Below are 57,671 nucleotides of genomic sequence, written 5' to 3'. Positions count from 1 at the left end.
GCCTGGCCCCGATCATCGTCGAGCAGCTCATGCCGCTGGTGCGGGGCGTCGCCGACGAGACCGGCGCGGCGATCGTCCTGGTCGAGCAGCACGTGCACCTGGCACTCGAGATCGCGGACGCCGCCGTGGTGCTGGTGCACGGTGACGTGTCGCTGGCCGGGAAGGCCGCGGCGCTGCGCGACCGGCCGGCGGAGCTGGAGGCCGCCTACCTGGGCGCCGTTTCCGCCGGCGGTTCCCCGGGCAACGACGCGGCGGGCGCGGCGGCGGCGGGCGCGGCGGCGGCGGACCCGCCGCCGGGTGTCAGTGGCGGACCCGAGGTGGGGGTGGTGCTGGCGGACCCGGGATCGGGGTGACAGTACTGTCTGATCAGATGGGGCGCCCCGGTGGCGAGCCGGGCGGGAGGCCCGCCGAGTGACCATCCCGGGCCGGCACCGGGACATCACCACCCGCCCTCTCCGACGTCCACCGCCTCGCCCGCGGGCACCTCGGCCCGCGGCCACCCGGCCGACGCACGACCACCGGGCCGCCGCATCCCCGGCGGGGACCCGCTACGACGCCGCTGCCAGGGCTTTCAGAGCGCGCACAGGCCCCGCAACAGCCCTCACCCACCCCCCGTCGCACCCCCGCGCCGCGGGTCCGCGGGTGTGTGCCGACAGCGACTGAAGACCTCGTTGTGTCTCCGCTCCCGCCGGGGTGGCGCCGCCTCCGCCGCCGGGGTTGTCAATGCTCCTCCCGAGGAGACACACCGAGGTCTTCAGGCGCCGTAGCGCCACTCCCGCGCCCGCGGCCGAAATGCTGGCCGCTACTGTCAGATCACCGAACGCACCCCACCCGCGCTGTGGCGGTGGTCGCCGCCCCGCACCCCGGGAACCGTCCTTCAGACCCTGCGGAGCAGGCCTTCCTGCGTTGTGGTGGCGCACAGCCGGCCGGAACGGTCGAGGATCTCGCCGTGGCAGAGCGCGCGGGCGCCGCCGGCCCATCGGCTGTGCTGGTCGTAGCGGAACCACTCGTCGACCCGCAGCGGAGCGTGGAACCACACCGTGTGGTTGACCGTGCCGAACCGCAGCCGGCCGTCGTGCAGGGTGTGGCCGTGCGGGGCGAGCGCCACCGAGAGAATCAGCATGTCACTCAGGTAGGTGGGCAGGCCGCCCGCTCGAGGGCGCCGTCGGGCACGGGCTGGCGGCTGCGGGCCCAGACGGCCTGGTGCGGCTCGCCCGTCCGGCCGAGGGCGGCGAGGGCCCGGGCGGGCAACATCGGGAACCGTAGCTCGGTGCCGAGGGCCCGGGACAGGTACTGAGCCCAGGCCAGGTTCTCCGCGTTGTCGGCGAAGGTCGTCGCGGGCGCGGGCAGGTCCTCCGGGCCCGGGCCGCCGAGCTCGGCGGCCTGGTGCTCCAGGCCCGGCTCGTCCCGGTGGAACGAGGCGGTCATCGTGAAGATCGTCCGACCGTGCTGGCGGGCGTCGACGCGGCGGGTGCTGAACGCCGCGCCGTCGCGGACCTGCTCGACCTCGAACTCGGTGCGGACAGTCGTGTCGCCGGGACGCAGGAAGTAGCAGTGCGCGGAGTGGACGCGCCGGTCCGCCGGCACCGTCAGGCCCGCGGCCAGGACCGCCTGGCCCGCGACCTCGCCGCCGAACGAACGGCCCGCGGGCCCGGTGTGCGCCCTGCCCAGGAAGCGATGTTCGTCGACGCGGTCGAGGGCGAGGGCATCCAGGACGGATCCGGTCTGCTGGGCGAAATCGAGCGGCATGACCCGATGCTAACAACAGGATAAATAATACATCTATTTCTTCGACCCCGAGGGTTGGGTCTGCCGCCCGGTCGGCGCGCGGAGTGGGGTCGCGGCCGCCCCTCGCTCGTCGCGGGCCCACCAATCACTTCAGTGCAATCAGTTAACCTATTGTGTGATNACCTGGCGGTCGCGTCCTCAGCTCGCGAGCCCGCTGGACGGGCCGGGGCCAGGCTTCGGACGGGCTGCCCGGGACGCCTGACGACGGCGCGATCGACGCAGTGGTCCCGCCGGTGCGGATACCGGCACAGCCGACCAGGAACGAGATGACCGGATGACCGAGGTAGCCGAACCACCCGAAGTGCTGACCGGGCGCCGCGACGGCGGCTCTGAGCCGGTCCCGTGCTCCAGACGCGCCNGGGAGGGTGTCAGCGCGTTCGGCGAGGAGTGCGCGCCGGTGCGGGCGGGCCGCTGAGATGGGCATCCGGGAACGGTTCCGCCAGCTCCTCACCGAGGCCCCCGCCGACGCGGCCGCCATCGAGTTCGAAGGGCGGTGGGCGACCTGGGGAACGATCCAGGCGATCGCCCGCGATCTCGACGAGATCCTGCTCGCCCGCGGCCTGGGGGCCGGTGCCCGTGTCGGCCTGATCATCGAGAACCGTCCCGAACACGTGGCGGTGATCGTCGGGCTGCTCGCCAGCGACCGCACCGTCGTCTCGTTCAGTTCGCTGCAGCCGCCGGCGCGGCTCGCCGCCGATCTCGCCCTCGGGAAGGTCGGCGTGCTGGTCGGCTCCCCGGCCCTGCTCGCCGGCGAGGGGGTGCGCGCGGCGGGCGGGCCCGCCCTGGTGCTGGAGCTGACCGCCGCCACGGTCACGGCGTCCGGGCCGGTGGCGAGGATCGAGCCGCGGCCCGGGGACGTCGTGCCCGGGGTCGTGATCGAGATGCTGACCTCCGGCACGACCGGCCCGCCCAAGCGGGTGCGCCTGCGCGAGCCGCAGGTCGACACCGCACTGGCCGTAAGTGCCCCGGAACCGCGCGCGGACCGNCTCTTCCGCGGCGGCGTGACGATAGTGGCGACCCCGATGGTGCACATCGGCGGTTTCTGGGGTGCGGTCTCCACGCTGTACACCGGCCGCAGGATCGTGCTCTTCCCCCGGTTCGAACTCGACAGCTGGCTCGACGCGGTCGAACGCCACCGCCCGGCCGCGGCCGGCGTCGTCCCCGCGGGGCTGCGCGCGATCCTGGCGGCCGAGGTGCCCGCGGACAGGCTCGCGAGCCTCAGAGTCATCCTGAGTGGGACGACGTTCTGCCCGCCGGAGCTGGTCGACGCGATGCTCCAGCGGTACGGCATCCGCGTGCTGCCGACCTACGGCGCCACCGAGTTCGCGGGCGCGATCGCGCTGTGGACGGCGCAGCTGCACGAGAAGTACTGGGCGACGAAGGCCGGTGCCGCCGGCCGGCCGGTGCCCGGCGTCGAGCTGCGGGTCACCGGCGCCGGCGGTGCCGTGCTGCCGGTCGGTGAGCAGGGCGTTCTGGAGGTGCGCAGCGCCCAGTCGCCGGTCGGCGCGCAGGCCTGGCAGTCGACCAGTGACCTGGCCTCGATCGACGCCGACGGCTTCCTGTGGATCCACGGCCGGGCCGACGACGCGATCGTCCGCGGCGGCTTCAAGGTGCAGCCGGAGACCGTCCGGGAGGCGCTGGAACGGCACCCCGCCGTGCGCGAGGCGGCGGTGGCCCCCCTGCCCGACGAGCGGCTCGGGTTCGTTCCGGTGGCGGCCGTCGAGATCGAGCCGGGCGCCGAGGTCGACGGGGCGGAGCTGCGCCGGTTCTGCCGCGATGTGCTCCTGCCCTACGAGGTGCCCGTGCACGTCATCGTCCTGGACGAACTGCCGCGCACCCCGTCCTACAAGGTCAGCCGGATCGAGCTGCTTGAGCTCGTCGAGGCCCGGCTGCGCCCGTCTGCCTGATCGCGCTGGCGGCCCGGCCGGAACAACCGGATCGAGCCGACGAGGCGATCCAGATATGTTATCAATTAACAGTCAAATTAGTTAACTGCTCAAATTAGTTAACTGCTTTGTGGGGTTGGCCGCCGGCGTGGGGTGGCGGCGCGAGCCCGTCTGGGAGGCAACGGATGCGGATCGACACGGCCGAGCGACTGGACCGCTTCCGGGCCGAGGTGCGGGCGTTCATCGCCGAGTACAACCCGGGGCCCAAGCGCCACACCGGTGTCCGCGCGCCGGAGCCCGAGCTCGTCGAGCCGATCCGCGGGTTCACCCGGGCGCTGTTCGACGCCGGCTACCTGGGGGCCGACTGGCCGGAGCGGTACGGCGGCCGGGCCGGTCACGACCCGCGGGAGGCGTTCGTCGTCGCCGAGGAGATCGCCCGGGCCGGCACCTGGGGCCCGATCGGCGCCGGCCCGCCGCTCGCGGCCCCAGCGCTGATCACCTTCGGCACTCCCGAGCAGCGGGCCCACTACCTGCCGCGGATCCGGTCGGCGGAACACATCTGGTGCCAGTTGTTCAGTGAACCGGGCGCCGGCAGCGACCTGGCCGGCCTGTCCACCAGGGCGGTGCGCGACGGCGATCACTGGCGGGTCAGCGGGCAGAAGGTGTGGACGACCAACGGCCACCACGCCGACGTCGGCTACCTGCTGGCCCGCACCGACCCCGACGCGCCGAAGCATGCCGGCATCAGCGCGTTCATCCTCGACATGTCGACGCCGGGCGTCGACGTGCGCCCGCTGCGCGAGATCACCGGAACCAGCGACTTCAACGAGGTCTTCCTCGACGACGTCCACATTCCGGCCGCCAACCTCATCGGCCGGCTCCATGACGGCTGGCGGGTCGCGAACTCCAGCCTGCTCCACGAGCGCAGCGGAGTCGCGGCCGGCTCGGTGGAACTCGTCCGCCACCTCGACGACCTGCTCGCCCTCGGGCCCACCGACCCGGCGACCACCGGCCGGATCGCCACCGCCGTGCTGGTCAGCGACGCGATGAGCAAGGCCGTCCAGTCGCACATCCTCGCCGGCACCGAGGACGCCGCCGACGCCGCGGCCGTGAAGATCTTCTTCAGTGAGACCAACCTGGCTCTGGCCGAAGCCGGCCTGGCGCTGCAGGGGCCCGGCGGGCTCGCCGCCGAAGGCGACCCCGAGGCCACCGCCGACGGCTGGTGGCAGGACGCCTTCCTCTACGCCCGTGCCTACACGATCGCCGGCGGCGCCACCGAGGTCCTCAAGAACGTCATCGCCGAACGCGCTCTGCGCATGCCCCGCGAGCCCCGCTGAACCGGCCGGCCCGGCGCCGCCGACACCGCTGACCCCGCTGACCCCGCTGACCCCGCTGACCGCTGACCCCGCTGACCGCTGACACCGCCGCCGTCCTCCACCGGAGGTGGGGCCAGAAATCGGACAGCTCGGACCGGATTCTTGACACGTGTCCCCAGTCACACTGTAATGATCTCAATCGGTTAACTCATTTAGCCGGAAGGCGCGCCATGTCTGACGTCGACCGCACCCCGCCCAAGGTCCACCTGAGGATCAACGGGGAGAAGCTCGAGACGGCCTCCGGAGGGACCTACGACCACATCAGTCCGGCGACCGGCGAGGTCGACGCCCGGATCCCGCTGGCCGACAAGCAGGAGGTCGAGCTCGCNGTCACCAGGGCACACGAGGCGTTCCAGGCGTGGAAACGGACGAACCCGGGCCTACGCCGCCAACTGCTGCTGAAGCTCGCCGACCTGATCGAGGTCAACGCCGCCGAGTTCGCCCGCCTGGGAGCGCTCGACAACGGCACGCCGCTCGCCGTCGGGGCGGCCTTCCCGGCACTGTCCACCGAGTGGACCCGCTACTACGCGGGCTGGGCCGACAAGATCACGGGTGACCTCACCGGCCGGCCGGACGACCTGGGCGAGCTCGGCTACACGCTTGCGCAGCCGTACGGCGTGGTCGGCATCATCATCACCTGGAACGGCCCACTCATCTCGCTGGCGATGAAGATCCCGCCCGCGGTCGCGGCCGGCAACACCGTGGTGGTGAAGCCCTCCGAGCTCACCCCGTTCTCCGGCGAACTGTTCATGGACCTCGTCGAGCAGGCCGGCTTCCCGCCGGGGGTCATCAACATCCTGCCGGGCACGGCCGAGGCGGGGGCGCAGCTGGTCAGCCACCCGCTGGTCAGGAAGGTCAGCTTCACCGGCGGGCCGTCGACGGCCACGAGCATCCTGCGGGCCTGTGCACCCGACATGAAACCGGCCGTGCTGGAGCTCGGCGGCAAGGGCCCGCACCTCGTCTTCGACGACGCCGACCTGGACGCCGCCTGCCTGCACGGCACGGCCTACTCGCTGATCGCGCTGTCCGGCCAGGGCTGCGCGTTCGCCACCCGGATGCTGGTCCAGGACGCCGTCTACGACGAGATGGTCGCGCGGGTGAAACTGGTCGCCGAGAACATCCCGATCGGCGACCCGTTCGACCAGGGCACCGCGTCGGGGCCGGTCGTCAACCAGGCCGCGGTCGACCGGATCCTCGGCATGGTCGAGCGGGCCCGGGAACAGGGGGCCACCGTCCTCACCGGCGGCCGGCGCATCGACCGGCCCGGCTACTTCATCGAGCCGACCGTGCTGGTCGACGTCGACCCGGAGAGCGAGATCGCCCAGACCGAGGTTTTCGGCCCGGTGCTGTGCGTCTTCAGATTCTCGACCGAGGACGAAGCCGTCGCGCTCGCGAACAACACCCGCTACGGGCTGTGCTCCTACATCCAGACCAAGGACCTCAACCGGGCGTTGCGGGTGGCGGCCGAGCTGGGCGACGGCCAGGTCATCGTCAACGGCGCGACCAATCTGGAGCCCTCCCGTCCCTTCGGCGGCTTCGGCCAGTCCGGTCTGGGCAAGGAGGGCGGCCGCGAGGGCATCTACGAATTCCTGCGCATCCGCGCGGTCGGCATCAAACTCTGACGGCTCACGGCTCACGGCTCACGGCTGACGGCTGACGGCTGACGGCTGACGGCTCGCGGCTGCACGTATTGAAACCCGTCCACCGACATCCGGGAGAGAACCGCCATGGCGGGAAAGCTTGAGGGCCGGGTCGCCTTCATCACCGGCGCCGCCCGCGGCCAGGGCCGCGCGCACGCTGTGCGGCTCGCGCGCGAGGGCGTCGACATCATCGGCGTCGACATCTGCGCCGATATCCCGACGATGAACTATCCCTGCGGCACCTGGGAGGAACTGCAGGAGACCGCCGCGCTCGTCGAGAAGGAGGGGCGCCGTGCCGTCGTCGGCCGGGCCGACGTCCGCGACCAGCCCGCGCTGCGGGCGGTCTTCGACCAGGGCCACGAGACGTTCGGCCGGCTCGACATCATCATCGCCAACGCGGGCATCCTGCGGCTCGGCGACAGCCGCGACCCGGTCGCCGAGTGGCAGGACACGATCGACATTCTGCTCACCGGAACCTTCAACACGGTGCAGGTCGCGCTGCCGGCGCTGCGGGCCGGCGGGCGGGGCGGCTCGATCGTCTTCACCAGCTCCAGCGCCGGCCTGAAGGGCACCGCGAGCGAGGAACCGAGTGCCCAGGCCTACACCACCGCGAAACGCGGCCTGGTCGGCTACATGCAGGTGCTGGCCAACCAGTACGCCGCGGAATGGATCCGGGTGAACACGATCCACCCGACCGGGGTCGTCAGCGGCATGACGATGAACGAGGCGATGGCCGCGGCGATGGCCAACGCCGACAGCAACATCTCCTCGATGCAGAACGCGCTGCCGATCCCGATCCTGCAGCCGACGGACATCGCGAACGCGGTCGCCTTCCTCGTCTCCGACGAGGCGAAGTTCATCACCGGAATCGCCTGGCCGCTGGACGCCGGTTTCTCGGTGCGCTGAACCGGCCGGCCGCAATCGAGGCTCGGGAGGGTCGAAATGACTGGAACAACGACGCTGACCGACCATCACATCGCCGGATCCAGCGCGGTGGAGGTGGTGTGCGACCGGTTCGACGCGCTGCGGGCGGCACATCCCGTCGTCCGGGTCACCGAACCGGAGGCCGAGTACTGGATGGTGCTCGACTACGAGCTGATGCGGCAGTGCCTGCAGAATCCCGCGGTCTTCTCCAGCTCGGTGATCTCGCCGCTCAACGCCGACTCCCCGTACAAGATGATCCCGATCCAGCTCGACCCGCCGGAGCATGCGGGCTGGCGGCGGCTGATGGCGTCCTATTTCGCGCCGAAACAGATCGAGAGGCTGCGCCCGGAGCTCATCCGACGGGCCGGCGAGCTGGCGGCCGAGATCAGGGCGAAGGGGGAGTGCGACTACGTCGAGGAATTCGCCCTGAAGTTCCCGACGGTCGTGTTCCTGGAGATGATGGGCCTGCCGGTCGACGAGCTTCCGCGCTTCCTGGAGTGGGAGGCCATGATGCTCGGCCCGGCCGACGAGTCCGGCGGGCACGACAACGAGCGCATGATCGCCGGGATGCTCGCGGCCGTCGCCTACTTCCAGACCGAGATCACCCGGCGCCGGGAGAGCGGCGAGCGCCGCGAGGGCGAGCTGCTCTCGGCGATGGTCGACTGGGAGCTCGACGGCCAGGCCGTGAGCGACGACGACCTGCTCAACTGCTGCCTGCTGTTGTTCCTGGCCGGTCTGGACACGGTCGCGATGAGCCTGTCCTACGCGATGTACCACCTGGCCACCCACCACGACGACCGCGCGCGGGTCGCCGCGCTCGCGGCGGCCGGCGAGCCGATGGACGACGTCGTCGAGGAGATGCTGCGCTTCTACGCCGTGCCCGAGATCGGCCGCAGGGTCACGCAGGACATCGAGGTCGGCGGCCAGCTGATGAAGGCGGGCGACCTGGTGTTGTTCCCGCTCGTCGCCGGCAACCGCGACGACGCCCTCGTCCCCGACGCCGGTCGCGTCGACCTCGCCCGCGGCCGGCGGTCGGTGCCGCATCTCGCCTTCGGTGGCGGGCCGCACCGCTGCCTGGGCTCCCACCTCGCCCGCCTCGAGATGGAGATCGCGCTGGCCGCCTGGCACGCTGTCATCCCGCAGTACTCCCTCGGCGCGCACGACGGCCCGCTGGCGTACTGGGGCACCGTGCACGGGATGTTCGCGCTGCCCCTGACCGGTTTCGGGCCGCAGTGAGGGGGAGGGGGAGGGGGAGGGGGATGCGGATCGTCGTGGACAGGGCACTGTGCGTCGGGCACGCCCGCTGCCACGCCCTGGAACCAGATCTCTTCCCGATCGACGACCTGGGCTATGTCGACGTCACGGACCCGGAGCTCCCGGCCGCCGACCAGGCGGCCCGCGCTCGCCGGGCCGCCGCGGCCTGCCCCGAGCGAGCACTGCGGGTGGTCGAGCACTCCCAGCCGTGAGCGGCCGCGCCACCGCTCCGACGGCCAACACGGCTGGTCGGCCAACACGGCGGGTCGGCCAACACGACGGGTCGGCCAACACGGCTGGTCGGACGGGGCGCTGCCTACCCGCTCGCGGACGTCGCCGCCCGGCACGGTCACGCCGACCAGAGCCACCTCACCCGCGAGGTCGTCCGGTATGCCGGTGAGCCGCCGCGCGCGCTCGCCGCGCAGCGTCGCCCGACCGCCCACACCGCCCTCGGAACGACTACTGGTTGGTCAGCTTGCCGGCGATCTGGTCGATGAGGCCCTGCTCGACGTCCCGCGGCGGGACGTCCTGGATGTTCATGACATCGAGCTCGACGGCAACCTGGCCGACGTAGAAGTAGATCGTGTCGAAGACGTAACCGTAGGTTCCGTAGCCGTCCGAGACGCCCATCGAGGTGCGGACCAGTGCGGTGGCGCCCCGCGGCGTGGGCGGTGTCTCGACGGCGACGATCTCGTAGGTGTAGCCGTTCTCGTCCGCACCCGCCAGCTGCTCTTCCATCGCCAGGCGATAGCAGTCGCCGAAATCGGGGCTGGTCACTATCTGCGCGTCCTCGCTGATCTGGCGCGCGGGAAGAATCCTCGCCCGGCTGGTCGCCTGGAAACCCGATTCCTCCAGGCTGGTGAACGTGTCGCCGCTCGTCTCGTCCAGGGGCGGGGACGGGTTGTAGTCGGGGACTCCGACGCAGGCCGCGACCTGGGCGCGGACCGCGGCGCTGTCGCTGTTCTCGTCGTCGGTGCCGCCCGAGTTCTCGAAGCTCGCCGTCTCCTCCGCCGCCGTGAGCACGTAGTCCCCGGCGTGCAGCTCCCTGGCGGTCGCGGCGGTTGCCGGCCTGGACTGGTGGCTGGCCGGTGCGGACGGGTCCGCCGGGCCGGGCGCCCCGGGTGCCCCGGGCACCGCCGTCGCCGACGGCTGCGCCGCGGGGTCGATCGGGATGACGCCTTCCTGGCATCCCGTGACCATGAGCGCCAGCGTCGAGGCGACGACCCCTCCGCACACCGCCCGGCGTACCCTCCGGCCTTTCCGCATGCCGCCCACCGCCTACCTCCGCTGTGTTCACCCAGGCCGTCACGAGAACGCGGCAGCCGTTGCTCTCAACGGTTCACACGATGCCGGAGAAAAGCGGCCTGGTGCCAATGCGGAAGATGTCGTCCGAGGGACAGCCGTGCGCTGCGGATGTTTTCCGGAAATGAATTGGCGAGGTAGTTTCCCGGGGTTTTCGTGATGCCGCCCTTGACAACGAGCCAATCAGTGCCCCGGCCGCCCCGGCCGCCTCGGGCGGCGACCTCGCGCCGCGTGTGGTCTGGTCTGCGGCCGACGGGAGGTCGCCGGGGCCGGGTGAGCCCGTCGATGCCGGGGCTCATCGGCCGCCCGGCGGAGGCCCCTCGAGCACCTCGGTCGCCCGTCCGAGGGCGGCCCGCTCGCCCGCCGACTTGTCACAGCCGGGGAGTATTGTTCGGCCCATCATGATCACCGCCTTCCGTGGGCGAGGCGGACGGCGTCCTGGCTACCCGCCGCCACCTTGCGGCAGGGGGTCGGCAGCGGGCGGTCTGGCACGGCGGGGGCGCGTGCCCGGCGGGGCCCACGGCGGGGCGGGAAGCGACGATGGGAAGGGAGGCCCTGATGGTGCGCGAGGTGATCTCGATCATCAACGTCTGGTGTGACAACACCGGCCGGCACGACAAGGACCAGGTGGCGGCGAAGAGGTCGGTGGCGCTGGCGTACGACGGCAAGCTCGTCCGCCTCGACCTGTGCGACGAGTGCCGGGACGAGATGGCCGCCGTCCTCGGGGAGTACGCGGGCTACGGGCAGGTCGTCGAAGCGCCCAGGTCGGGCCGGATCGACACGACCTGGACGGCGGTGGAGGAGAACAACGCGGCGGCCGAGCCCCCCGCGGATGCCGCGCCCAAGGCGGCGTCCAAGCGCTCGCCGTCCACCTCGGCCGGCGGCGCCCGCCGCTCCCGGGCCGCCGCTCCAGAACCCGAGGTGGCCGTGTAGCGAGGACCGCTCAGCTGACTGCCAGGACGATGGCGGCGCCGAGGCCGCCGAGCCCGACGGCGCACGCCATCTCGGGCAGCCCGCCGTCGCGTCGCCGGAGGAACCGGTCGAGGGCGAGCCGGCCGGCGCCGAGCGCGGCCACCGCGATCGCGACCACCGCGATGCACAGCGGATACTCCATGCCGCCGTCGGTCGCCCACAGGCCCCGCGGCACGGTCACGATCATCGCGTTGATCATGACGCCGACAACGGCCGCGGCGGCCAGCGGCGTCAGCAGTCCGGCGGCCAGGCCGAGCCCGCCGAGGAGCTCGCCTGTGCCGGCCAGCCCGGCGAAGAAGGTGCCGGGCTGGTAGCCCAGCTCGGCGAACCCTCTGCCGGTCGCGGTGAGGCCCTCGCCGCCGAACAGGCCGAAGAGCTTCTGCGCGCCGTGCCCGGCGAGCAGCAGGCCGAAGGTCATCCGCAGGATCAGCAACCCGAAGTCACCGGCGGAAACGGCCCGGGGCCGCCTGGCGGGGCGAGATGCTTCCGCCGGAGCCGGAGCCGGAGCCGGAGCCGGAGCCGGAGCCGGAGCCGGAGCCGGAGCCGGAGCCGGAGCCGGAGCCGGAGCCCGAGTCGGGGTCGGGGTCGGAGCCCGAGTCGGGGTCGGCGCTGCGGTCCGGGCTGGGGCTGGGGCCGCGGTCGGTCCGGCGGCCGGGGGCGCTGAGGTGGGTGGGCCTGCTGCGTTGGCCGGGGGGTGGTGGGTGATCCGGTGCCGCTCGAGAAGTTTCATGTCGAGACCTCGATTCGGAGGCACACGCGGTGATGCTCTGGTCACCAGGTTTCCTGCCCATCGCGTCGGGCCGGTACCAGGAAGCCCAGGTCATCGAAACCGCCGCGGTGGCGGGAGAGCGCCGCGGCGAGGTCGGCGTCCGCGTCAGTCCGGCAGCAGGAGCGCCGCGACGGTGCGCTCGACCCAGCCGGCGAAGGCCTGGTCGTCGAAGACGCCGCCGTCGGGGTGCCGCTCCCGCAGCAGGAGCCAGATCGTGTACCAGTTGAGGGTCGACCAGACGTCGCGGGCCGCGGCGTCGACCGTCAGCCCGGGCCGTAGCGGCCCGTTGGCCGCCACCGCGGCCACGAACGTCCGCATGTCGGCATAGCGACGTTCCTCCTGCTCGCGCCAGCGTTTTCCGAGATCCTCGTCGACAACGCTGGCCTGCATGAACGCTCGGCTGATGGCCGCCACCCGGCGGGCCGGGCCGATGCTCATCAGGCCGAACAGGCGCAGCTGCTCACGTTGGTCGGGCGCGTGTAGCGCGGCCTGGAAGTCGACCTGCTCGGCGAAGGGCAGGTCGGCCCGGCCGGTGTGCTCGTCGCCGGTCACCGCGCGTTCGAACGCCAGCTCCAGCAGCCGCGCCTTGCTGGCCAGCGCGTAGACCGACTCGACCGCGACGCCGGCCTCCGCCGCGACGGCGCGCATCGTGGTCCCGGTGTAGCCGCGCTCGCTGAAGACCACGACCGCGGCCCCGAGGATCGCCGCGCGGGTGGCCTCGGCCTGCGCCGCCCGTAGCGGCGAGTGGTAGGCGCGAGTCGCCTTGCCGACCAATTTCACTCCAACGTCACTGGGTCCAATACTGTCGCGCTGCATCGATCATAGGGAAGGGAGCACCTCCGATGGCCAGCACCACCGCCTATCTGCTCATGCACCAGGCCATCCGCGTGGAGACGCGTCGCCTGGCCGACTTCGCCGCGGATCTGGCGGCCGGTCGTCGCCACGCCGGACCGGCCCAGCTCGCCGCGCTGCGGACGCACCTCGACGAGGTCGCCAACGTGATCCATCACCACCACATCAGCGAGGACGAGGACCTGTGGCCGCTGCTGCGGCGGTTCGCCGGCCCCGTCGATCGTGTGGACGGTGTCGACCCCCTGGAGGGCCTGGCCGGTGACCACGAGGTGCTGGACCCGCTGATGGGACGAGTCCGCACCGCCCTCACCCGGCTCGCCGCACCCGCCTCGGCCGGCACCGCGAGCGCCGCCTCGGCCGGCGCCGGCACCAAGGTCGGCACCGGCACCGGCACCGACGCCGTGGCCGACTTCGCGGCCGCGGCCGCCGCCCTGCTCGCCCTCATGGACGAGCACCTGGCCGTCGAGGAGGACATCGTCCTGCCGATCATGCGTGAGCGGGTACCGGACGAGGAACTGGTCGCCCTCGAGAAGCGGATGCAGCGCCGGAGCGGGATCCGGCTCGGGTTCGCGCTGCCGTGGCTCGCCGCCGCCGACCCGGCCGGAATGGCCGAGACCGCTGCCAAGCTCGGGCCGGTGCTCCCGGTCCTGCTCGCGCTGACCCGGCGTGGCTACCAGCGTCGCGTCCGCGCCGCCTACGGCGTCACCGCGGTGAGCCCCGGGCCGGTCACGCTGCGGGGCGAGGCCGAAATCGTCATCGAGGCGACTCCGGAGCAGGTGTACGACGCGGTCGCCGACGTCATCCGGATGGCGCGCCACAGCCCGGAGTGCCATCGCTGCGCGTGGCTCGACGGTGCGGCCGCGCCGCTGCTGGGTGCCCGCTTCCGGGGCTGGAACCGCTTCCGGGGCGCCAGGTGGAGCCGGGAGTGCGAGATCGTCACCGCCGAGCCCGGGGTGGCCTTCGCCTACCGCACGGTGCCCACCCGCGCCCTACCGGACAGCACCCTGTGGCGCTTCGAGCTGACGCCGGCCGCTGGCGGCACCCGACTCCGCCAGACCTTCGAGCTCTCCGGCGCGGCGCCCATCATGGTGTTCGAGCGGGTGAGCGGCCGCACCAGCAGCACTCCGAAAGCGATGGCGCGCACCCTTGCCCGACTGCGGGACGACCTCGCCGGGGGATCGAACGTCGGCGGTGCATCAAATCTTGGCGGGGCGTCAAACCTTGGCGGCGTGACCGAAGGCCGCGCCGGCATCGGTGCTGACCTGGTCAGCGCCTGAAGCGGCGAAGGAAGTCGCCACCTGCGTGGCGGCTGGGTGATCTGACGGTAGTGGTCAGCGTTTCGGGTGCGGGCGTGGGTGTGGTGATGCGGCGACTGAAGAGCTCTGGGTGTCTCTTCGGGATGGGTGTTGACATCCCCGGTGGTGGAGAGGTTGCAAGCCCAGGGGGAGCGGAGACACAACGAGGTCTTCAGTCGCTGTCGGCGAACATTCGCGGACGGGCGGCGTGGGGGTGGGTGGGGGTGTTTCGGGGCCTGTGTGGGCGCTGAAAGACCTGGTGGCGGTGTTGTGGCGGGTTCCGGTCGGGTGCGGTGGCCCGCTGGTGGGGCCTTGGCCGGATGGCCGCGGGTCGAGGTGCCCGCGGGCGGGGTGCTTGACGCGGTGGGGGTGGGGTGTGGTCTCCCGGGGCCGGCCCGGGGTGGTCGCTCGTCGGGCGTCGCGGCCCGGCTCGGCGCTCGGGGTTTCCCGTCCGATCAGACAGCTCTGTCACCCCGACCAGCCCGGCCGGTCTCCACCCGGTCCGTATCGGCGTTGAGTGGGTGCGTGTTCAGGTGCGCCGCTGGCCTGCGCTGGGCGCCGGTGGCGAGCGCGGCCGTGATCGTCTCGGCGCGGTGGGCCCGGCGCCGGGCCCGAAGGATCAGGTCGACGACATATTCTGAGGCTGTCGCCTCCAGGAGGAGTGGTCGGATGGCAGACCAGCCTGTGCGCCGCGCAGGGCGCCCGCCGTCCACAGTGGATGGGCGGACGGTGCCCGAGCGGCTGCTCGGCGTTGCGCGCAAGCTGTTCGCCGAGAAGGGCTTCGAGGGAACCTCGGTCCAGGACGTGGTGGCGGCGGCCGGGGTGACCAAGGGCGCGCTGTACCACTACTTCGGCTCCAAGGACGAGCTTCTCTACGAGATCTACGGGCGGGTGCTGCGCATGCAGACGGACCGGTTGGAGGAGGCCGCCGCCCGCGAGGGCCCGATCGCCGAACGTGTGCACGCGGCGGCCGCCGACGTGGTGGTCACGACGATGGAGAACCTCGAAAGCACCACGATCTTCTTCCGTTCGCTGCACCAGCTGAGCGAGGAGAAGCGGAAGGAGGTGCGCCGCGAACGCCGGCGGTACCACCAGACCTTCCGGGCCATGATCGAGGAGGGGCAGGCCTCCGGCGTCTTCCGGGACGACATCGAGGCCGATCTCATCGTCGACTACTTCTTCGGTTCGGTGCACCACCTGCCGATGTGGTGGAAGCCCCGGGGCCGGCTTTCCGAGGAGGAGATCGGCCGGTCCTTCGCCGACCTCCTCCTGTCCAGCCTGACCGTGCGCCGGCCGGCCTGACCTCGCGCCAGCCGAGCGCCGAGCCCGCGCCAGCCGAGCGCTGAGCGCACGCTGACCGCGAGTTGACCATGGCCGGCCAGGCCCCCGGCGTCATCCGCGGTATCCGTTGACAGTCCCGACCGCTCCCGGCATCCTCAATACCGACCGGGCGGTATGTACCTCGGATGCCTCACCTCGGGTGACGGCGAGCCGTCCGGGTTCCGCTGCGGAGCAGCGCACGTCCAACTGAACGGCGCCCGGCCCGCAGGAGCCTGGTCCGCGGAAAGGAACTGCCGATGCCGGAAGCCGTGGTCGTCTCCGCCGCCAGGGGTTTCTGACATGCCGGTGCGCGACCAGGGGGTCGTGGTCACCGGTGCCGGGCACGGCATCGGCCGGGCCCTCGCCGCCCGGCTGGCCGCCGAGGGCGCCAGGGTCGTCGTCAACGATCTCGACGCGGAGGCGGCCGAGAGGGTCGCCGCCGAGATCGGCGCACACGCCCTTCCGGGGGACGCCGCGGCCGAGGACGGCGTCGCGGCGCTGGTCGCCTCCGCCCGCGCGGAGCTCGGCGAGATCGACATCTGGTTCGCCAACGCCGGCATCGACCGCGGCAAGGCCAGGGGCCTCGCCGCCACCGAGGCGGACTGGGCGGCCAGCCTGGAGGTCAACGTGCTCGCGCACGTGCGCGCCGCGCGGCTGCTCGTCCCGGGCTGGGTGGAGCGCGGGGCGGGCCGGTTCGTGGTCACCGCGTCCGCGGCCGGGCTGCTCACCATGCTCGGCAGCCCGACCTACGCCGTCAGCAAGCATGCCGCGGTGGCCTTCGCCGAGTGGCTGTCCGCTACCTACCGGCACCGGGGCGTGGTCGTCCAGGCGGTCTGCCCCCAGGGCGTCAAGACCCGGATGTACGACGAGGCCGGCCCGCTGCAGGGTCTCCTCAGCCATGACGCCGTGCTCACCCCGGAGGACGTCGCCGAGGCGGTGTGGGAGGGCCTGCGGGACGGCCGGTTCCTGATACTGCCGCACCCCAGGGTGAGCGACTACTTCGTCGCCCGGGCCACGGACCCGCACCGCTGGCTGGCCGGGATGAACAAACTGCAGCAACGACTGGAGAACCCGCCGGGAGCGGCCACATGACCCTGCCCGGCCTCGACCTGGCTCGCCTCNCCGGCTGGTTCACCACCGCGGTCCCCGGAGTGGAGGGTGAGCTGACCGCCCGACTGATCGTGGGCGGAAAATCCAACCTCACCTACGAGGTGACCGACGGGAAGAGCGCCTGGATCGTCCGCCGTCCGCCGCTCGGGCATGTGCTCGCGACCGCCCACGACATGGGGCGGGAGTTCCGGCTGATGTCGGCGCTGTGGGACACCGAGGTACCGGTGCCGAGGACCTACGCGCTGTGCGGCGACGATTCGGTGCTGGGCGCGCCCTTCTACGTCATGGAGCGGGTGGTGGGCACGCCGTTCCGCCGGGCCGCCGAGCTGGCGGAGTTCGGCCCGGAGGGCACCCGGCTGATCTCGGGCCGGCTGGTGGACACCCTTGCCGCGCTGCACGAGGTCGACCCGGCGGCGGTCGGGCTCGCCGACTTCGGCCGTCCCGGGGGGTTCCTCGCCCGCCAGGTGGACCGGTGGAAGAAGCAGCTCGACGCCTCGCACAGCCGCGACCTGCCGGCCGCCGACGAGCTGCACGCCCGGCTCGCGGCGGACGTCCCNCCGGACGCGGCGCCGGGCATCGTGCACGGCGACTACCGGCTCGACAACGTCCTCATCGACGGTTCCGGCCGGCTGGCCGCGGTCATCGACTGGGAGATGGCCACGCTCGGCGACACGCTGACGGACCTGGCGCTGCTGGTGCTTTACCAGCGGTTGGGCACGATGCTCGGTGGCAGCTTCGCCGACGCCTCATCCGCGCCGGGGTTTCTCACCGAAGCCGAGATCCTCGCCCGCTACACCGCCCACAGCGCCCGCGACCTGTCCCGTTTCGGGTTCTATCTCGGGCTCGCGTCCTTCAAACTGGCCGCGATTCTCGAGGGCATCCACTATCGCGGCCTCCGTGGTCAGAACGTCGGCCCGGGTTTCGAGCACATCGGCGCGGCCATCCATCCCCTGCTCGACGCCGGCCTGACCGCACTCAAGGAGCACCCCTGATGGACTTCGCCCTCGACGGCAGGACCGAGGAACTGCGCGCAAGCCTCCTCGACCTTCTGGAAACCCGGGTGAACCCGGCCGAGCCGGTCTTCCACGAACAGCTCGGCCAACTGTCGAACAGATGGGCGTGGGACTCCGTACCCGTGCTCGCCGAGCTGCGGGCGGAGGCCCGTCGCCGCGGCCTCTGGAACCTCTTTCTCCCGGGCGAGCAGGGCGGGGGGCTCACGAATCTCCAGTACGCCCCGCTCGCCGAGATCACCGGCCGCAACCCGCACCTGGGGCCGACCACGCTCAACTGCTCGGCCCCCGACACCGGGAACATGGAGGTGCTCTCGCTCTTCGGCACCGACGAGCAGAAGAAGGAATGGCTGGAGCCGCTCCTCGACGGCCAGATCCGCTCCTCGTTCGCGATGACCGAACCCGATGTGGCCTCCTCGGACGCCACCAATATCACCACCTCGATCGTGCGGGCGGGTGACGAGTACGTCATCAACGGCCGCAAGTGGTGGATCACCGGCGCGATGAACCCCAACGCCCGGATCTTCATCGTGATGGGCAAGACCGACCCTACCGCCGACCGGCACCGCCAGCAGTCGATGATCCTCGTCCCGCGGGACACCCCCGGCGTCGAGATCAGGCGCGGCATGGAGGTGTTCGGGTACGACGACCACGAGCACGGCGGCCACGCGGAGATCGTGTTCACCGACGTCCGGGTGCCGGTGAGCAACCTGATCGGCGCGGAGGGCCAGGGCTTCGCTATCGCGCAGGCCCGGCTCGGCCCCGGCCGGATCCACCACTGCATGCGCGCGATCGGCACGGCCGAGCGGGCCATCGAGCTCATGTGCGAGCGGGCCGGCGGCCGGGTCGCGTTCGGGAAGCCGCTCGCCGAGCAGGGCGTGGTCCGGGACTGGATCGCCGAGTCCCGGGTCCGGGTCGAGCAGCTGCGGCTGCTGGTGCTCAAGACCGCCTGGCTGATGGACACCGTCGGCAACAAGGGCGCTCACACCGAGATCCAGGCCATCAAGATCGCCACCCCCGCCGCCGTCGAGTNGATCCTCGACAAGGCCATCCAGGTGCACGGTGCCGCCGGCCTCAGCCAGGATCTGCCGCTGGCCGCCAACCAGGCCCGGATCCGCACCCTGCGGTTCGCCGACGGCCCCGACGAGGTGCACAAGAACGCCCTGGCGCGCGACGAGATCCGCCGCCAGGCCCAGGCGAGAAAGCAGGCCCGATGAGCCGCGACCTGTACGAGGAGCTGCACCGCCGGGTGGAGGGGTTCCTCGCCGAGCACGACCCGGCGGCCACGGAACGCCTGACCTGGCTGCGGGCGCGGTTCGACGCCGGGCTGGCCTGGGTCTCCTTCCCCGANGGCCTGGGCGGGCTGGGTCTGCCGCNGGCGCTGCAGGCCGAGGTGGACCGTCTCTTCAACGAGGCCGGGGCGCCGGACAACAACCGGCAGGCCAACGGCATCGGCCTCGGCATGGCCGCGCCGACGATCCTCAGGTTCGGCACCGACGAGCAGAAGCTGCGCTTCCTGCGGCCGCTGTGGACCGGTGAGGAGATCTGGTGCCAGCTCTTCAGCGAGCCCGGCGCCGGCTCCGACCTCGCCGGGGTCACCACCCGCGCGGTTCGCGACGGCGACCGCTGGGTGGTCAACGGCCAGAAGGTCTGGACCTCGGGCGCGCACAAGGCCCGGTTCGGGATCCTGCTCGCCCGCACGAATCCCGACGTGCCGAAGCACGGCGGGCTGACCTACTTCCTGTGCGACATGACCGACCCGGGCGTGGACGTCCGGCCGCTGCGCCAGATCACCGGCGAGGCGGAGTTCAACGAGGTCTTCCTCACCGACGTGTCGATCCCCGACAGCCAGCGCCTCGGGGCCGAGGGGGAGGGCTGGAAGGTCGCCAACGCCACGTTGAACAACGAGCGGGTGGCGATCGGCGGCAGGGCCGCGCCCCGGGAGGACGGCATGATCGGGGTGGTCGCCGACACCTGGCGGTCGCACCCGCGGTGCCGCACCCCGCAGCTCCAGGACCGGCTGCTGCGGCTGTGGGTCGACGCGGAGGTCGCCCGGCTCACCGGCCAGCGGCTGCGGCAGAAGCTCGCCCTCGGCCAGCCGGGCCCGGAGGGCGCGGCGATGAAGCTCACCTTCGCCCGCCTCACCCAACAGCTCAGCGGGCTGGAGGTGGAGCTGCTGGGCGAGGACGGCCTGCGCTACTCCGACTGGGCGCTGACCCGGCCGGGCAAGGTCGACATGACCGGCCGCGACGCCGGCTACCGCTACCTGCGCGCCAAGGGCAACTCCATCGAGGGCGGCACCTCGGAGATCCTGCGCAACATCATCGCCGAACGGGTCCTCGGCCTTCCCGTCGAGCGGCGCGTCGACAAGGACATCCCCTGGAAGGATCTGCCCCGGTGAGCGAACTCGACCTCCTTTACACCGATGTCGAGGGCGACCTGCGCGGCTCCGTGCGTGATCTGCTCGCCGACCACTGCGACCCGGCCGCGGTGACCGCGGTCTACGACGGTGACCGCTCCCTCGTCGGTGGTCTGTGGAAGGCACTGGCCGTGGATCTCGGCCTCGCCGGCCTGCTGGTGCCGGAGCACCAGGGCGGGGCGGGGGCGTCGGCGCGCGAGGCCGCCGTCGTGCTGGAGGAGCTCGGCCGGGCGGCGGCGCCGGTGCCGTTCCTCACCAGCTCCGTCGTCGCGACCACCGTCCTGCTGGGGGCGGAGACCGATCTCCTGCCCCTGCTGGCCGTGGGGAAGCGGACCGCCGCGCTCGTCGTGCCCCTCTCGACCGCTCCCGACGGAGAACTTCCGCCCGTGGACGTCGACGCCGCGGGCCGGCTCACCGGCACCGTCACCAGCGTGGCCGGGGCACTGGAGGCGGACGTACTGCTGGTGCCGGCCCGGGCAGCCGGCGGCACCGCGGTGTATGCCGTCGACGCCACCGCCGCCGGGGTGACACCGGTGGTCTCGCTGGACATGACCCGCCAGCTCGCGGACGTCACCCTCGGCGGCGTGGCGGGCGAGCTCGTGGTCGGTGACGGCGAGCCCGCGATCCGCCGTGCGCTGGAGACCGGGGCCGCCCTGCTGAGCTCCGAGCAGCTCGGTGTCGCCCGCTGGTGCCTCGACACCACGGTGGCCTTCCTCAAGGAACGCCGGCAGTTCGGCCGGGTGCTCGGCGGTTTCCAGGCCCTCAAGCACCGTCTCGCCGACCTCTACACCGGCGTCGAGTCGATGAACGCCGCCGCCCGCCACGCCGCCGCCGCCCTCGCGGCCGGCGACCCGGACACGCCCGTGGCGACCGCGGTGGCACAGGCCTACTGCGGCGACCTCGCGGTCACCGCCGCCGAGGAGGCGGTGCAGCTGCACGGCGGTATTGGCATGACCTGGGAGTATCCGGCGCATCTGTACCTCAAGCGGGCCAAGGCCGACCAGATCGCCTTCGGCTCACCGGGCGCCCACCGGGCCCGGCTCGCGGGGCTCGTCGGGCTTGCGGTGTGAGGACGGGGACCGGGACGTTCCGCGCGGCGGTGCTCGTTCCGCGAATCGCTAGAAGGTGAGCTTCCGGTGGTCCCATGAGGCCACCTTGTCGGGGACCAGGCGCAGCCAGGCATGGCGACCGTCGTGGTACATCGACCCACCCGGGCCGCCGCCGTACCGGGCGGCGAACAGCCGCTCGGGCGCCGCCAGCTCGGGCTGCTCCTCCTGGCCCGTGCGCGGAACGGGGCCGACCGGCTCGAACCGGCCGCGCAGCTCCACGCCACGCAGCTCCCCGAAGTCGTCGCCGGCGTCCACGACAACGGCAGCACGTGGGTCGCGCAGCAGATCGGCCCAGCGCTGGCTGCGGACGATGGAGTAAAGCCACAGCGCGGTGCCGTCCCAGGCATACCAGAGCGGGCTCACATGCGGCCCGCCGCTGGCGGTCAGGGTCGCGACCCGGCAGGTCCGCTGCTCGGTGAGCAGCGTGTCGACCTCCTCGGCGCTCAGGGCGATCCGCCGCCCCCGCCGCTGGGTGCTGATCAGTTCAGGCTGCATGCGACCTCGCCTCCCTCTCCATGCGTCGCGCCCGGTCTCCATCGGCAGGCTAAATCTATGCATGTTTTGGTCGCCTCGGGTAGGGGCTGTCGCTGACGGAGGCTGGCGCCAGCGCGGTCCCGCACCGGTCCCACGCGGGTGTGAGGGTGCGACGAGGCATCCAGTTGCGGACCTTCTGTGGCGCCCGCCAAATCTTTATATGTATCCTGCTGGCGACCTCCTCGGCGCCACCTGGCCGAGCTGGGCGGAACGAACCTCGATCGGGCGCACGCCGCGGACGCCGCGCACCCGCGGAGAACGTGATGACGGGAGAGAGCCAGCAATGAGTGCCGAGACGGTGTCGCCGATCTACTACGACCCGTTCGACGTCGAGATCGACCGCACGGTGCACGACACCTGGCGGCGGATGCGGGAGGAGCGGCCGGTCTACTGGAACGACCGGTTCGGGTTCTTCGCGTTAAGCCGTTTCCAGGATGTCTGGGACGCCTACCACGACACGGCCACCTTCAGCTCCACGCACGGCGTCCAGCTTGAGACGCTTGATTCGGTGACGACTTTCCCGGCCGTCATCTTCATGGACCCGCCCGAGCACGACGTGCTGCGCAAGCTGGTCGGCAGGGCGTTCACGCCGCGTCGAATCGCCGATCTCAGGTCGTACATCGAAGGTCTGGTCGACCGTTATCTCGAGCCGTTGACCGGCTCCGCGGAATTCGACTACATCGGCCNGTTCGGCGCGATTCTTCCGCCGATGGTCATCGGGCACATGCTGGGAATTCCCGAGGACGAGCGGGACCTTCTCCGCCACTGGTTCGACGAGATGCTGCACCGTGAGGAAGGGCAGACCGAACCGACGAACCCGACCTCGCTGAATGCCTCGATCAGGGTGCACGGTTACGTGACCGAGCTGATCGACGAGCGCCGGCGACGCCCGGGCGAGGACATGATCAGCACGCTCATCGGCGCGGAGATCGAGGAGGAGGGCGGCCCGCGCCGGCTGACCGACCACGAGGTGGCGCTGTTCGTCGTCCTGCTCGCCGGCGCCGGTGTGGAGACGGTCGCCCGGCTGCTGAGCTGGACGGCGGTGACGCTCGCCCGGCACCCGGACCAGCGTCAGCTGCTGGTCGACGACCCGTCGCTCATCCCGGGCGCGGTCGAGGAGATACTTCGCTACGAGGCGCCGTCTCCGGTCAACGGCCGCTGGACCCTGCGCGACGTCTCGCTGCACGGCGTGGATATCCCGGCGGGGTCCAAGGTGCTGCTGCTGAACGGCAGCGCCAACCGAGACCCGCGGGAATTCGCCGACCCGGAGGCCTTCGAGGTCCGGCGGCCCATCCAGCGGCACATCACGTTCGGTTTCGGTGCCCACTTCTGCCTGGGGGCGGCGCTGGCCCGGCTGGAGGGCCAGCTGGCGCTCGCCGGCACCCTCGCCAGATTCCCGCGGTGGGAGATCGACGAATCGGCGCTCGTCCCGGTCCAGACCAGCACGGTGCGCGGCTATTCGTCGGTCCCGATGCGCCCGTCCCGGGGCTGACGGGAGCGTCGATCGGCGGTCCGCGCGGCCGGAGGGGCTGGCGGGCGGGAAGCGCTGGAAAACATATACATGTATTGGTAGAGTCGGCTGTTGTGTCGGGGCCGGGTGTCGAGCTGGGACGCTCTCGCGCGGCGCCGCGGCTCCGTCCCGATCGACGACATCGTCCGAACAGCGCTGGGTGGGCAACCGATGAATCTCGCACCTACCGAAGAACAGGAAGCGCTGGTCGCGTCGTTCGCCGACCTGCTGGCCGAGCACTCGACCCCGGAACGCGTCCGAGCCGCCGAGCCGCTGGGCTTCGACGGCGGGCTGTGGAAGGCGTTGCTGGACGTCGGCGTGGTCGAGATGGCCGTCCCCGAGGAACACGGTGGCTGGGGCGCCCAGCTCCTCGATCTCGCTCTCGTCGCTGAGCAGCTCGGCGCGGCCTCCGCTCCGGCGCCCGCCATCGAGGCGCAGGTGGCCGCTCGCCTGCTGGCCGCGCTGGACACGCCCGCGGCGCGGGCCGCGCTCGCGGGTGCTCTGGCCGGTGAGCGGTTGGTGACCTTCGCGGTGCGGCCAGCCGAGCGCGGCGGGCCGGTCGGTTCGGCTGCCACGGGTGCCACGGGTGCCGCCACGCTCGTTCCGGGCGCGGCGGTCGCGGACGAGGCCATCGTGCTCGCCGGTGACCGTCTGCTGCTGGTGCCGTTGACCGACGGGACGCGCACCTTCGTGAACAACCTCGCCTCCGCGCCGCTCGCCGACGTCACGATCGGCGGTGACGCGGTCGATCTCGCCGCCGGGCCGGGTGCGGCGGGCCGTTTCGAGGCCGCCCTCGACGAGTGGCTGGTGCTGACCGCCGCGGCGCTGACCGGCCTGGGGGCGGCCGCGCACCGCCTCACCGTCGGCTACGCGAAGGAGCGCCGGGCCTGGGATCTGCCGATCGGCGCCTATCAGGCCGTGGCCCATCCGCTCGCGGACGGCGTCACCGCGCTGGACGGGGCGAGACTGCTGGTGGCCAGGGCGGCGGCGGAGCTCGGGCGCGGCGGCCCGCGCGGTCGTGAGCTGGTCGCGATGGCCTTCGCGTTCGCCGCGGAGACCGCCCGGCAGGTGACCTACGACGGCGTCCACTTCCACGGAGGCAACGGGTTCACGCTCGAGTTCGACGCGCAGTTGCACTACCGGCGGGCGCGGGGCTGGGCACGGGTGTGGGGCGAGCCGGGTGCCGCCCACCGCCGGGCGGCCGGCGCCCGGTACGGCCCGGCTCGGGAGACTTGAACGACCGGCCTGTCACCTGCCCGTCGAAAATCCAGATCTATCGCGCGCGGCGGTCGCCCGACCGGGTGCGCGCACAGAGAGCAGGACGTTGTCGTGCCAGCGGTAAGTCACATCGTCTCCGAACTCGGCCTCGCCATCGCGCTCGACGGCCCCAAGCTGGTGGGGCGCGCCACGGTCGTACCCGAGATGTGCGTCCCGGGGAGTGTCGCGGTGCGGACCTCCGTCCTGGCGACGTGGGTCGACGTGCTGACTGGGACCCTGTGCATCCGGGCGATGGCCCCTCGTATACCGGTCACGCTCGATCTCGAGGTTCAGGTGCTCAACCCGCCCGCGGCGGGAGACACGGTGACGATCGAGGCCGACATCGTCAAACAGGGCCGGACGGTCCTCGTGTCCGAGGCGCGCGCCTATGTCGGCGGGTCCCGGACACCGGCCGCGTTCGCCGTGACGTCGTTCATCGCCTCGCCGGATCCGAGTCACGTCTTTCCGCCGGACTTCCGACCGCCCTTGCGGCTGAACGTCGGACGGTTGTCGGCCCCACTCGCCGAGCGCGCGCAGTGCGCGGTCGGTACCCCCGGGACGGCGGAGGTGCCCAGGCGGAACGACGGGCTGAACTCCGCCGGCGGAATCCAGGGCGGGCTGGTCGCCCTGGTCGCCGAGGAGGCCGCGGCCTCGCTGGCCGACGAACCGGCACTCCTGCGCTTCCTGAACCTCCGCTATCTGCGGCCCTTCGCGGTCGGACCGGCCCGCGCCACGGCGGAGCGCCATGGCGACACCTGCCTCGTGCACCTGACCGATGCCGGAGCCGGCCGGCTGAGCGCTATCGCGACCGCCCAGCTGGCGGATGCTCCGGAAGCATCAGAAGAGCACGCTGCCGGTGGGTGACTCGCCGAGGCGATAGCAGGTGGAACTGTCGCGCAGATAGCCGAAGCCGAACGCCTGGAGGCGCTGGCGGGGGGTGCCGTGCGCGCCGTCCGCGGTGGCCGTCTCGTTGTCGAACCAGCCGCGGTCGCGGGTGTCGCCGAGGGAGAAGAACAGCTGGGCGCCGGACAGGGCGTCGCCGAGGTCGAGCCGGTCGGCGTTCGCGGCGGCCCGAGCCTGCTCACCGGCCAGGCAGTCGGCCTGGTTCTCCTCCGCGCGGGACACGACCCCCTCCCGGTCGGAAAGGGTGGCGGCCCGATGCGCCAGCTCGTGCATGACCACGAACATGGGGTAGGAAGGGCCGCCGAGGTTGTGCAGCTCGGTCATGAAGTCGACGCTGTAGGCGATGGTGTCGTCGAGCGTGCAGTAAAGGGCGTTACCGGCGAAGGCGGCCGGGTCGGTCTCGCCCTCCGAACAGGCGATGGGCGGAATCTCGCCGTCGCGGTAGGAGACGTAGCGCGGCGTCGTCCAAAGGTCGCCCAGCTCCTTGGCCCAGTAGGTGTTCACCGCGCCGGGGCAGCCCGCCGGCTCGGAGATGACCGCCTCGACGTCCTGGACCGTCTTGACCGGACCGCCGCAGCCCCCGGCCGGCGCCGGCGGGCCCGCGGCGGTGACGGTGCCGTCCTCGGCGACCGTCGACTCCAGGGCGCCGCATCCCGCCAGCAGACCGCCACCGACCACAGCGGCGAGCAGGCTTGCCACGACCTTGTACCTGACCTCCATGTCGCTCACCGTATGGCCCCGGATGGGCAGGTAGCGCGGTTCGTCGGGCCTCGGACAGCAGGACAGAACCGGCGCTGTCGGCACCTCCGTCTCACGGGACGGGCGGCACCAGGTCGAGGGTGTCGAAACGCAGGCGCAGGCCGGGTGGCGCGAGCAGCGGAAGCCGCCGGCGCTGGGTCCACAGGACGGGGGAGCCGTCGGTGGCGCGGGCGAGCATCGCGCGGCGCTCGACCCGCACACCCGCCGACCCGACCGCCGCCGGCTCGAGCTGGTGGGTGGGGTGGACACCGCCGGAGGCGGGGTCGATGAGCAGGTCGCTCTCCGCCTCGGGCAGAAGCGCGGCGGCCGGGCCGGAGAGGTCGGCGGCGCGGCCCTGGACGAACCGGCGCCGCCCGGCCACCTCCTCGATGACATACGGGTGCCAGCGGGGCGGGATGCGGGTCATCGGGCGGTAGGCGAAGCCGGGCCGGCCGGTGGTGTCGATCCGCGCCGGCGGCGTGGGCGGCGGGTCGGCGTCGGCCGGGACGTCCCGCCCGCGCAGCCGCCGTTCGACGGCCCACACCAGGTTCGCGTCCTCGTCGGTGCCGATCGTGACCTCGTCGAGCACCGGTCCGGCCAGGGGCGTCGCCGCGCTCGCCCAGACGACGAGGGAACCGTGGTCGAGTCCGTGGGTGCGGAAGAGGCTCCAGTCCTTGGCCGGTTCGAGCGGCCACTCGTCGCCGAACGAGTCGACGACCACGACCTTGTCCAGGGTGAGGACATGCCCGGCGACCGCGTCGACGGGAAAGGCGAACCAGTCGTCCGAGCGGTTGACGATCAGGTCGATGAGCAGCAGCGTCGACAGGTGGGCGCGATCGGGCGGGTAGCCGCCGATGTCGACCTTGCCGTCCTCGATCTGCCACCAGCGNGGCACCGGCGCGCCGGGGAAACGCAGCCGGCCGGGGAACAGCTCCGCCGCCAGCACCGGCCCGCCCGAGTCCGGCGGCAGCGGCGCGTCCGCGTCGACCGAGTACCAGTCGAGGTCGCCGCCGTCGTGCCGCTCCAACGTCAGGTACACCCCGTCGGCCCGGAACCTGGCGTGATAGCTCAGCTCGGCCGGGTCCCACAGGTCCGCCGGCTCCGGTTCCGGCGGGCGCAGCGCGCCGAACCAGCCTTCGTCCAGGCCGAGCTCCGTGCGCTGCCGCCACAGCGTCCGCCCGTCCAGGCCGGTGCCGTTGAGCAGGTCGTAGGGAGCGGGCAGCTCGGCGAGCAGGAGCTGCGGGTGATCGAGTGCGATCCCGGCGGCGGCCGCCCGGGTCGCGACCGCCCGCCCGGCGGCCACCCGCCGTCCCGGCGTCCACGAGTCGCCGGGCTCGGCCTCGACGACCGCCTCGGCCGGGGTGGTCCGCGGGTCGAGGTTCGGCTGGCCGTCCACCGGCTCTATCGGGGTGAGCCGGGCCTGGTACCGCAGCCGCACCGGTGACGAGGCGTCCTCGCCGGCGTGCTCGCCGAGCTGCCACTGCCGGCCCAGCAGCCACGCCGGGTCGGCGACCTCCGCGCGGAACCCGCGGGCCAGGTCGGTCTGGAAGGGGTCGGCTTCCAGCCGGTGCACCGCGTCGACGATGAGCGCCACGTCCTGACTTCCTTCCGTGAGACCTGGGCGGCTGTTGGCTCCGGGTGGCTGTTGGCTCCGGGTGGCTGTTGGCTCTAGGTGGCCGTTGGCTCCAGCGGCACGGCGAGCTTCCCGGCGGCGGGGAGCAGGGCGGCCGGGAGCAGACCGCGGGTTCCCGGGTCGAGGTCGACGGGCCGGGCCATCCGGGCCCTGGCCAGCAGCCGGGTCTCGGCGACGATGGCGACCAGCGTCCGGTCGTCGATCGGCGCGTCCAGGTCGGGCGGGACCGCCAGCAGGATCGCCTGGGGGGCACGCGCGGCCGGGGCGTCGAAGCCGAACGCCGCGCCGGTCGTCTGCTCCGCGACGGGGACGACCTCGGCGAACCGGTCGACGGCGGCCACCGCCACGCGGTCGTCGGCCGCGACCGTCGCCAGGTCCAGCCCCTCGGCGGCGTAGACGACGACCAGCCGCCGGTTGTCGGCGGTCTGCTGCCAGGGGTCGCCGGGCTTGTTCGACCATCCGACGAGCGCGCCACCACCACCCGCGCCGCCACCACCCGCGCCGCCGTCGTCAGGGGGAAGGCCCGCGAGGAGTTGGTGCACCTCGATCAGAGCAAGTGGTTCGCGGACGGCGGCCACCGTGGGCAGCCAGTCCTCATCCACGGCGGCGTCGGGCTGGATGGCGGTGGGCAGCGCGGCTCGGGTCAGCCGGCCGGTGACGGCGAGCTGGCCGGTCGGTGAGACCAGCGCGGTGAGCGCCTCGACGAGATCCGCGCGGGCCAGGCGGGCCGCCGGCGCCGCCTCACCGGGAGCGGGCGGCTCGGTGGCGGGCGCGGCGGCGAGCCGCGCGCCCAGCAACGCGGACGCCCGGGCCGCGGTCGCGACAAGCCGCCGCGCCACCGGGTCGGCCGGGTCGGCCGGGTCGGCCGGCGCCGGGTCGCCCGGGGTCGATGGTGCGATCTGCGGCGCGACGCCCCAGGAACGTGCCGCCACGATGAGGCGGGTCAGCGTCTCCTCGTCCGCCGTGCCGAGCCCGCCGTCCGGCGTGGTCAGCGCGAGCTGGTCGCCGAGCAGACCCACCAGGGCGGTCGCGGTGCCACGGACCTGGGCGTAGCGGTCGAGCAGGTCGAGGTCGACCGGCGCCGGATCGACGACGGCGTCGGGCTGTTCGGTGCCGGCGTCCGGCCCGGCGGGGTAGCGGCCGAGCAGCGTCACCAGCCGGGCGGCCCGCTCGTAGCGTTCCCGCCCGTCGCCGCCCACGACCGCGACCTGATCCGGCTCGGCCCCCAGGATCCGGGCGCCTTCGGCCGCCGCCAGCCGCGCGAGGTCGGTCCACGGCAGGGCGAGCGCATCCGCCGGTTCGAGGCCGAGCGCGCCGAGGGTGACCGGCACCGTCGCGGATGATCCCTCGCCAGCCTCCTGGCCTCCCTCGCTCCCGCCGCCGTTCCCGGCGTCGTCGTCCCCGGTGCCGGTCGTGGCGACGTCGAACCGCCAGGTCGCGGCGGCGCCTGCCTGTCCGGTGACGAACGCCGCCGCGGCCGGGTCCGCCAGCGCGGCGGGGCGCAGTTCCGCGGCGGCCAGTTCGTCTCCCGGGGGCGCCGGTACCGGCGCGGCCGCGTCCGGCAGAACGATCAGCACCGACGTGGTGACGGCCCGTCCCTGGCGTGGGGTGCGCAGCAGACCGAGGTGTGGTGGGCGGGCGAGCCCGGCGGCGGCGTCCAGGACGGCGCCGGCGATCTCGGCGCGGCCTTCCACGACGTGCTGGACGGCTTCGGCGACGAGCAGGTCGCCGTAGCTGTCCAGCCCGGCGCGCAGCCGTTCCAGTTCGGCGAGCCGGTCCGGGTCGAGGCCGAGCGAGCCGGGCGCGGCGGCCAGCGCCGTGAGGACCGCCAGCCCGTCGCAGATGCGCCGGCCGTCGTGTTCGGTGCGGATCGGGAAGTCCCGGCGCAGCCGGGTCACGTCCGCCGGGTCGGCGACGACACGTTCGACCTCGCGGCCGACCGCTTCGGAGAGGTGCGCGCCGACCCGCACGTGTTCGGCGAGCCGGTCGGCGTCCCGCACCGTCCGTGACGTCACGTCGAGATCCCAGCGGCCGTCCGCCGGGTCACTGACCGCCCGGTCGCGCAGCACGGTGGCGGTGAGTGCCTGGCCGGGGGACGGTGCGTGCAGCAGGCCGGCCGGGGTGGGGCCGGGGGTGCCTGGTCGCGGCTGGTCCACCCAGCCGTAGGCGCCGAGCCGGAACGTCGCGGCGCCGCCGTCGACGAGGTCGCCCAGCCGGCGGGTCGGCGGCCCGACCAGCCACGGGTCGACGCGCACCGTGGCGGTGTCGACGGTGGCGCGCAGCAGCCGTTCGAAGCGGTCGAGCCGCTCCGGTTCGCCCTCGGCCGCCCGCAGGACGTCGGCGAGGGCGAGCAGGCCGTCGGCGACGCGGCGGAACCGGGCGGCCGCGGGAGTCGCGGTGTTCAGCGCGTTCGATGTCGTCGACCGGATCCACACCTCCAGCCGGGCCGGCGTCCCGGCCGGCCTGACGAGATTCCCCGGGTGCGGCGCCGGCTCCGGCGGTGAGATCAGCAGCCGGCCGACGTCACCGATTGCCACCTGCAGCGAGCGGATCGCCAGGCGCAGCAGCAGGCTGTCCGGCGCGCACCGGAGGAACTCCCGTTCCAGCCCCACCGGGTCGGCGAACAGGTGCGGGCTCTCGACGGCGAGGCGCACCAGCTCGCCCAGCAGCTTCGCGACGGTGGTGTCCGCCGGCAGCGACTCGGGGACGACGAGCGGGATGCCGAGCCGGCGCGGCGCCCCCACGGTGCCGTAGCGGCGGGCGGGGGCGGGGGGCACCAGCCCGAGGCGCTCGGCCAGCCCGTACCGGTCGTGCCAGGCGGCGTCCAGATCCGGCCACGGCACGCCGTAGCCGAGCAGCGGCAGCACCAGCCACCACAGTTCAAGCGGCCAGGCGCGGCGGTGCCGGTACAGCGGTGAGGTCGGCACCTGGCCGATCAGGTCGAGCAGCTGTTCGGTGGTCGCGTCGACGGCGGTGCCGCGCGCCTCGGCCGCCGCCCGGTAGGCCTCGCGCAGCTCCAGCAGCGAGCGGCGCAGCGCCGCCTCCACCGGCGGGTCCTCGGTGGTGGCGACCCAGTCGGCGAGCACGGTCGCCGGCAGCAGGCCGTAGGGCTGCGGCCCGATCCGCAGCGTGGGGAACGGGCCCTCGGGGAACAGTGCGTGCGGCGCCCAGTGCGACGCCTCGTACGTGCCGAGCGCCAGCGCGCTCGCGCCGCCACCGCCACCGCCACCGCCGGGAGCGGAGCTGCCGGGGCTCGCCCACACGTCCGCGCCCGCGAAGCCCCACAGCGCCGGCCACAGCGCGGAGACGATCGCCGCGGCCGGCTCCCGGTGCGCCTCGGCCGGGCCGGGCAGCCGACCCAGCAGGCCCGGGTCACCGGTCAGGGACGCCGACACCAGCCGCTCGGTGTCGCTCGCCGGGCTGTGCAGGACGTCCCACCAGGTGTCGGGGTCGTTGCCGAGGGGTGCGGCCGGGGCCCCGTCCACCGTGTTGGTCGCCGTCCCCGGGGCGATTGTGGCGAGGCGGCCGGCGTCGCCGTGCGCGCCGAACAGCCGCGCCGGGTCGCCGTCACCGAGTCCGGTGACGAACAGGGCGTCGAGGTCGCCCGGATCGCCGTCGAGCTCGATCTCACCGGCGAGCCCGGCCGCGCGCGCCTCGTCCCAGTCCTCCCACCAGCGGCGGTCGGCCGGCTCGTCGGGGTCGGGGAAGTCGGCGAGCAGCCGGTCCCGGTCGACGGTCAACGTGAGCACCGACTCCGGGCTGCCGCCGCCGCGGGCGAGCCAGACGTCGAGCTGCCCGGGGAACCCGTCGATGCGTGGGAATGCGGGCTCCGTGCGGATCTCGTCGGGGCCGGCGGCACGCACGACGGGCTCACCGCCCGGGCCGGTGACCACGAAGACCCGCGCCAGGTAGACGGCGCGCGCGCCGCCGACCTGCGCGACCAGCTCCCGCCAGGCCACCTCCCGCGCCGGGTCGGTGGGGTCGGCGGCGCGCGCGTCGAGGTAACGCCGAAGCGCGTCCAGCTCGCCGGCGGAGGCGCGCGGGTCGTGCCGGTTGAACCACGGCTCGTCCGGGATGATCCGCACCCGCAGCCGGCCCGGGGAGAACCGGGTCTCGATCCGCACCGGCAGCAGCACGCCGATCACCGTCTGCTGAGGTGACACCGTCTGCTGAGGTGATGTCGTCCGCGGGTGCGCTCCGGGCTCGCTGGGTCGGGTCATCGGGACGGTGCTCCCTGCGGGTCGGCGGGGCGGAGCCCGGAGCCGGGGGTGGGGGTGGGGGCCGGGTCGTCGAGTCGGTCGCCGGCGATGAGCACCCGAACCGGGTGGGCGAACGCCTCGGTGGCCCAGCTGTGCGGGGCGGTCGCGGTGGAGGCGTCGTTGGCGAAGCGGTAGCCGGCGGGGGGTTCCTCCAGGACCAGCCAGTACCGGGCGACGTCGGCCGGCTCGACCCCCTGGAACCCGAAGAAGACGACGTCGGGGCCGATCCGTCCCTGGAAGCCGGGGTAGATCCGCGGGGCCGCCGGATCCGGATCGACGGTGAAGTCGGCCGTCCCGCCGCCGCCCGCTCCATGCTCGGCGGAGATCAGGTAGACGACGGTCGCCGGGTAGCGGGAGAACAGTCGGCCGCGGACGACGACGACCAGGTCCTGCCCGGCCGCGCCCGCCGGTCGGTGGGCCGCCGAGCCCAGATCGCTGTCGTCCGGCCAGTGCTGGAGGCCGGTGATGTCGGCGACGCGGGCACCGGTCGCCGCCTGCGAACGGTCCCAGAACACCCGCAGCGGGGTGCAGCCGGTGGCCACGGGAACACCGCGCCAGCGCAGCTCGGCCAGCAGCTGGGTGTTCAGCCCGGTCAGCAGCGCGTCGACGAACCGCGGATTGGTGGCCAGGGCGATCACCGAGTCGTCCGGCAGGCTCCCGACCCCGGGCAACAGCCATTCGGCGAACGCCGCCCGCAGGTCCGCCCACACCGGGCGGTCCAGCTCGACACAGGGCTCCGGCGGGGCCAGCGGCTGCGCCGGGTCGAGGCCGTCGATCGTCTCCAGGACCCGCACCACCGCCGGTGCCTGCGGGCCTGTCGGGTCGAACGCGGTGACGACCACGTCGGTCAGCACGTCGAGGTCCACCGGACGGCACGGCGGTTCGACCGGTTCCGGTTCCTCCAGGCCGTCCAGCACGTCGTCGAGGTCGCCCTCCTCGGCCGGGGCGGGGAACAGCTCCAGGAACCGCTGCATCACGGTGATCAGCTCGCGCACCGCGGCGTCGTCGGCGGCGGGCACGGCCGCGGCGGCCACCAGCAGCTCCAACGCCCGCGCCCACGGAGCCGGGGTGCCCGCGGCCGCCGCCTCCGCCAGCCGGTCCGCGATCTGGTGGGCCAGGTCGCGCAGCCGGCTGTCGGCCCGTTCCGCCAGCGCCTTCGCCACCTCCACGGCCGTGTCCAGATCGACGGTCCCCGTCTCGGCGGCGTGCCGGCGGCGTTCCTCCAACTCGTCCAGGTCGATGCCGAGCTCCCCGAGGGGGACGCCGTCGTCGGCGCGGGGCGGGGCCGGCCGGCACTGGTTCGCGGCGGCCAGCACGTCACCCGGGCGTACCCGCCCGGCGCTGGAACGGGCGGTGCGGGCCGGCCCGGTGCGCAGGACGCGGCGGGCGGCGGTGGAGAAGATGCCCGGTGGCAGCGGCCGGTCGGCGGCGGTCGCCAGCTCGCCGAGCGTCCCGCCCGGGGTGACGACCCGGTTCAGCGCCGGCCCCAGCAGCCACAGCCGCTCCAGCGGTTCGGCCGGCATCCGGCGCTCCCACACCGCGCCCGCGGCCTGCCGTCCGAGCACGAGGTCGGCGATCCGCTGGCGGGCCTCGGCCAGCGCGCCGAGACTCGCCGACACCTCGCTGACCAGCTCCTCCTGGAGGCGGATCCCGAGTTCGAGGCCGAGCCCGGCGGCCCCGCGGTGACGGGGGTCGTTGTTGAGCGACTCTGCCCAGGCGGCTGTCTCGGGCGCGCCGGTGCGCCACGCCTCGCCGTAGCGGGGGAGCCCGACGATCGGGCGGCCCTTCGGGTCGGTCGCCGGTGTGCGCAGGCCCGTGAGGTCGGCGCGTACCGCGCCGGGCAGCGGCGGATCACCTCCCGGCTCGCCGGGCGGCGCGAGCGGTCCGAGCGCGCCGCGGACCGCCAGGCCGCCGGCCTCCGGGACACGTGGATAGTCCAGGGGAGCCTGGCCGAGCCCCGGATCGGCGCCGCCGGGGTGCAGGCGGGCGGCCAGATCCTCGAAGCTGCCGGCCGGCGTCGCGGTGCGGAACCGCCAGTGGTCGTGGCAGGGGACGATGACCGGGCCGGTGCCGGCCCAACTCCGCTGCCCGGCGGCGTCGAACGCGGGTACGAGGGCTGCCAGGTAGTCGGTGCCCGGCTGTAGCGGCCGGCCGGAGAGCACCCGGGCGATCCGGCGGCCCGTGGCGTCGTCCTGCACGTGCGCCCACGGGTACGGTGCCGCGGCCGCACCCAGCGGATGCGCCGCCTGCACCGCGGGGGAGAGTGCCACCTGGTCGCCGGCGAGGGTCAGCTCCTCGCCCTCCACCCCGACCACGAGCACGAGCCACGGGTGGGTGGTGCCGCTTCCCGGGGTGGCGCCCGGGGCGGGGCTGTAACGCCAGGGCAGGGCCGGGTCGGTGAACTCGACGAGCGGGCAGCGGTCGGACTCGTGGTCGGTCGTACCCGGGGCGGGGTAGCGGCGGCCGATCGCGGCGGGGGTCAGGCCGACCACGTCAGCGGGCCCGGCGAGCAGGAACCGCACCGGGCGGGTGGCGGCCGTGGTGGCGGCGCCTCGCGCGTCGGTGCCGGCCAGCGTGACCGTGGTCGACACCAGCGGCCGGCCGTCCTGGACTCCGGTCGCCGCCTGCGCGATCCGTTCTCGGACCCAGGCACGGAACGTCAGCTGCTGGTCCGTCATCATTCCTCCCGGGCTCGGCTAGAACGCCGCGGCGGTGATCAGGTCGGGTGCGGCGACCGCTGTGCCGGCGGCGGCCACCCTGGCCAGCTGGTGCGCCTGCGCCTGGGAGACCCCGGCGGCGACCACCCCGGCACCCGCGCGACCGTGCACGTTCCACGTCTCGTCCCGGATCCGTAGCGTCGGGGTCACCGGTTCCCGCTCGACCGCGCCGGCCCGCCCGGCGACGCCCCGCTGCAGCCAGTCGGGCAGCGCGGCCGCGGGCAGCTCCGGCGGCGGGGCGGGCGCCGGCGCGGCCGGCACGCGGATCTGCCGGACGGTGACCGTGAGCTGCGCGGACGGGCCGTTCACCGTGCCGGGCGAGGCGAGCCGCACACCACCGTTGAGTCGTTCGAACGCCCGTCGGTTCAGGGCGTCGGCGTCGTCGAGGTCGGCGAACGAGCCGGGCGCGAACCAGTCGGTGTCCCGGCCGGTCACCAGTGCTCCGGTCGCCGCCACCGTCTCCGGCCGGCGCAGTGGCGCGCCCTCGAACCGTTGCAGCAGCAGATCGAGGGGAGCGCGCCGCTGGCTCCAGACGGCCTGCCCGAGCGGCGAGACGACAGGCAGGTCGGCATCCGCGGCCGGCTCGACGGTGACCCGCGGGTCGGCACCGCCCTGCGCGCGGATGTTCACCGGGTCGGACAGCTCGCCGGCGAGCTCGGCCACGGCGGACGCGATCGGCGCGACCGCCGGGGGCGTGGCGGAGCCGAGGGTGAAGGTCTCCTCGAAACAGATGTCGAACCAGAGGATCTCGAAGCAGACCCGGCCCCGGAACACCACCGGCCCCGGCCCGGTCAGTGCCCCCCGCAGCTCCAGCCCACCGAGGTTGTGCTTCTTGTAGCGGACCTTCACCGACGCGGCGATCCCCAGCGCGAAGCGCAGCGGACGGCGTTGGAGCAGCGCGTCGAAGCCGAGGAAACCGCGGATGTTGAACGGTCCGAGGCTGATGACGAGCTCGGCCGCGGCACCGAACTGCAGGGTGTTCGTGGTGATCGCGAGGTAGCCCTCAAGGCGCAGGTAGAGGAAGTCCTCCGGGGTGCCCCGCACCATCGCGATCCGGCTGAGGCCNGGCGGGGGCAGCAGCGGCGCCGGGGAGTAGGCGGGGTGGAAGCCGCCGAGGGTGAACACGAGGTACGGGTCGGCGCCCCACGACATCCGCAGCGCCGCGCCGCCGGACAGCTCGAAGATCTCCAGCAGGTGACTGTCGACGAGGACGGCGTCGAACGCCAGCGTGCGCGCGGCCAGGTCGACGACCCCGAGGATGTCGACCCGGATCTGTAGATACGGCCGGCCGCCGGCCGGGTTCTCGATCGCCGCCCGCGCCGAGCCGAGCAGCACCACCCGGCGCGGCCCGGGTAGTTCCAGGAACACGCCCACGTCGAACCGGACGATCCCGGCCCAGGTCAGCCGCAGCGTAGGCCCGACGACCACGACCCCCGGCGCGGGCGGGAACGCCGCCGAGAGGTCGGCGAACAGCACCGGCGCGTCGCGGACCGGATCCTCCGGGGCCAGGATCCGCCCGGCGGTCCCCGCGGCCAGCCGGGCCCGCAGCACGTCCACGTCGACCCGGCGGTTCAGCGCGAGCAGCCCGCCGACCGATGTGAGTGCCAGACCGAAGCCGAGCTGGATCGGCGGGAACGAGGCGCGCAGCAGCACCAGCAGCGCATAGCCGCTCGCCCCGCCGGGGAGGCGGGTGTCGAGCAGGCCGACCGCCTGCACGCCGACGGTGCCGCCCAGCTTCAGCTCCAGCAGGCCGGCGTAGCGGCCGGCCGGCTCGTCGTAGCGGATGAACCCACCGCCGGTGACCGGCCCCGCGTTGAGCGCGAGACCGAGCCCGGTGGGCGGCAGGAACCGCAGACCGAGGTCGACCGGCCCGAGGTTGCCGGTGTCGCCGCCGTTCCCGGAGCGGACGGCGAGTGTCACCCCGGCACCGAACCCGTCGACGGCGGCGGTGAACGGGCCGAGCGTGATCCCGGCGCCGGCCCGGGCCTCCAGCACCAGGCCGTCGTCGGAGACGCCGAGGCGCAGCGCGAGCCGGTCGACGCGCGCCGGTCCGAGGTCGAGCGCGAGCGGGACGACGACCTCGAGGCCGGCGCCGCCGGACGCGGTCAGCCCCTCGTCAGGGCTCCAGGCGGCGTCGAGGTCGACCTCGATCTCCATCGTGCCCGGCAGTACCGCGGACAGGAACCCGTCGCCGCCGCCGCCGATCGCGAGGATGACCCGGCCCGCGTCGATGCTGGCGCTGACCCGCGGGGTGGCGGCGGCGTGGCCGGCGGCAGCGTCCCAGGTGGCGGCGAAGCCGAAGGTGAGGGCGACCCGGGCCGCCTCCACCCGGGTACCGTCGGCGGAGCCGACGAGCAGCATCCGCCGGGATCCGCCGCTGCCCCCGCTATCGCCACCACCGCCGCCGGGCCCGGTACCTGTCGCGGGTTCGGCGATGAGACCGGCGGACAGGTCGACATCCACGATGCCTGCGCTGCCGCTGCCGCCGGCCGGCGGGGTCAGCTCGACGAGCAGCGGCGGCGTGATCGCGGCGCTGGCATCGGCGGCGAACTCGGCGCTCGCCTCGATCTGGACCCGCCACGGCTCCTTGAGCGGAAAACTCTGGGTGAACCCCTCGCCGGCACCGAACCGGGCGTCGACGACCAGGCCGGGCGGGCTGGTCGTCGGGTCGACCCGCAGCCCGAACAGGTAGATCTCCAGCAGGGCGGGCTGCCCGGCCGGCCGCAGCAGTACCGCGGGCATGCCCAGGTCCCGCTGGAGGCAGCGGGCGAGCGTCTCGAACAGGAGCACCCCGTCGAAGGTCGGCTCGCCCCAGCCGTACACCGCACGCAGGTACGCCGCCGGGTCCCGCAGCAGCACCGGCAGACGTTCCGGGTGCAGCTCCCGGCGCTCATACCCGGGCCGCAGCGCGTCCCCGCCGTCCCCGCCGGCGGCGGGTGGTGGAACGGGGGCGTGTACCACCAGGCCGAGGGCGTCGAGCGCGCCGAGTACGGCCGGGGCGCGCCGCGCCGCGTACTCGACGACGACGTGGTCGAAGATCCGGCGGGGGAGCGCCGCGGCGAACGCCTCGACCTCGGCGCGCTGCTGCGGCGTCAGCCCGCCGAGCGCGGCGGTGGCGGCCGAGACGGCCGCCGCGACCGCGTCGACCGCGGTGAGCGTGTGACCGATCTGGACGAGCAGCTCGGCGCCGGCGGTGGCGATCCCCGCGACGTCCTCGTCCTCGATGGCGGCGGTCAGGTCGACGACGAGCGGGGCGAGTTCGGCGGCCGACGTGGCGGCGGCACCCAGGGCGGTGGCAAGCTCGGCGGCGTCGCTGAGCCCGCTGGGGGCCAGCAGGCCGAGTTCGGCGAAGAACGCGGTGGCCCGGCCCCCGCCGAGCCGGTTCGCCAGCACGCCGAGCGCGACGGCGAGCTCGCGGGCGACCAGTTCGAGGGTTCCGGCCGGGGTGGCCATCTCCCCGCCGTCCTACGCCGCGGGCCGGGCGGCCGCCCGGGCCAGCACGGGGAGGACCGCGGCGAGATCCAGATCGAGGATCTCGGCGCGCCGTCGCCGAACGGTCGCGGCCAGCGGCGGGGAGCCGTACCGGACCAGTGCGTCGAGGAACGCCGCGATCCGCTCGGACAGCGTGGGCGGGAGGGTGGGCAGGATGACGCCGGTCGGCCTGCCGGCGACGTGGTGGGCCAGGTGCGCGACGAGGGCCGGGCCCTGCATCCGGTGCCAGGCCAGCGCGACCCGCAGATTGTGGTTCACCAGCCCGCGCACCTCGCTGAAATGCCGGCTGACGTCGGCGGCCCACAGCTCGCCGGCCGGATGCGCGAGGATCACCGTGTGCAGGGCCGCCAGCAGCGGGGCCGCTTCCTGGGTGTCACGCCGCCAGGCGGCGGCCGGTGCGCCGCCCCTCCGGCCGCCGCCGAACGCGTCGGCCCCGCCCGGCTGTCCCCCGGACCCGTCTCGCTCGGTGTCGCCTGACCCGGCTTCGGCTGCGTCGCGGCCGCTCGGGGCGGCGGTGCCGGCCCCCTCGGCGGCGCGCAGCGGGTTCGGCGGGGTCGGTGGCGGGACCGCGGCGACCGCGGCCGCCGCGTCGATCCTGCCCGCGCCGTAGTCGCCGTTCGGCAGGTCGTCCGGGTCGACGCCCTCCGGGACGCGCGCGGTGGCCATGAGGTGGGTGCGGACCTGCTCCGCGGTCAGCCCGGGATTCTTCTGCAGCATGAGGGCCGCGACCCCGGTGACGTGCGGGGCGGCCATGCTCGTGCCGCTCTTGTTGACGTAGTACCGCCCGCAGCAGTCACAGCACCGCGGGCGGGGGTGCGCCTTCGCGGACTTGATGGCGACGCCTGGAGCGCTGATCTCCGGCTTCGTCCGCCCGTCGCGCGTCGGCCCGCGGCTGGAGGAGTCGGCGACCTTGCCCGTCGAGTCGAAGAACAGGAAGCCGCCCTGGGCGTACGAACCGACGGTGATGACCCGGTAGGCGGTACCGGGAATGCTGATCGTGCTCTGCGGCTCGGCGTCGTCCTCGGTGAACCGCGGGGAACCGGTACCCCGCTCGAGCCAGATGTCGATGGTTGTGGCGACGTCGCCGGTGTTCGTCAGCCGCAGCTTCCATCTACCGGCGGGCAGGGGAGCGTCCAGCCCGGGGGAGAGTTCGATGTGGATCGAGTTGTCGCCGTTTCCGGGGTCGTCGACACGGGAGTCGATGCGCACGTCGGTCTGTTCGTCGGTGGGGAGCGTTTCGTCAACCGTCCATTCCTCGCTTTCGCCGGGGTCGACGTCCGGGCTTTCCGGCGCGACGGCGTCCACCGGTTTCGGCGCGACCACGGCGACGCGCACCGAGTGACCGCCCGGGTACCACATCTCGGCGTACCGGGTTTCCTCGTCCCCGGCCAACACCCGCACCGGGAGCTCCCGGGACTCGTCGGGATCGAGTCTGACCACGGCATGGTGGCGTCTGTTGCCCTCGTTGCCCGCGGACTTGATCACGACGTGGCCGGTGGTGACCATGAGGTCGAGGTCGATCCACTCCTCGACGAGTGAGGTGCCGTCGTGCGGTCCGAGATTGTCGCCGAGGCTCATGTTGATGACGACGGGCCGCCGCGGGCCGCCGGGCTCGTTGAGCACCCGCGGGTGGTTCCAGATGAACTCGAGCGCGTCGACCAGATTGGCGGACTCACCGACCCGGTCGTGTTCCGAGTCGAGGACCACGACGATGATCTCGGCCTCGGGGGCGACGCCGACGAACGTGAACGCGCCCGAGCAGCGGTCGGCCTGCGAGCCGTCACCGGCGGCGATGCCCGCCACATGGGTGCCATGGCCGCCGTCGTCCTCCGCGTCGTCCCTGGTCCGGACGAGGACGACGGGGGCGGGGTCCTCCTCGTCATCGTCGTGCTCTGCCGGTTCCTCCGGCTGGTGGGTGAGGGCGAGGTTGATCCGGTCGGCGGTGTACTCGACGCCCAGGTTGGGGAAGGCGAACGGAGGGCGCTCGCCGGCCTCGGCCTCGAGGGTCTGGTCCCAGATGCCGACGATGCGGCTGGTGCCGTCCGGCCGGCGGAAGGTTCCGTGCCGCCAGTCGATACCGAAGTCGATCACGCCGATGACGACTCCGGCGCCCCGGTAGGGCATCGGCGCGTTGTGGAGCTGGCTGGCCCGGATCTCGCGGACGCTGCGGTCCAGCTCGGCGCGCGGCGCGCGGGAGCCCTCGACCTTGACGACGTGGTCGATCCCGTCCAGCTCGGTGACCCGATCCACCGGGATCGATCCGCTGGCGATGGTCCAGCCCTCGCTCGGATGGCTCCGTTGGCTGCGCGGCTGGAACCCCGCCGAGCGCAGGTCGTCCACGTCCCCGGTGAACTTGACCATGATCTGCACGACCGCGGCCGCCGGTTCGGCGGAGGCGGTGAAAGCCGGCCGGGCTCGCCGCTGGTGCTTCTGACGGCGTGCGACGATCCCGAGCAGTGCGGGGTCGAGCTTGCTCATGGGATACCGCCCTTCGGTGGACGTACCGCCAGCCATGTATTCCAAAGCGCAATGAGTTGCACATGAATCTTGCTTGCCGACTATCACGTGACGGCCGCCTGACCTGCCACGCGGCGCGGCGATCACGGCACGCTAGCATTCCGGAAACCCTGGTCGCAGTCGTTTCCCGAGACTCGCCGATTTGTCCGACACTCCCTTATTCCGCTTTTCCTGGCACCCTGGAATGTGTCGGCCCGGATGGGCGTCCGGGTGCCTGCGGCCAGTTCAGGCGGGAGAAGAACCGGCCAGGCGGACGATCAGGGAGGCCGCGAGCAGGTGCAGTCCGTGGCTGGTCGTCGGGTCGACGCCGGTCAGCTCGGCGATCCGGCGCAGGCGATAGTCGAGGGTGTTCGGGTGGATGTGCAGCGCCGCGTCCTGGCGGCGGAAATCCAGTGCCAGGTAGATCCGCAGTGTGCGGTGGAGGTCGGGTCGGTTGTCGAGGCCGTCGAGCAGGCGCGCGAGCGCGGGTAACGCGCTGCTGGGCCGGGTGAGCTGGTATTCCAGCAGCAGGTCGGGGAGGCGGAACAGCCCGGGCCCGCGGCCGAGTGCCCGGGCCAGCCGCAGCAGTTCCGCGGCCTGCTCATGCGCCCCGGGTAACCGCGGCCGGGTGTCCGCGACCGCGGCCGCCACGTCCACCGGGCCGCCGAGCGCCGCCGTCAACGCCTCGACCAGGGGCGGCATCCGGTCCATCACGGCGGCGGTGTCGCCATCAGCGAGCGGGAACAGCGCCGTCGCACCCCGGCCGTCGTCGTCGACGACGGCCGGCACGGCCACCTCGGAGCAGCTGCCGAACGCCTCGTGAAGCCGCCGGGCGAACCGGTCCGCCTTGCCGGAGGCCCCGGCGCCGGAGGCGATGCCACCGGAGGCGATGCCACCGGAGGCGATGCCACCGGAGTCCGTGGTGCCGGAGTCCGTGGTGCCGGGCTCGCGGCGGCGGATCACGGCCACGACGTAGCCGGGGCTGAGCACCACTCCCGCGCGGTCGGCGAGGCTTCTCGCGGGCTCGCCGGCGAGCAGCGCCGCCGCGAGCTCCCGCAGCAGCGCGCGCTGGGCGAGGTGCTCGGCGTTCGCCGTGGCCAGCGTGCCCACCCCGGGGATGAGCATCGGCAGGAAGCGCTGCAGGAACACGGCGGCGGCGATCACGTCGTCCTCCTCGCCGGGGCCGGCCAGCCGGGCGACCTCCTCGAGGGTGATCCGCGCGGCGATGTGGTGCGCCCGCAGCATCGCCTCGGACGCCACCCCCTCCGCCGCGGACAGCGCCACCGAGGGTTGCAGCGGCGCGAGCTCGGCGGGAGTCGGCAGCCGGCCCGCGCGCAGGCAGCGGGCGAACAGCTCCACCCCGGCGAACGCCAGCCCGGAGAGCTCGCCGTGCCCGAGCTCCGGCACGATCCGCGCGGGTGGCAGTTCCGCGAGCACGGCGGATACCGTCCGGCCGGCGATCACGCCGAGCGAGCGGTCCAACCGGTCGCAGATCGAACGCGGCGGCCCCGCCTCGGCCGGCGCCATGGACCGGCCTCAGCCACCGCTCTTGTGAGATTTCACAGGGAACCTATACGCCGTTTCGGATCAGCGTGCACTGCGATCCAGGTCACATCTGCCAAGACTCGGGGTTGCGCACCGACCCGAGGAGCGGCCCGTGTACATCGGCTCGATCGCCCGTGAGACACCAGACAAGATCGCCTACCTGGTCCTCGATGGATCCGGGCAAGTGCGGGAGTCGGTCACCTACCGGCAGCTGGACGAACGTTCCAACCGGCTCGCCCAGCTCTGGTGGAACCGCGGTCTGCGCCCCGGCGACGTGGTGGCCGTGTGCATGGAGAACAACGCCCGCTACCTTGAGGTGATCTGGGCGGCGCAGCGTTCCGGCCTGTTGTACACCACGGCCAACTACCGGCTGACCCCTGACGAGCTGGCCTACCTGGTGAACGACAGCGGTGCCGCGGCGCTCGTGGTCTCGGCCGCCACCGCGCCGTCGGCGCGCGCGCTGCTCGAGCGCTCGCCGTCGGTACGCATCCGGCTGGCGGTCGGAGCCGACCTGCCCGGCCACGAGCGTTACGAGGACGTCGTCGCCGGAGCCCCCGCGCACCCGCTCGAGCACGAGTCGGAGGGCTCGGACCTGCTCTACAGCTCGGGGACGACGGGGCGTCCGAAGGGCATCCGCTCATCGCTCGCCGTGCCGCGGCCGATCGGTGACGGCGGGCCGCTGCCCGGGCTCCTGCAACTGCTCTACGGGTTCGGTCCGGACACGGTCTACCTGTCGCCCGCACCGCTCTACCACGCGGCCCCGCTGCGCTACTGCGTCACCGCGACCCGGCTCGGAGCCACCGTGGTCGTGCTGGAGCGCTTCGAGCCCGCGCTCTTCCTCGGCGCGGTGAGCGAGTATCGGGCGACGCACACCCAGGCGGTGCCGACGATGTTCGTGCGGCTACTGAAGATGCCCGCGGCGCAGCGCCTCTCCTACGACACCTCCAGCCTGCGGTGCGTGATCCACGCGGCCGCCCCGTGCCCGCTGCACGTCAAACGGGCCGTCCTCGACTGGCTCGGCCCGATCGTTCACGAGTACTACGCCGGTTCCGAGGGCAACTGCTATGTCGCCTGCTCACCGCAGGAGTGGCTGACGCACCCCGGCTCGGTCGGCCGGGCGCTGCTCGGCGTCCCGCACATCGCCGGCGACGACGGCACCGAGCTCGGCCCGGGCCAGATCGGGACGGTCTGGTTCTCGGGGGGCCCCGACTTCACCTACCACAATGATCCGGAGAAGACGGCCGAGTCGCACGACGCCCGCGGCTGGTCGACCCTCGGCGACATCGGCTACCTGGATGACGAGGGATTCCTCTATCTCACCGACCGCAGGTCGTACACGATCATCACCGGCGGGGTGAACGTCTATCCGCAGGAGATCGAGGATCTGCTCATCGGCCATCCGGACGTCCTCGACGCCGCCGTGTTCGGCGTTCCCGATCCGGATCTCGGCCAGCGGGTGCAGGCCGTCGTGCAGCCCGTGCCCGCGGTCGCCGAAGCCGTCACCGAGACCGGAGCCGTCACCCAGACCGGAGCCGTCATGGGTGAGGACGGCCGGACCACGCGGACCCCGGGCGCGGCGCGGGCCGAGCTGGTGGCCGAGCTGATGCGCTACTGCCGAGAGCGTCTCGTCGGCCCGAAACGGCCGAAGGACATCGACATCGTCGCCGAGCTGCCCCGCCACCCCACCGGCAAGCTCTACAAGCGCCTGCTCGTCGACCAGTACAGCGACCACTGACCGGCCCCGGCCCGACGATCTCACCCGGTCCGGGACGACGTCTCGTCCGACACGGAAGGAACGCACCGCGATGGCAGTCGCCGCCGGCTCCACACCGATTCGCACGGTCGACGAGGTCGACCTGTCCGACCCGTCCTTCTGGGTCCGGCCGCGGGCCGAGATCGACGCGGGGTTCGCCCTGCTGCGGGCGGAGCGCCCGCTGCCCTTCTACGCGGAACCGGTCTTCGCCGGCGGCGCGATTCCCTCGGGGCCCGGCTACTACGCCGTCACCCGGCACGCCGACATCGCGCGGATCAGCGCCGAACCGGAGGTCTTCTCGTCGGCGCGGGGCGCCACGAGCATTCCCGACCTGCCCGCGGAGTTCCTGGAGTTCTTCGGAGGGATGATCAATCTCGACGCGCCCCGGCACCACCGGCTGCGCCGCATCGTCTCCCGGGCGTTCACCCCGCGCATCATCGCGCGGACCGAGGCCGACATCGCCGCGCTCGCCCGCACCGTCGTCGACGACCTGATCGAGACGGGGCCCGGTGACTTCGTCGAGCGGGTCGCCGGCCGGTTCCCGCTGGAGGTCATCTGCCGGATGATGGGCCTGCCGCGGGAGCGTTACGCCGACACCTTCCGCTGCACGAACGTCATCCTCGGCTCCACCGACGCGGACTACGTCCCGCCGGGCAGCGACGTCGTGGCCGCCCTGCTCGGCGCGGGCGCGGAGCTCGCCGAGCTGATGCGGGAGACGGCGGCGGCGCGGCGGGTGAACCCGACGGACGACCTGACCACCGCGCTCGCCCTCGCCGAGGTCGACGGGGAACGGCTCGACAACGGGGAGATCGCCTCGTTCTTCATCCTGCTGCTGGTCGCGGGCAACGAGACAACCCGCACCGCGATCAGCCACGCGTTGCTCGCGCTGACCGCGTTCCCCGACCAGCGGGCGATCNGGCAGCGGGACGTCGCCGGGACGAGCGGGTCGGCGGTCGAGGAGATCGTGCGCTGGGCGAGCCCGGTGCGCTGGATGCGCCGCACCGTCACCCGCGAGGTGGAGGTCGCCGGCCAGCGACTGGTGGCCGGTGACAAGGTGCTGCTGTTCTACTCGTCGGCGAACCGCGACGAGTCCGTGTTCACCGACCCGGGCCGCTTCGACGTCCGCCGCGACCCCAACCCACACCAGGGGTTCGGTGGCCACGGCCCGCACTTCTGCCTCGGCGCCCACCTGGCCCGCCGCGAGATCTCGGTGATCTGGCGCGAGCTGCTCACCCGCACCCCCGATATCCACGCCGTCGGTGAGCCCGAATGGCTGGCCAGCAGCTTCGTCAACGGTGTCAAACGCCTGGACTGCGACTTCACCTCAGACGGGCGGTCTCACCGACCCGGCCGGGTCAGTCACTGACCCGGCCGGGTCGGTGACACCGCCGACGTCTGCGGGCCGGTCTGCGGCGCCTGCCAACGCGAGTCGGCCGGTGCCCGCCCGGCCGCGGGCATCAGATCCGCGGCCCTGCCCGCGATGGCCTCCACCAGCCGGAGCGCCTGCTGGACGGACAGATTCAGAACGATCTCGGTGCCGGCATCCGCCTGCAACCGCACCGATACGTCCGCCATCGTCATACGCCCTTCGTCGCTGAAGCTGATCGCCCCCTGTGCTGAGGCGCTCCAGGCGACGCTACGGGGGAGACCGCCGCGGCGTGGGCAAAGGTGGCAAGCAGCACTGCGCTGGCCGGTATTCGCCGTCCTGGAGATGCCTCTAAGTAAGTATGTACTCATTTATTCTGGGGTGGATGCGCAGTAAGTTGCAGCCTCATGACAATGTTCGGGCTGCTGACTCCCGTCCTGTCCCTCGTGCCGGGCTCGCACGCGGAGTGGGAGCGCGACGGCGGGATCGACGACGTGCGCAGGATCGCCGAGGCGGCCGACGGCCTCGGCTACGACTACCTGACCTGCAGCGAGCACGTCGCCATCCCGACCAGGGGGGCGGGCCTGCCCGGGCCCTGCTACTGGGACCCCCTCGCGACATTCGGCTATCTGGCCGCCCACACGACCCGCATCCGGTTCACGACGTCGGTGCTGGTGCTCGGGTACCACCACCCGCTCGACATCGCGAAGCGGTACGGAACCCTGGACCGCATCTGCGGCGGGCGGCTCAATCTCGGCCTCGGCGTCGGCTACCTGGAGCCCGAGTTCCGCCTGCTGGGCGTGCCGTTCGAGGGCCGCGGGGCCCGGGCCGACGATGCCATCCGGGCGCTGCGCGCCTCCTTCGGTCGACCCGAGCCGTCCTACGACGGCCCCCATTACCGGTTCGACGAGGTGATCGTCGAACCTTGCGGTGCGCAGACCGACATCCCGATGTGGATCGGCGGACGCACGCCGCGCTCGCTGCGCCGCGCCGTGGCGTTGGGTGACGGCTGGTACCCCTTCGCCGTCTCACCCGGGACCGCGGCGGAGTGGCTGGCCGCGGCGGCCAGGACGGATGAATGGCAGCGGCGCCGGCGGCCGCTCGACGTCATCCTCGGCCCGGCGCGCCCGATCGACCCCCTGGGTGAACCGGACGAAGCGCGCCTGGTCGTGCGCGCGTTGCTCGACGCCGGCGCCACCGGCGTCTCCCTGCGGTTCGTCCACCGTTCGCTGGCGCACTACCTGGAACAGCTCGAAGCGATGCGGAGCGTCATAGTCACCCTCTGAGACCCGACGCCGAGGACCGGCAGGTCGGCGACCCGGTCACACCGAGTGGCAAGAGGGTGTCGAAGTGTGCGCGAGCGCCAAGGGGTTGTGCGTACGCAAAAAAGCCGCGTGGACAGAAAAATAAAGTACTCCTGAATCGGGAGGGCCCGGCTTGCGTACGCCCTGAATCCGTTTGAAATCAAGGAGTTCCGGTCTCGGTGAAGTCCCGATGCACACCCGGCGGCCCGGGTGGGCGCCCCCGGTCGGGACCTCGGCTCCGTGGGGTGCGGGGGTGCGGCCGGACCGTTGGAGCGGTGCTGACGGGATGGGGTCGCGGGGCCCGAGCCGCCTGCGAAGGCACCCGTGGCGAGTGCCGGTACCAGGGGTTTTGTCGACGCCGGCGTAGACGTTGACGCTCACGTCGAAAGTTGGGAGCATGTGCCCACCCTCACACTGGACAATGGGCGGTCAATCAAGTGCAGCCTTGTGCGACCCGCCGTCCCGGCAGGGATGTTTTACGGTGCCTGACGGCGCCGCGGTAGTGACGACTTCGAGGAGAGATATATGCAGCACACGGTGATCTCACGTGATCAGCCGACGCCGAGGCGGGCGGCGCGGCGATTAGTGAGGGCGTCCCTAGCTGCCCCCCTGGCGTTGTTCCTCTTCGTCACCGCGTGTAGTTCGGACGACGAGACCCCGCCCTCCCCGGCGGACGCCACCGCGGCCGCCAACGCGCTCGGGCCGATCAAGAAGGCCACCGGCGAGCCCGTCAAGATCGGAATCATCTCGGACGGCAAGTCCGCCGGCATCGACAACTCGGTGCAGTTCGCGGTCGCGGACGCCACCGTCAAGTACCTGAACGAGCACCGCGGAGGCATCGGCGGCCGGCCGGTCGAAGTGGTGACCTGCGAGACGCAGGCGGACCCGGCGAAGGGCACCGACTGCGGTAACCAGATGATCGAGAAGAACGTCGTCGCGGTCGCGGTCGGCGAGTCCGCCGTCGCCGAGGGTGTCTGGCAGCCGCTGGCTGACGCGGACATTCCGACGATGTTCTTCGGNGCGGGCAGCCCGGCGATCCTGGCCGATCCCACGAGCTTCACCGTGGGCGACCCGAACTTCGCCGTGCTGAACCTCCCCATCAGCCTGGCGAAGGACGAGGGCATCAAGAAGGTGACCACGGTGGTCATCGACGTGCCGGCCGCGCTGCACAGCGCGGAGGAGGTCGCGCCCGGTCTCATGGAGAAGGCTGGCCTCGACTACCAGCTGATCCGCATCGCTCCGGGCACGGCCGACATGACGCCGCAGATGCAGAGCGTCGTGAGTAACGACTCCGGGCTGGTGTTCATCATCGGCAACGACTCCTTCTGCATCAGCGCGATCAACGGCCTGCGCTCCGTCGGCTATGACGGCAAGGTCAGCGCCATCTCGCAGTGCATCACCGACGCCACCCGCAAGGCGGTGCCGGGCGACGCGCTGGAGGGCATGACCATCGCGGCCTCCGTCCCCGTCGGTGGGGACGACCCGTCCAGCCTGCTCTACAACTCGGTCGTCGAGACCTACGGGAAGGGCATCGAGCGCGACTCGTCGGCGGGCCGGGGCATGTTCGTCACGTTCGCCGGTCTCGCGGCGTCGCTCGAGGACATCTCCNGGGAGATCACCCCGGCGACGGTCAACGCGGCGATCAAGGCGGCGCCGGAGAAGGAACTGCCGGGTGCCGGTGGGCTCAAGTTCCGGTGCAACGGCAAGGCATACCCGGAGACAGTGGCCGTCTGCGTGCGGGGTGGGCTGACCACCACGCTCGACGGCAAGGGTCAGCCGACAGCGTTCAAGGTGCTCGGGAGCTCCTCGATCGGGGACTGACGCTCCAGAAACGAAACGGCCGCCGAGGAGATCCCTCGGCGGCCGCTTCGCCCCTTCCGGCGCGCCCGCCACGCCGGAGAGGCCGAAGCAGCCCGATGGCTCGCAGTACTGATCCGGAAGATGCCGGGAGATCGTGATGGAACATATAGGTTCGCTGCTTCTCGGCCTGGGAAACGGCGGGGTTTTCGCGGCGTTGGGCCTGGCCCTCGTCCTCACCTATCGAAGCTCGGGAGTCATCAACTTCGCGACCGGAGCGGTCGCGCTCTACGTCGCCTACTCCTACGCCTTCTTACGTGACGGCCGGCTACTCGTCCTGATCCCCGGCCTGCCCGCGTCGGTCGATATCGGCGGAACCTGGCCGCTGGCCCCGGCCATCGTGGTCTCCCTGCTGTTCGGGGCGCTGCTGGGCGCGCTGTTGTACCTGGCAGTCTTCCGACCGCTGCGTGAGGCACCCCCGCTCGCGCGGGCGGTGGCCTCGCTCGGCGTCCTAGTGATCATCCAGTCGGTGATGGCGATCCGGCTCGGTACCTCTCCCGTGAGCGTCCGGGCGATCTTCCCGGCGGAACGGTGGGAGTTCAACGGCGCGAAGGTCCTGTCCGACCGCTTCTACCTGGTCGTCGCCGTGGTGGCGCTGACCCTGGTGCTGACCGCGGTCTACCGTTTCACCCGCTTCGGCCTGCTGACCAGGGCGGTTGCGGAGTCCCAGACCGGCGCCTACGTCAGCGGTGTGTCCCCGGACCGGATCGCTCTGTTCAACTGGATGATCAGCGGCGTGACCGCCGGTTCCGCCGGCATCCTCATCGCCCCGCTGACCCCGCTCTCCCCGACCACCTACACGCTGTTCGTCGTGCCGGCGCTGGCCGCCGCGGTGGTCGGCGGCTTCAAGAACCTCATCCCGACAGTCGCGGCCGGTATCGCGATCGGCATGCTCCAGGCCGAGGCCCAGTCGCTGGCCACCGACGGCGCCTCCTGGCTGCCGCGGACCGGCTCGCAGGAGCTCATTCCGCTGATCGTCATCCTGGTTGCCCTGCTGATCACCGGGCGGGGCCTGGCGGTCCGCGGCGGCCTGGTCCGCCAGCCACTGGGCCGGGCACCCCGGCCGCGCTCGCTGACGCTGCCCACGCTTCTCGGCACCACCGTCGGTGTGGTCGGTCTGCTGGTCACCAGCGGGACCTGGCGAAGCGCGGTCATCGGCACCTTCATCGCCGCGATCATCGGTCTGTCGCTCGTGGTCGTCACCGGCTACGCCGGCCAGGTGTCCCTGGCCCAGCTCGCCCTCGCCGGCAGCGCCGCGTTCACGCTGAGCGGCCTGACCCAGAGCTGGCACGTGCCGTTCCCCATCGCGCCGCTGCTCGCCGCCCTCGTGGCCACCGTGCTCGGCGTGGTGATCGGGCTACCCGCCCTACGGGTGAAAGGCCTGACCCTGGGCATCGTCACCCTCGCGTTGGCCTACACGATCGAAGCCGTGTGGTTCCGGAACACGCAGATCGTCAGCAGCCGCGGCGCCAAGGTGACCCAGCCGGAACTGTTCGGCCTCGACCTCAGCATCGGCACCGGCCACGCCTTCCCGCGGATCCCCTTCGGTCTGCTGTGCCTGGCCGTCCTGGTGGCCGTGGCCATCGGGGTCGCCAAACTGCGGACGAGCTCGCTCGGTTCGGCCATGCTCGCCGTCCGCGCGAACGAGCAGTCNGCCGCCGGCATCGGGATCAACGTCGTGGCGGTCAAGGTCGCCAGCTTCGCGATCGCGTCGTTCATCGCCGGCCTGGGCGGCAGCCTGCTCGCCTACCGGCGCGGCGTCGTCACCTTCGACTCGTTCACCGCGCTCGGCGGGCTCGCGCTGCTCTCCACCGCCTACCTCGCCGGCGTGACGTCCGTCTACGGCGGCATCCTCGCCGGCGTGATGGCCTCCTCCGGCATCACGTTCATCATGATGGACCGCTGGATCGATCTCGGTGACTGGTTCCCCGTCATCACCGGTGTCCTGCTGCTCGTCGCTCTCATCGGACACCCGGAAGGCCTCGCCAGCGGCGGCCACGCCTTCGCCGACCGGCTGGACCGAATACGCCACCGACGCTTCGGCCGGCGCCCGGCGCAGGCCGAGACACCGGCCTCGGCCGAGCTGACCAAGCCCGTCCAGGCAGGCACCGCACCCGCGAGCGCGGACGAGGCCCCCACGCCCACCGATGCGGACGGGGCGAAGATCCCGGCGCAGGCGGGACCGGCGGGCACAGTACTCGCGGTCGACGGACTCACCGTCCGTTACGGCGGTGTCACGGCGGTCTCCGAGGTCACGCTCCGGGTCAGCGCCGGCCAGATCGTCGGCCTCATCGGGCCGAACGGCGCGGGCAAGACGAGCGTGATCGACGCGACGACCGGCTTCACCCGGGCCTCGGGCACCGTCAGGCTCGGTGATGACGCCGTCGAGGGCCTGCCGACACACGCCCGGGTACGCCGCGGCCTGGCCCGCACGTTCCAGTCCCTGGAGCTCTACGACGACCTCACGGTCGAGGAGAACGTCCGCGCGGCGCTGTTCGGCGCGAGCGGCGACGAGCGGCACCGCGCGCTCGCCGCGGCGCTCGATCTGGTCGGCCTCGCCGACCGGGCCGACCGGCACGCCGGTGAGCTGAGCCAGGGCGAACGGCAGCTGGTGTCCATCGCCCGGGCCTGCGCCACCAAGCCGAAGGCACTGCTCCTCGACGAGCCCGCCGCCGGCCTGGACACCACCGAGAGCGTCTGGCTCGGTGAGCGCATCCGCTCCATCAGCGCCACCGGAGTGGGCGTGATCCTCGTCGACCACGACGTCTCCCTCGTGCTGTCCGTCTGCGACTACATCTACGTCCTCGACTTCGGCAAGGTCATCGCAGAGGGAGACCCGGCCGCGATCCGCGCGAACCGGGCCGTGGCCGACGCCTACCTCGGCTCCGTGCACGACGCTCTCAGCGACGCCGAGGAGGAGACGGACCCGGCGGAGGTGACGGACACGCCGGCCGCGGCGCCGGTGGACGTGGCGCCGGTGGACGCGGCGCCGGTGGACGCGGCGCCTGCGCTCGCGAAGCCTGCGGATGCGGAGTCGGCGGCGTCGGCGGTTGCGGAGACCGCCGAGCCGCTGGCCACCTCCTCGGCGGCAGCCGCGTCGTCCACGACTGCCACCTCCTCAGCAGCGACAACCTCCACGGCGGTGACCAAGTGACGACTCGACTGGAATGCACCGACCTCAGCGGTGGCAGAGGCAGCGCGACCGCCTTCCGGAACGTCGACCTCACGGTCGAGGCGGGATCCGTGCTCGCCCTGCTCGGGCCGAACGGAGCCGGCAAGACCACGCTGCTGCTGACTCTTTCCGGCCTGCTGGCACCTCAGGGCGGCACCATCGCCGTCGACGGCGCCCGGCTGCGAGGCGGCCGGCCCGCGGCGGCGAACGCCGCCGGCATCGTTCTCGTCCCCGACAACCGCGCGCTGTTCACGACACTCACCGTCGAAGAGAACATCCGCGTGGCGTCCCGGCGCAACGGCCCGAAGCCGAAGAGCCTGCTCGAGACCTTCCCGGCGCTCGAGAAGCGGTGGACCCTGCCCGCGGGGGCGCTCTCCGGCGGCGAGCAGCAGATGCTGGTCATGGCGCGAGCCCTGATCCAGCAGCCGCGGGTCCTGCTGATCGACGAGCTCAGCATGGGACTGGCACCCTTGATCGTCGAGGACCTGTTCAACACCGTCAGCGCGATCGCCGCCGACCATCAGTGCGCGGTCATCCTGGTCGAGCAGCACGTCAACCTGGCCCTCGAGGTCGCCGACGCCGCGGCTGTCCTCAACCGCGGCCGCATCGTGCTGCGAGGCGATGCCAAGGAGCTGGCCGCCAGCCCCGAGCGCCTGGAAAGCGCCTACCTCGGCACGGCCGAGGCCGAGGTTGCGGCCGCGGCCGCGACCTCGGGAAGCGCTGCTTCCTGAGGTAGGCGCCGCTTCCTGAGCGGAAGGCAACCGCGGGTTGCCCGGTTTCTGACCCCCGTCAGGAACCGGGCAACCCGCGTGGCGTTTCCGGCACCAGCACAGTCGTCGTGAGCGGGTCGGCGGCGGTCCCGCGGGCCCTCGGTCCGGGCGTTCCCGGTACGGTCGGGCGGTGTTTCGCATGCGGCAGGCCGTCATCGACGAGTTCGCCAGCTGGGCCTCCGCGGAGGGCATGGTTCCGGGTGGGGATGCCGGGCGGAAATGGCGCGGGCGGATCGCGATCCTGCTGCAGGCCCGCGCGGAGCACCTGGAATCCCTGATCCGACCCGCTGGCGCAGCGGTGACGTCCACGAACTGCTCATCACGCAGGTGGCGCAACGGCAGGTCGACGCGTGGGAACTCGCCGAGCGTGGCCCGGACACCGTTCGCGACTACCTGCGTTTCCTCGACGCCACCGACCGACTTCATCCCGCCAGCCTGCGTAAGGGCGATCGGCCAGCCGTGATCGCCGCACTCGGCCTACCCGCGCCGTCCGGTCCATCGGGCCCGTCCGGGCTTCGGGGTGACGATGCGGTCCTTGACCGCCTGTGGAGGCTGGCGATCGAGCTGGACGTCATCCAGCTCCGCCGGACCCGCGTCGTCCCCGGCTCCGGGGCGAAGATCATCACCGACGCGTTGGCGGGCACCGGTGAATCCGAACAGGTGCTCGGTCTGTGGACCGACATCGCCGACGCCCTCATCCACCCGTCGGACCCGCGGAACGGGGCGAAGGACACCGCGAACCTGCGTGACTGGCTGCGGCCGTGGGCACCCTGGTTCCTCGGCCTGCTCTACGGGGCCACCGCCGCCGGTGCGCCCGCCGACCTCGACGACCTCACCGACCAGCTGCTCGACGCGCACAACGACCGGCTTCCGCCCGCCCAACCCGACCTGTTCGCCGGACTGGCCGCCGCCGCGGTCCGCACCGCCCTCGCCGACCTCGCCAGCCACGGCGCCGTCACCGTCACCGGAGTCCCCGAGAACATCGACCCCAGGCGGGCCGCCGCCGCCGCCGTTCTCGGTACGGCGCCCTGGGCCGTGGAAGGACCACCGGGGCTGGTTGTCGACCTGACCGATCTCGGCCGCTACCTGGTGCGTGTGCGCCTCCTCGAGGAAGGCGCACACGCCCCCCTCGCCGCCTGATCCACCGTGGTCGCGGCACCTCGGATCAGTAGCGCAGCTCCCAGCGGTTGCCAGCCGGGTCGTCGCAGAAAGAAATCGTCGCTGCCCGGGCTGGGGTGACAGTGGCGTCTGATCGTGGGGGAGATCTCCGCGTCCGGCGGGCCGCCGGACGGCGGACGGCCCGGCCCGGTGTCGGGACGGCTTCCCGCTCACCGACCCGTCCGGACCTCGATCTGCCCGGCGGGCGATCTGGGGGCTGGCCGGACGTGTGCCCCGAGATCGGAGGCCGGGCCCGGACGCCCGGCGGGCACCGGCCCCAGGGCCTCGACCAGTGCCTTCAGGACGCGAACCGGCTCCGGAACACAGGTTGCCCACCCCTCTCGCAGGCCCCGGCGGCTGTGCGGCGTCAGCGCATAAAGAGCTTCTTGTGTCCTTCGCTCCCGCGGGGTTGCGGCCCATCCGTGGCGGTGGCTGTCAAGACTTCTCAGCGAGAGACACGGACAGCCCTGTAGTTCCGGAAGCGCAGCACTCGAACCCGCGTCCGAAACAGTGACCGCCATCGTCAGATCACCCCAAGCACGACCGTGATCACCATAGATCACCGGCGCACCGGTTGCGCGGGCGAACCGGTTGCGCGGGCGATGCGGGCACCTCGGCCCGTGGGAACCCGCGGCGGGCGGGTGGTCACTCGGCGCGGAGCTGGCGCAGCAGGCGGGTCTCGTCGAAGTAGATGCGGTTCTCGGTGATCAGGCAGTCGTCGACCCGGTACACCTCCACGATCCGCAGGGTCACGAGGTTGCCGCTCGCCGTGATAGACCCGCCGCCGGCGACCGGGAACGGGCCGGTGTGCCGGGCCGTCAGCGTGTACTCCTCGACGACCAGCGGACCTTGCTCCACGAGGAGATCCGTGTCGACCCTGACGTCACCGAAGGCGGACAGGAACGCGTCGCTGTGGTTGAGCGCCGCTTCGCGGCCGACGAGGCGCGCCCCGCCNGGCGCTTCCATCACCACGTTCTCGGCGAGCAGTCCGAGCACTGTCTCCCGGTCACCGTCCTCGAAGGCGGCGAGCATCCGCTCGACCGTGTGCAGCGCCTCGCCCATGCCACCATCCAAACCCACGACGCCCCGCCAGATTCACGGTATTGAGGAAGCAGCGACCTGCGAATGCCCCGGAACCTCCGCGCAGCCGGTGGCCGCACCCGGCACGGGCCGGCNGGCGACCGATGGACCGCCTACGGCTCGCTGGCCGGCCGGCGAACGTACCGCTGACAGACTCCGGGTATGGAGTGGTCCTGGGTCGCCGGCTCATATCATGATCAGATCGTTCGGACCGACCGGCAGCCTCTGCTGCTCCTGCTCGTGGGCCTGGTCGGCGGATTCCTGTTCATCCGGACATCCGCCCGTCTCATCCGGGCGAATGTCCGATGGTGGCCGGGAAACGTCTCGGCCGGCGGAGTGCACATACACCATGAGTTCTTCGGCGTTCTCACGATGCTCGCCGCCGGCACGATCAGCTTCGGTACGACCACCATCCACCCATGGCGTGACATCCTCGCGCTGGCCTTCGGGATCGGTGCNGGTCTCGTTCTCGACGAGTTCGCGCTCCTGCTGCACCTGAAGGATGTCTACTGGACCAGCGAGGGGCGGTCCTCCATCGACGCCGTCATCGTCGCCACGGCCCTGACCGGGCTGCTCCTCGTTCGCGCCGTGCCCTTCGGTCTGAACGACATCAGCGCGGACGAACGCTCGACCCGCTGGGCGCTCGTGGGCCTCGTGCTGTTCAACCTCTCGCTCACCGTGCTGACCGCCGTCAAAGGGAAGCCCTGGGTGGCGATGTTCAGCGTCTTCGTGACCGTTCTCGGGATCTGGGGTGCCACCCGGCTCGCCGCGCCGCGCAGCCCGTGGGCGCGGCGCCGTTACGACGGACGGAAGCTGGCGCGGGCCGAGGAACGGGACATGCGCTGGGGACGACGCCGGGAGCGCGCGTTCTCCCTCATCGCGGGAGCCGACAGCCCCGACCCGCCGTCGTAACCGAAACGGCGTCAAGATGCCCTCGGGAAGGCTTCGAAACGACGGTCAACCCGCTCGGCAGCGGCACCCTGCTGCTTGCCGGTCACCGGATTCTCCACGTGCTGAACACCCTTCGCCGGCGAGTCGGCGGCGGTTGGCGCCGGCATTGCCGCGATGAGTGTCCCGATATGCCCGACCGGGTCGTTGTGGTTGCTCGCCGGAAACCCGGCGCTGTAGGTTTCGGCCGCGCGCGTCCGTGTGGGTGGGCCGGCTCGGCGTCGAAGTGCCCTCCCGTCCAGCAGTGGAGGAGAATCGATGTCCAGCGCTCGAAGGCCGTACGTTGCATTATGCGGCGCATTCCTGGCCGCGGTGGTGGCAGGTGCCGCAACGTTCGGGTGTTCGGACTCCTCCGCGCCGCCGACTCCGGTCCCGACCACCACCCCGGCGGAACCGCCGGTCGATCCCTCTCACCTGCCGATCCTGTTCGTGCACGGTGGGGCGGGCTCGGGAGCGCAGTTCGAGACACCGGCGCGCCGGTTCGCCGCGAACGGATATCCCGTCAGCCATATCGACGCGATCGACTGGGATTCGACTCTCACGGTGGAGACAGCCGAGCAGATACATGCCCGGATCGACGCGCGCATCGACGCCCTGCTCAATGCGACCGGCGCGGCGCGAGTGGAGCTCGTCGGGCACTCGATGGGCACTATGATCAGCCAGGACTACCTGACCAGCCGGCCGGAGCGAGCCGCGCGCGTCGCGCACTACGTCAACCTGGACGGGCGCACGGCCCAGGCACCGCCCGGCGGCGTGCCGACACTGGCGGTCTGGGCCGAGGGAGATCCGGCCCGCCGGATCGTCGGCGCCACCAACGTCCAGTTCGCGGATCTCGGGCACACCGAGTCGGTGACCTCGCCGCGCACTTTCGAGGCCGAGTTCGAGTTCTTCACCGGCCGGAAGCCGGCCACCACCGAGATTCGGCCGACCGCCGACGGCAAGGTCGAGCTGTCGGGCCGGGCGGTGCTCTTCCCAACCAACGTCGGGGTGAGCGAGGGACGGCTGGAGGTCTACGAGGTCGAGAGCACGACCGGGAAGCGCCGGCCCGGAAGTCCGGTGGTCACCACCGCACTCGCCGACGATGGCGCCTTCGGACCGATCGCCGGCCGCGCCGGCGCTTCCTACGAGTTCGCCATCCTGCGCCCGGGCGGGGCCACCCACCACTTCTACTACCAGCCGTTCCGACGCAGCGACAGGCTGATCCGACTGCTCACCAGCCGCCCCGGCGAAGGCCTCGGCACGCGGATGGAGACGTCACCGGCCCACACAAACATCACCATCAGCCGATACCGAGAGTGGTGGGGCGACCAGGGAGCCGACAGCGACCAGCTGCTCGTCGACGGGACGAACCTGCTGAACGCGGCGAACACACCCCGGGAGAAGCGGCCCATCGGCATCTTTCTCACCGACGTCGGAACGGACCGCGGGACAGATCTCACCGCGCCGATACCGGCCTTCTTCTCGGTGGTCTTCATGACCGGTATGGACGTCTTCCTTCCCGCCGACGACACGGCGATCACCCTGGAATCCGTGCAACGCGGCACCAACGGCCACCGGGACGTCATCGCCGTGCCGGCATTCCCGTCATCAGAGCACCGGATCTCGATCCTCTTCAACGACTACACCTGAGCGCCGACGTCCCCACAGGCCCGAGGTGCACCGTCCGTTTCGCCCGGGCCCCGATCTTTTCGCGCGGGCCATATCGCCCGATGTAGCGACCCGCCGGGTCCCTACAGCAGGATCTGGGCCCGGCGTGTCGGGCCGAGGATGCCGACCTTGAAACGGTCCCCCGGTCGCAGCGTCGGGCCGGGAGCTGCGGCGACCCACGGCAATACGCCCGCGGTCGAGCAACGGGGAGCGCAGGTGACCGTGTACGCGACACCCGCAACGATGATGATCGATGCGACCCTGCGGTCATCCTGATCACCAATGCGGATTGGCAGTGGGATCGGGCCGAGGATGAGTACCGGAAGAACCACTGTCCGAGCTGGTGGTCTGCCGCCCCCCGTGAAGATGGCTCGGGCTTCGGCTGTCGAGGTCACGGGTGGTCCGGTGGGTGGTGTTCCGGTGGCGGTGGCGGTGTTGGTGATGCCGCGGGCTGTGACGTCTGCTTGGGTGGTGGTGTATTGGGCGGTGCAGTTCATCGTGCCGCC

General features: G+C 72.6%; 36 protein-coding genes and 17 pseudogenes (1 of these 53 running past the window's edge). 36 read left to right on the top strand and 17 right to left on the bottom strand.

Annotated elements, in window-relative coordinates:
* Positions 1–353: part of an ABC transporter ATP-binding protein coding region (locus tag UG55_RS06665; RefSeq protein ID WP_242423829.1), annotated on the top strand (this coding region is incomplete at its 5' end). The annotated region extends 345 nt beyond the left edge of the window; the window shows 353 of its 698 annotated nt.
* 524 nt (positions 354–877) lie between these two features.
* On the opposite strand, the gene UG55_RS45185 is transcribed toward UG55_RS06665, so the two are convergent.
* Positions 878–1,195, bottom strand: coding sequence for an acyl-CoA thioesterase II (locus UG55_RS45185; RefSeq protein WP_128422886.1), 318 nt, complete (start codon positions 1,193–1,195; stop codon positions 878–880).
* Positions 1,129–1,749, bottom strand: a complete 621-nt coding sequence (locus UG55_RS06660) for an acyl-CoA thioesterase II (protein ID WP_128422874.1) — start codon at positions 1,747–1,749, stop codon at positions 1,129–1,131. Before UG55_RS06660 ends, UG55_RS45185 begins: the two co-directional genes overlap by 67 nt.
* A gap of 455 nt (positions 1,750–2,204) precedes the next feature.
* Between UG55_RS06660 and UG55_RS46745 the strand changes: the two are divergent.
* The 8 genes and pseudogenes from UG55_RS46745 to UG55_RS06630 form a co-directional block, all read left to right on the top strand.
* Positions 2,205–2,773: pseudogene (locus UG55_RS46745) on the top strand (AMP-binding protein); the annotation flags it as partial.
* A gap of 1 nt (position 2,774) precedes the next feature.
* Positions 2,775–3,695 (top strand): class I adenylate-forming enzyme family protein (locus UG55_RS33115; protein WP_242423828.1); only part of this gene is annotated, 921 nt, incomplete at its 5' end.
* 164 nt (positions 3,696–3,859) lie between these two features.
* On the top strand, positions 3,860–5,011 hold the full coding sequence (locus tag UG55_RS06650; RefSeq protein WP_066064350.1) for an acyl-CoA dehydrogenase family protein: 1,152 nt from the start codon (positions 3,860–3,862) through the stop codon (positions 5,009–5,011).
* 209 nt (positions 5,012–5,220) lie between these two features.
* A pseudogene (locus UG55_RS33110) lies at positions 5,221–5,378 on the top strand (aldehyde dehydrogenase); the annotation flags it as partial.
* A 1-nt stretch (position 5,379) separates the two neighbouring features.
* The coding region (locus UG55_RS06645; RefSeq protein WP_242423827.1) for an aldehyde dehydrogenase at positions 5,380–6,672 on the top strand (1,293 nt) is incomplete at its 5' end.
* A 105-nt stretch (positions 6,673–6,777) separates the two neighbouring features.
* The gene (locus UG55_RS06640; RefSeq protein WP_066064344.1) at positions 6,778–7,596 is read left to right on the top strand and encodes a mycofactocin-coupled SDR family oxidoreductase; all 819 of its coding nucleotides are present in this window, start codon (positions 6,778–6,780) and stop codon (positions 7,594–7,596) included.
* A gap of 36 nt (positions 7,597–7,632) precedes the next feature.
* Positions 7,633–8,850, top strand: coding sequence for a cytochrome P450 (locus UG55_RS06635; protein WP_066064341.1), 1,218 nt, complete (start codon positions 7,633–7,635; stop codon positions 8,848–8,850).
* A 23-nt stretch (positions 8,851–8,873) separates the two neighbouring features.
* Positions 8,874–9,080, top strand: coding sequence for a ferredoxin (locus tag UG55_RS06630; protein WP_066064338.1), 207 nt, complete (start codon positions 8,874–8,876; stop codon positions 9,078–9,080).
* 247 nt (positions 9,081–9,327) lie between these two features.
* On the opposite strand, the gene UG55_RS06625 is transcribed toward UG55_RS06630, so the two are convergent.
* Entirely contained in the window at positions 9,328–10,068 is a 741-nt protein-coding gene (locus tag UG55_RS06625; RefSeq protein WP_313954584.1) for a hypothetical protein, read from the bottom strand.
* A gap of 642 nt (positions 10,069–10,710) precedes the next feature.
* Between UG55_RS06625 and UG55_RS29395 the strand changes: the two genes are divergently transcribed.
* Positions 10,711–11,103 carry a hypothetical protein gene (locus UG55_RS29395; RefSeq protein WP_199865061.1) on the top strand — a complete coding sequence of 131 codons (393 nt, stop codon included), beginning with the start codon at positions 10,711–10,713 and terminating at the stop codon, positions 11,101–11,103.
* A 10-nt stretch (positions 11,104–11,113) separates the two neighbouring features.
* Here the strand turns inward: UG55_RS29395 and UG55_RS06615 are convergent.
* Positions 11,114–11,671 (bottom strand): annotated as a pseudogene (locus UG55_RS06615) (DoxX family protein); the annotation flags it as partial.
* Positions 11,672–12,016: 345 nt separating this feature from the next.
* The gene (locus UG55_RS06610) at positions 12,017–12,685 is read right to left on the bottom strand and encodes a TetR/AcrR family transcriptional regulator (RefSeq protein ID WP_066064332.1); all 669 of its coding nucleotides are present in this window, start codon (positions 12,683–12,685) and stop codon (positions 12,017–12,019) included.
* A gap of 68 nt (positions 12,686–12,753) precedes the next feature.
* On the opposite strand from UG55_RS06610, the gene UG55_RS06605 reads away from it, so the two are divergent.
* From UG55_RS06605 to UG55_RS06575, 10 genes and pseudogenes are all read left to right on the top strand, one after another.
* On the top strand, positions 12,754–14,040 hold the full coding sequence (locus UG55_RS06605) for an SRPBCC family protein (protein ID WP_066064331.1): 1,287 nt from the start codon (positions 12,754–12,756) through the stop codon (positions 14,038–14,040).
* A 687-nt stretch (positions 14,041–14,727) separates the two neighbouring features.
* A complete protein-coding gene (locus UG55_RS06600; RefSeq protein ID WP_083986484.1) occupies positions 14,728–15,360 on the top strand; it encodes a TetR/AcrR family transcriptional regulator in 633 nt (210 codons plus the stop codon).
* A 318-nt stretch (positions 15,361–15,678) separates the two neighbouring features.
* Positions 15,679–16,446, top strand: a pseudogene (locus tag UG55_RS06595) (SDR family NAD(P)-dependent oxidoreductase); the annotation flags it as partial.
* A gap of 54 nt (positions 16,447–16,500) precedes the next feature.
* Positions 16,501–17,044 (top strand): annotated as a pseudogene (locus tag UG55_RS33105) (phosphotransferase family protein); the annotation flags it as partial.
* A gap of 1 nt (position 17,045) precedes the next feature.
* Positions 17,046–17,480: phosphotransferase (locus UG55_RS33100; protein WP_242423826.1), on the top strand; the 435-nt coding region annotated here is incomplete at its 5' end.
* Positions 17,480–18,530, top strand: a pseudogene (locus UG55_RS06585) (acyl-CoA dehydrogenase family protein); the annotation flags it as partial. The gene UG55_RS33100 and the pseudogene UG55_RS06585, both read left to right, overlap by 1 nt.
* A gap of 1 nt (position 18,531) precedes the next feature.
* The coding region (locus UG55_RS33095) for an acyl-CoA dehydrogenase family protein (protein ID WP_255360435.1) at positions 18,532–18,715 on the top strand (184 nt) is incomplete at its 5' end.
* Positions 18,712–18,848: pseudogene (locus UG55_RS33090) on the top strand (acyl-CoA dehydrogenase); the annotation flags it as partial. The gene UG55_RS33095 and the pseudogene UG55_RS33090, both read left to right, overlap by 4 nt.
* A gap of 27 nt (positions 18,849–18,875) precedes the next feature.
* On the top strand, positions 18,876–19,899 hold a 1,024-nt coding region (locus UG55_RS06580; RefSeq protein WP_242423825.1), incomplete at its 5' end, for an acyl-CoA dehydrogenase family protein.
* On the top strand, positions 19,896–20,987 hold the full coding sequence (locus UG55_RS06575; RefSeq protein WP_066064312.1) for an acyl-CoA dehydrogenase family protein: 1,092 nt from the start codon (positions 19,896–19,898) through the stop codon (positions 20,985–20,987). The genes UG55_RS06580 and UG55_RS06575, both read left to right, overlap by 4 nt.
* Positions 20,988–21,035: 48 nt before the next feature.
* On the opposite strand, the gene UG55_RS06570 is transcribed toward UG55_RS06575, so the two are convergent.
* Positions 21,036–21,521 (bottom strand): pyridoxamine 5'-phosphate oxidase family protein, encoded by a 486-nt coding sequence (locus tag UG55_RS06570; protein WP_242423824.1) that lies wholly within the window; start codon positions 21,519–21,521, stop codon positions 21,036–21,038.
* Positions 21,522–22,269: 748 nt separating this feature from the next.
* On the opposite strand from UG55_RS06570, the gene UG55_RS06565 reads away from it, so the two are divergent.
* The 3 genes from UG55_RS06565 (at position 22,270) to UG55_RS06555 (ending at position 25,191) form a co-directional block, all read left to right on the top strand.
* Positions 22,270–23,052, top strand: coding sequence for a cytochrome P450 (locus UG55_RS06565; protein ID WP_313954585.1), 783 nt, complete (start codon positions 22,270–22,272; stop codon positions 23,050–23,052).
* 189 nt (positions 23,053–23,241) lie between these two features.
* Positions 23,242–24,306 (top strand): acyl-CoA dehydrogenase family protein, encoded by a 1,065-nt coding sequence (locus tag UG55_RS06560; protein WP_066064685.1) that lies wholly within the window; start codon positions 23,242–23,244, stop codon positions 24,304–24,306.
* Positions 24,307–24,399: 93 nt separating this feature from the next.
* Complete coding sequence (locus tag UG55_RS06555) at positions 24,400–25,191, top strand: PaaI family thioesterase (RefSeq protein ID WP_066064309.1); 792 nt, start codon at positions 24,400–24,402, stop codon at positions 25,189–25,191.
* Here UG55_RS06555 and UG55_RS06550 read toward each other — a convergent pair.
* The 7 genes and pseudogenes from UG55_RS06550 to UG55_RS06520 all read right to left on the bottom strand — a co-directional run bounded on the left by UG55_RS06550 (position 25,165) and on the right by UG55_RS06520 (position 42,092).
* Entirely contained in the window at positions 25,165–25,950 is a 786-nt protein-coding gene (locus UG55_RS06550) for a metalloprotease (RefSeq protein WP_066064306.1), read from the bottom strand. The genes UG55_RS06555 and UG55_RS06550 overlap by 27 nt on opposite strands.
* A 1,686-nt stretch (positions 25,951–27,636) precedes the next feature.
* Positions 27,637–31,821, bottom strand: coding sequence for a hypothetical protein (locus tag UG55_RS29075; protein WP_199865058.1), 4,185 nt, complete (start codon positions 31,819–31,821; stop codon positions 27,637–27,639).
* A complete protein-coding gene (locus tag UG55_RS06535) occupies positions 31,818–34,538 on the bottom strand; it encodes a hypothetical protein (protein WP_128422873.1) in 2,721 nt (906 codons plus the stop codon). Before UG55_RS06535 ends, UG55_RS29075 begins: the two co-directional genes overlap by 4 nt.
* An 18-nt stretch (positions 34,539–34,556) precedes the next feature.
* Positions 34,557–35,642 (bottom strand): annotated as a pseudogene (locus tag UG55_RS46740) (DUF6603 domain-containing protein); the annotation flags it as partial.
* 1 nt (position 35,643) lies between these two features.
* The coding region (locus tag UG55_RS46735) for a DUF6603 domain-containing protein (RefSeq protein ID WP_396230826.1) at positions 35,644–36,734 on the bottom strand (1,091 nt) is incomplete at its 3' end.
* A gap of 1,308 nt (positions 36,735–38,042) precedes the next feature.
* Entirely contained in the window at positions 38,043–40,547 is a 2,505-nt protein-coding gene (locus UG55_RS06525) for a S8 family peptidase (RefSeq protein WP_066064294.1), read from the bottom strand.
* A gap of 264 nt (positions 40,548–40,811) precedes the next feature.
* The gene (locus UG55_RS06520; RefSeq protein ID WP_066064292.1) at positions 40,812–42,092 is read right to left on the bottom strand and encodes a CdaR family transcriptional regulator; all 1,281 of its coding nucleotides are present in this window, start codon (positions 42,090–42,092) and stop codon (positions 40,812–40,814) included.
* A gap of 130 nt (positions 42,093–42,222) precedes the next feature.
* On the opposite strand from UG55_RS06520, the gene UG55_RS06515 reads away from it, so the two are divergent.
* From UG55_RS06515 to UG55_RS33070, 3 genes and pseudogenes are all read left to right on the top strand, one after another.
* Complete coding sequence (locus tag UG55_RS06515) at positions 42,223–43,845, top strand: AMP-binding protein (RefSeq protein ID WP_066064289.1); 1,623 nt, start codon at positions 42,223–42,225, stop codon at positions 43,843–43,845.
* Between the two features lie 70 nt (positions 43,846–43,915).
* A pseudogene (locus UG55_RS46145) lies at positions 43,916–44,779 on the top strand (cytochrome P450); the annotation flags it as partial.
* A gap of 1 nt (position 44,780) precedes the next feature.
* Positions 44,781–45,229, top strand: a 449-nt coding sequence (locus tag UG55_RS33070; protein ID WP_242423822.1) for a cytochrome P450, incomplete at its 5' end; no start/stop codon positions are given.
* Here the strand turns inward: UG55_RS33070 and UG55_RS06505 are convergent.
* Positions 45,223–45,438 carry a hypothetical protein gene (locus tag UG55_RS06505; protein ID WP_066064679.1) on the bottom strand — a complete coding sequence of 72 codons (216 nt, stop codon included), beginning with the start codon at positions 45,436–45,438 and terminating at the stop codon, positions 45,223–45,225. The two genes, UG55_RS33070 and UG55_RS06505, sit on opposite strands and share 7 nt — an antisense overlap.
* A gap of 198 nt (positions 45,439–45,636) precedes the next feature.
* Between UG55_RS06505 and UG55_RS06500 the strand changes: the two genes are divergently transcribed.
* The 8 genes and pseudogenes from UG55_RS06500 (at position 45,637) to UG55_RS06480 (ending at position 53,472) form a co-directional block, all read left to right on the top strand.
* On the top strand, positions 45,637–46,515 hold the full coding sequence (locus tag UG55_RS06500; protein WP_083986480.1) for an LLM class F420-dependent oxidoreductase: 879 nt from the start codon (positions 45,637–45,639) through the stop codon (positions 46,513–46,515).
* Between the two features lie 543 nt (positions 46,516–47,058).
* Positions 47,059–47,552 (top strand): annotated as a pseudogene (locus UG55_RS33065) (ABC transporter substrate-binding protein); the annotation flags it as partial.
* Between the two features lies 1 nt (position 47,553).
* Positions 47,554–48,141 (top strand): annotated as a pseudogene (locus UG55_RS33060) (ABC transporter substrate-binding protein); the annotation flags it as partial.
* A gap of 1 nt (position 48,142) precedes the next feature.
* Positions 48,143–48,354, top strand: a pseudogene (locus UG55_RS33055) (branched-chain amino acid ABC transporter substrate-binding protein); the annotation flags it as partial.
* 136 nt (positions 48,355–48,490) lie between these two features.
* Positions 48,491–50,043, top strand: a pseudogene (locus UG55_RS33050) (ABC transporter permease); the annotation flags it as partial.
* 1 nt (position 50,044) lies between these two features.
* Positions 50,045–51,544 (top strand): ATP-binding cassette domain-containing protein (locus UG55_RS33045; protein ID WP_242423821.1); only part of this gene is annotated, 1,500 nt, incomplete at its 5' end.
* The gene (locus tag UG55_RS06485; RefSeq protein ID WP_066064275.1) at positions 51,541–52,293 is read left to right on the top strand and encodes an ABC transporter ATP-binding protein; all 753 of its coding nucleotides are present in this window, start codon (positions 51,541–51,543) and stop codon (positions 52,291–52,293) included. The genes UG55_RS33045 and UG55_RS06485, both read left to right, overlap by 4 nt.
* A gap of 366 nt (positions 52,294–52,659) precedes the next feature.
* Positions 52,660–53,472 (top strand): hypothetical protein, encoded by an 813-nt coding sequence (locus tag UG55_RS06480; protein ID WP_066064272.1) that lies wholly within the window; start codon positions 52,660–52,662, stop codon positions 53,470–53,472.
* A 663-nt stretch (positions 53,473–54,135) separates the two neighbouring features.
* Here the strand turns inward: UG55_RS06480 and UG55_RS06475 are convergent.
* Positions 54,136–54,444 (bottom strand): annotated as a pseudogene (locus UG55_RS06475) (ester cyclase); the annotation flags it as partial.
* Between the two features lies 1 nt (position 54,445).
* Positions 54,446–54,522: pseudogene (locus UG55_RS33040) on the bottom strand (limonene-1,2-epoxide hydrolase); the annotation flags it as partial.
* A gap of 507 nt (positions 54,523–55,029) precedes the next feature.
* On the opposite strand from UG55_RS33040, the pseudogene UG55_RS33035 reads away from it, so the two are divergent.
* Together UG55_RS33035 and UG55_RS06465 are read left to right on the top strand one after the other, a co-directional pair.
* Positions 55,030–55,482 (top strand): annotated as a pseudogene (locus tag UG55_RS33035) (hypothetical protein); the annotation flags it as partial.
* A 294-nt stretch (positions 55,483–55,776) separates the two neighbouring features.
* On the top strand, positions 55,777–57,147 hold the full coding sequence (locus tag UG55_RS06465) for an alpha/beta fold hydrolase (RefSeq protein WP_066064263.1): 1,371 nt from the start codon (positions 55,777–55,779) through the stop codon (positions 57,145–57,147).
* A 101-nt stretch (positions 57,148–57,248) separates the two neighbouring features.
* On the opposite strand, the pseudogene UG55_RS29070 reads toward UG55_RS06465, so the two are convergent.
* Positions 57,249–57,671: pseudogene (locus UG55_RS29070) on the bottom strand (hypothetical protein); the annotation flags it as partial.

Source organism: Frankia sp. EI5c (genome assembly GCF_001636565.1).
GTDB lineage: Bacteria > Actinomycetota > Actinomycetes > Frankiales > Frankiaceae > Parafrankia.
Note: the sequence above shows the minus strand (reverse complement) of the source record. Positions and strands in the feature narration are given on the sequence as shown.

Coding starts and splice junctions, on each gene's coding strand:
- UG55_RS06660 (WP_128422874.1), bottom strand. CDS start 1,749: ATGCCGCTCGATTTCGCCCAGCAGACCGGATCCGTCCTGGATGCCCTC.
- UG55_RS06650 (WP_066064350.1), top strand. CDS start 3,860: ATGCGGATCGACACGGCCGAGCGACTGGACCGCTTCCGGGCCGAGGTG.
- UG55_RS06640 (WP_066064344.1), top strand. CDS start 6,778: ATGGCGGGAAAGCTTGAGGGCCGGGTCGCCTTCATCACCGGCGCCGCC.
- UG55_RS06635 (WP_066064341.1), top strand. CDS start 7,633: ATGACTGGAACAACGACGCTGACCGACCATCACATCGCCGGATCCAGC.
- UG55_RS06630 (WP_066064338.1), top strand. CDS start 8,874: ATGCGGATCGTCGTGGACAGGGCACTGTGCGTCGGGCACGCCCGCTGC.
- UG55_RS06625 (WP_313954584.1), bottom strand. CDS start 10,068: ATGGTCACGGGATGCCAGGAAGGCGTCATCCCGATCGACCCCGCGGCG.
- UG55_RS29395 (WP_199865061.1), top strand. CDS start 10,711: ATGGGAAGGGAGGCCCTGATGGTGCGCGAGGTGATCTCGATCATCAAC.
- UG55_RS06605 (WP_066064331.1), top strand. CDS start 12,754: ATGGCCAGCACCACCGCCTATCTGCTCATGCACCAGGCCATCCGCGTG.
- UG55_RS06600 (WP_083986484.1), top strand. CDS start 14,728: ATGGCAGACCAGCCTGTGCGCCGCGCAGGGCGCCCGCCGTCCACAGTG.
- UG55_RS06570 (WP_242423824.1), bottom strand. CDS start 21,521: ATGCAGCCTGAACTGATCAGCACCCAGCGGCGGGGGCGGCGGATCGCC.
- UG55_RS06565 (WP_313954585.1), top strand. CDS start 22,270: ATGGTCATCGGGCACATGCTGGGAATTCCCGAGGACGAGCGGGACCTT.
- UG55_RS06560 (WP_066064685.1), top strand. CDS start 23,242: ATGAATCTCGCACCTACCGAAGAACAGGAAGCGCTGGTCGCGTCGTTC.
- UG55_RS06550 (WP_066064306.1), bottom strand. CDS start 25,950: ATGGAGGTCAGGTACAAGGTCGTGGCAAGCCTGCTCGCCGCTGTGGTC.
- UG55_RS29075 (WP_199865058.1), bottom strand. CDS start 31,821: ATGACCCGACCCAGCGAGCCCGGAGCGCACCCGCGGACGACATCACCT.
- UG55_RS06535 (WP_128422873.1), bottom strand. CDS start 34,538: ATGACGGACCAGCAGCTGACGTTCCGTGCCTGGGTCCGAGAACGGATC.
- UG55_RS06525 (WP_066064294.1), bottom strand. CDS start 40,547: ATGAGCAAGCTCGACCCCGCACTGCTCGGGATCGTCGCACGCCGTCAG.
- UG55_RS06520 (WP_066064292.1), bottom strand. CDS start 42,092: ATGGCGCCGGCCGAGGCGGGGCCGCCGCGTTCGATCTGCGACCGGTTG.
- UG55_RS06505 (WP_066064679.1), bottom strand. CDS start 45,438: ATGGCGGACGTATCGGTGCGGTTGCAGGCGGATGCCGGCACCGAGATC.
- UG55_RS06500 (WP_083986480.1), top strand. CDS start 45,637: ATGACAATGTTCGGGCTGCTGACTCCCGTCCTGTCCCTCGTGCCGGGC.
- UG55_RS06465 (WP_066064263.1), top strand. CDS start 55,777: ATGTCCAGCGCTCGAAGGCCGTACGTTGCATTATGCGGCGCATTCCTG.